The 57,159-nt window shown below is 55.5% G+C and carries 54 protein-coding genes, 1 other RNA gene and 1 pseudogene (2 of these 56 running past the window's edge); 32 read left to right on the top strand and 24 right to left on the bottom strand.

What is annotated here, in order from left to right; genetic code table 11:
- The 6 genes in view from lptB to DCH402_RS18790 are tightly spaced (at most 47 nt apart) and all read right to left on the bottom strand, a layout consistent with a single transcriptional unit that may run on beyond the window.
- Positions 1-413 carry the 5' portion of an LPS export ABC transporter ATP-binding protein gene (gene lptB, locus DCH402_RS18815; protein WP_040002790.1) on the bottom strand. It extends 313 nt beyond the left edge of the window, so 413 of the gene's 726 nt are visible here — the first part of the coding sequence; its start codon is at positions 411-413; the stop codon falls past the left edge of the window.
- Positions 414-428: 15 nt separating this feature from the next.
- The gene (gene lptA / locus DCH402_RS18810) at positions 429-1,007 is read right to left on the bottom strand and encodes a lipopolysaccharide ABC transporter substrate-binding protein LptA (protein ID WP_027713358.1); all 579 of its coding nucleotides are present in this window, start codon (positions 1,005-1,007) and stop codon (positions 429-431) included.
- Positions 985-1,554: an LPS export ABC transporter periplasmic protein LptC gene (gene lptC, locus DCH402_RS18805; protein ID WP_027713357.1), complete on the bottom strand. Its 570-nt coding sequence runs from the start codon at positions 1,552-1,554 to the stop codon at positions 985-987. The genes lptA and lptC overlap by 23 nt, the downstream gene beginning before the upstream one ends.
- The gene (gene kdsC / locus DCH402_RS18800) at positions 1,551-2,117 is read right to left on the bottom strand and encodes a 3-deoxy-manno-octulosonate-8-phosphatase KdsC (protein ID WP_015848117.1); all 567 of its coding nucleotides are present in this window, start codon (positions 2,115-2,117) and stop codon (positions 1,551-1,553) included. The genes lptC and kdsC overlap by 4 nt, the downstream gene beginning before the upstream one ends.
- Before the next feature lie 47 nt (positions 2,118-2,164).
- Positions 2,165-3,151, bottom strand: a complete 987-nt coding sequence (gene kdsD / locus DCH402_RS18795) for an arabinose-5-phosphate isomerase KdsD (RefSeq protein ID WP_040002789.1) — start codon at positions 3,149-3,151, stop codon at positions 2,165-2,167.
- A 30-nt stretch (positions 3,152-3,181) separates the two neighbouring features.
- On the bottom strand, positions 3,182-4,144 hold the full coding sequence (locus DCH402_RS18790) for a calcium/sodium antiporter (RefSeq protein WP_040002788.1): 963 nt from the start codon (positions 4,142-4,144) through the stop codon (positions 3,182-3,184).
- Positions 4,145-4,430: 286 nt separating this feature from the next.
- Between DCH402_RS18790 and mlaF the strand changes: the two genes are divergently transcribed.
- The 7 genes from mlaF (at position 4,431) to murA (ending at position 9,319) form a co-directional block, all read left to right on the top strand.
- Positions 4,431-5,240: a phospholipid ABC transporter ATP-binding protein MlaF gene (gene mlaF / locus DCH402_RS18785; protein WP_040002787.1), complete on the top strand. Its 810-nt coding sequence runs from the start codon at positions 4,431-4,433 to the stop codon at positions 5,238-5,240.
- Positions 5,241-5,243: 3 nt separating this feature from the next.
- Positions 5,244-6,026, top strand: coding sequence for a lipid asymmetry maintenance ABC transporter permease subunit MlaE (gene mlaE, locus DCH402_RS18780; RefSeq protein WP_027713354.1), 783 nt, complete (start codon positions 5,244-5,246; stop codon positions 6,024-6,026).
- Positions 6,027-6,030: 4 nt separating this feature from the next.
- On the top strand, positions 6,031-6,675 hold the full coding sequence (mlaD, locus tag DCH402_RS18775; protein ID WP_040002785.1) for an outer membrane lipid asymmetry maintenance protein MlaD: 645 nt from the start codon (positions 6,031-6,033) through the stop codon (positions 6,673-6,675).
- Positions 6,676-6,686: 11 nt separating this feature from the next.
- On the top strand, positions 6,687-7,319 hold the full coding sequence (gene mlaC / locus DCH402_RS18770) for a phospholipid-binding protein MlaC (RefSeq protein WP_040002783.1): 633 nt from the start codon (positions 6,687-6,689) through the stop codon (positions 7,317-7,319).
- Positions 7,312-7,614 carry a lipid asymmetry maintenance protein MlaB gene (gene mlaB / locus DCH402_RS18765; RefSeq protein WP_040002782.1) on the top strand — a complete coding sequence of 101 codons (303 nt, stop codon included), beginning with the start codon at positions 7,312-7,314 and terminating at the stop codon, positions 7,612-7,614. Before mlaC ends, mlaB begins: the two co-directional genes overlap by 8 nt.
- Positions 7,615-7,748: 134 nt before the next feature.
- Entirely contained in the window at positions 7,749-8,003 is a 255-nt protein-coding gene (gene ibaG / locus DCH402_RS18760) for a BolA family iron metabolism protein IbaG (protein ID WP_040002780.1), read from the top strand.
- Between the two features lie 53 nt (positions 8,004-8,056).
- Entirely contained in the window at positions 8,057-9,319 is a 1,263-nt protein-coding gene (gene murA, locus DCH402_RS18755; protein ID WP_040002779.1) for a UDP-N-acetylglucosamine 1-carboxyvinyltransferase, read from the top strand.
- A gap of 52 nt (positions 9,320-9,371) precedes the next feature.
- Here the strand turns inward: murA and degS are convergent, their stop codons facing one another.
- The 3 genes from degS to zapG all read right to left on the bottom strand — a co-directional run bounded on the left by degS (position 9,372) and on the right by zapG (position 12,531).
- Positions 9,372-10,436, bottom strand: a complete 1,065-nt coding sequence (gene degS, locus DCH402_RS18750; protein ID WP_040002778.1) for an outer membrane-stress sensor serine endopeptidase DegS — start codon at positions 10,434-10,436, stop codon at positions 9,372-9,374.
- Between the two features lie 86 nt (positions 10,437-10,522).
- Positions 10,523-11,893 carry a serine endoprotease DegQ gene (gene degQ / locus DCH402_RS18745; protein ID WP_040002777.1) on the bottom strand — a complete coding sequence of 457 codons (1,371 nt, stop codon included), beginning with the start codon at positions 11,891-11,893 and terminating at the stop codon, positions 10,523-10,525.
- A gap of 233 nt (positions 11,894-12,126) precedes the next feature.
- A complete protein-coding gene (gene zapG, locus DCH402_RS18740; protein ID WP_040002776.1) occupies positions 12,127-12,531 on the bottom strand; it encodes a Z-ring associated protein ZapG in 405 nt (134 codons plus the stop codon).
- Between the two features lie 212 nt (positions 12,532-12,743).
- Here zapG and zapE point away from each other — a divergent pair, with 212 nt between their 5' ends.
- The 5 genes from zapE to sspB all read left to right on the top strand — a co-directional run bounded on the left by zapE (position 12,744) and on the right by sspB (position 16,449).
- Complete coding sequence (gene zapE / locus DCH402_RS18735) at positions 12,744-13,874, top strand: cell division protein ZapE (protein ID WP_040002775.1); 1,131 nt, start codon at positions 12,744-12,746, stop codon at positions 13,872-13,874.
- A 264-nt stretch (positions 13,875-14,138) separates the two neighbouring features.
- Positions 14,139-14,567, top strand: a complete 429-nt coding sequence (gene rplM / locus DCH402_RS18730) for a 50S ribosomal protein L13 (RefSeq protein ID WP_012883052.1) — start codon at positions 14,139-14,141, stop codon at positions 14,565-14,567.
- Between the two features lie 15 nt (positions 14,568-14,582).
- Positions 14,583-14,975 carry a 30S ribosomal protein S9 gene (rpsI, locus tag DCH402_RS18725; protein WP_012883053.1) on the top strand — a complete coding sequence of 131 codons (393 nt, stop codon included), beginning with the start codon at positions 14,583-14,585 and terminating at the stop codon, positions 14,973-14,975.
- Positions 14,976-15,299: 324 nt separating this feature from the next.
- Entirely contained in the window at positions 15,300-15,941 is a 642-nt protein-coding gene (gene sspA / locus DCH402_RS18715) for a stringent starvation protein SspA (RefSeq protein WP_040002773.1), read from the top strand.
- A 4-nt stretch (positions 15,942-15,945) separates the two neighbouring features.
- The gene (gene sspB / locus DCH402_RS18710; protein ID WP_027713343.1) at positions 15,946-16,449 is read left to right on the top strand and encodes a ClpXP protease specificity-enhancing factor; all 504 of its coding nucleotides are present in this window, start codon (positions 15,946-15,948) and stop codon (positions 16,447-16,449) included.
- Positions 16,450-16,544: 95 nt separating this feature from the next.
- On the opposite strand, the gene DCH402_RS18705 is transcribed toward sspB, so the two are convergent.
- Together DCH402_RS18705 and gltB are read right to left on the bottom strand one after the other, a co-directional pair.
- Positions 16,545-17,963, bottom strand: a complete 1,419-nt coding sequence (locus DCH402_RS18705) for a glutamate synthase small subunit (RefSeq protein WP_040002772.1) — start codon at positions 17,961-17,963, stop codon at positions 16,545-16,547.
- A gap of 9 nt (positions 17,964-17,972) precedes the next feature.
- Positions 17,973-22,433, bottom strand: a complete 4,461-nt coding sequence (gene gltB / locus DCH402_RS18700; RefSeq protein WP_040002771.1) for a glutamate synthase large subunit — start codon at positions 22,431-22,433, stop codon at positions 17,973-17,975.
- Positions 22,434-23,147: 714 nt separating this feature from the next.
- On the opposite strand from gltB, the gene DCH402_RS18695 reads away from it, so the two are divergent.
- The 5 genes from DCH402_RS18695 (at position 23,148) to DCH402_RS18675 (ending at position 29,544) form a co-directional block, all read left to right on the top strand.
- Positions 23,148-24,077: a TIGR01212 family radical SAM protein gene (locus tag DCH402_RS18695; RefSeq protein WP_040003743.1), complete on the top strand. Its 930-nt coding sequence runs from the start codon at positions 23,148-23,150 to the stop codon at positions 24,075-24,077.
- 93 nt (positions 24,078-24,170) lie between these two features.
- Entirely contained in the window at positions 24,171-26,510 is a 2,340-nt protein-coding gene (arcB, locus tag DCH402_RS18690; protein ID WP_040002770.1) for an aerobic respiration two-component sensor histidine kinase ArcB, read from the top strand.
- A 236-nt stretch (positions 26,511-26,746) separates the two neighbouring features.
- The gene (gene elbB, locus DCH402_RS18685) at positions 26,747-27,400 is read left to right on the top strand and encodes an isoprenoid biosynthesis glyoxalase ElbB (protein WP_040003742.1); all 654 of its coding nucleotides are present in this window, start codon (positions 26,747-26,749) and stop codon (positions 27,398-27,400) included.
- Between the two features lie 38 nt (positions 27,401-27,438).
- Positions 27,439-28,146: a monofunctional biosynthetic peptidoglycan transglycosylase gene (gene mtgA, locus DCH402_RS18680; RefSeq protein WP_040002769.1), complete on the top strand. Its 708-nt coding sequence runs from the start codon at positions 27,439-27,441 to the stop codon at positions 28,144-28,146.
- Between the two features lie 93 nt (positions 28,147-28,239).
- On the top strand, positions 28,240-29,544 hold the full coding sequence (locus DCH402_RS18675; RefSeq protein WP_040002768.1) for an alginate lyase family protein: 1,305 nt from the start codon (positions 28,240-28,242) through the stop codon (positions 29,542-29,544).
- Between the two features lie 133 nt (positions 29,545-29,677).
- Here DCH402_RS18675 and dolP read toward each other — a convergent pair whose 3' ends face one another.
- From dolP to DCH402_RS18655, 4 genes are read right to left on the bottom strand one after another with little or no spacing between them, the layout of a single operon-like run.
- Positions 29,678-30,253, bottom strand: a complete 576-nt coding sequence (gene dolP / locus DCH402_RS18670) for a division/outer membrane stress-associated lipid-binding lipoprotein (protein ID WP_027713335.1) — start codon at positions 30,251-30,253, stop codon at positions 29,678-29,680.
- Positions 30,254-30,263: 10 nt separating this feature from the next.
- Positions 30,264-30,854: a DnaA initiator-associating protein DiaA gene (gene diaA, locus DCH402_RS18665; protein ID WP_015848093.1), complete on the bottom strand. Its 591-nt coding sequence runs from the start codon at positions 30,852-30,854 to the stop codon at positions 30,264-30,266.
- A gap of 37 nt (positions 30,855-30,891) precedes the next feature.
- Positions 30,892-31,248, bottom strand: coding sequence for a YraN family protein (locus tag DCH402_RS18660; RefSeq protein ID WP_200864892.1), 357 nt, complete (start codon positions 31,246-31,248; stop codon positions 30,892-30,894).
- Complete coding sequence (locus DCH402_RS18655; RefSeq protein ID WP_040002766.1) at positions 31,245-33,284, bottom strand: penicillin-binding protein activator; 2,040 nt, start codon at positions 33,282-33,284, stop codon at positions 31,245-31,247. Before DCH402_RS18655 ends, DCH402_RS18660 begins: the two co-directional genes overlap by 4 nt.
- 59 nt (positions 33,285-33,343) lie before the next feature.
- On the opposite strand from DCH402_RS18655, the gene rsmI reads away from it, so the two are divergent.
- From rsmI to ygiD, 3 genes are all read left to right on the top strand, one after another.
- Positions 33,344-34,231, top strand: coding sequence for a 16S rRNA (cytidine(1402)-2'-O)-methyltransferase (gene rsmI / locus DCH402_RS18650; protein ID WP_040002765.1), 888 nt, complete (start codon positions 33,344-33,346; stop codon positions 34,229-34,231).
- 25 nt (positions 34,232-34,256) lie between these two features.
- An RNA gene (rnpB, locus tag DCH402_RS20830) (RNase P RNA component class A) lies at positions 34,257-34,635 on the top strand.
- 174 nt (positions 34,636-34,809) lie between these two features.
- On the top strand, positions 34,810-35,598 hold the full coding sequence (ygiD, locus tag DCH402_RS18645; RefSeq protein WP_040002763.1) for a 4,5-DOPA-extradiol-dioxygenase: 789 nt from the start codon (positions 34,810-34,812) through the stop codon (positions 35,596-35,598).
- A 60-nt stretch (positions 35,599-35,658) separates the two neighbouring features.
- Here ygiD and DCH402_RS18640 read toward each other — a convergent pair whose 3' ends face one another.
- From DCH402_RS18640 to DCH402_RS22675, 4 genes are all read right to left on the bottom strand, one after another.
- Positions 35,659-36,819, bottom strand: coding sequence for a glutathionylspermidine synthase family protein (locus DCH402_RS18640; protein WP_040002762.1), 1,161 nt, complete (start codon positions 36,817-36,819; stop codon positions 35,659-35,661).
- 11 nt (positions 36,820-36,830) lie between these two features.
- Positions 36,831-37,580: a DUF1190 family protein gene (locus DCH402_RS18635; RefSeq protein WP_040002760.1), complete on the bottom strand. Its 750-nt coding sequence runs from the start codon at positions 37,578-37,580 to the stop codon at positions 36,831-36,833.
- 189 nt (positions 37,581-37,769) lie between these two features.
- Positions 37,770-39,182 (bottom strand): outer membrane channel protein TolC, encoded by a 1,413-nt coding sequence (gene tolC, locus DCH402_RS18630; protein WP_040002759.1) that lies wholly within the window; start codon positions 39,180-39,182, stop codon positions 37,770-37,772.
- 88 nt (positions 39,183-39,270) lie between these two features.
- Positions 39,271-39,411: a hypothetical protein gene (locus DCH402_RS22675; protein WP_161624085.1), complete on the bottom strand. Its 141-nt coding sequence runs from the start codon at positions 39,409-39,411 to the stop codon at positions 39,271-39,273.
- Positions 39,412-39,585: 174 nt separating this feature from the next.
- Between DCH402_RS22675 and nudF the strand changes: the two genes are divergently transcribed.
- The 9 genes and pseudogenes from nudF (at position 39,586) to ftsP (ending at position 49,230) form a co-directional block, all read left to right on the top strand.
- A complete protein-coding gene (nudF, locus tag DCH402_RS18625) occupies positions 39,586-40,221 on the top strand; it encodes an ADP-ribose diphosphatase (RefSeq protein WP_033577563.1) in 636 nt (211 codons plus the stop codon).
- Complete coding sequence (locus DCH402_RS18620; RefSeq protein WP_081639069.1) at positions 40,221-40,643, top strand: DUF1249 family protein; 423 nt, start codon at positions 40,221-40,223, stop codon at positions 40,641-40,643. Before nudF ends, DCH402_RS18620 begins: the two co-directional genes overlap by 1 nt.
- A 113-nt stretch (positions 40,644-40,756) precedes the next feature.
- Positions 40,757-41,584 carry a 3',5'-cyclic-AMP phosphodiesterase gene (gene cpdA, locus DCH402_RS18615; protein WP_040002758.1) on the top strand — a complete coding sequence of 276 codons (828 nt, stop codon included), beginning with the start codon at positions 40,757-40,759 and terminating at the stop codon, positions 41,582-41,584.
- Complete coding sequence (gene yqiA / locus DCH402_RS18610; RefSeq protein WP_040002756.1) at positions 41,584-42,165, top strand: esterase YqiA; 582 nt, start codon at positions 41,584-41,586, stop codon at positions 42,163-42,165. Before cpdA ends, yqiA begins: the two co-directional genes overlap by 1 nt.
- Positions 42,166-42,351: 186 nt before the next feature.
- Positions 42,352-44,247 carry a DNA topoisomerase IV subunit B gene (parE, locus tag DCH402_RS18605; protein WP_040002755.1) on the top strand — a complete coding sequence of 632 codons (1,896 nt, stop codon included), beginning with the start codon at positions 42,352-42,354 and terminating at the stop codon, positions 44,245-44,247.
- Positions 44,248-44,259: 12 nt separating this feature from the next.
- Positions 44,260-44,441 (top strand): annotated as a pseudogene (locus tag DCH402_RS21750) (LysR family transcriptional regulator); the annotation flags it as partial.
- A gap of 42 nt (positions 44,442-44,483) precedes the next feature.
- Positions 44,484-46,760, top strand: a complete 2,277-nt coding sequence (gene parC / locus DCH402_RS18600) for a DNA topoisomerase IV subunit A (protein WP_040002754.1) — start codon at positions 44,484-44,486, stop codon at positions 46,758-46,760.
- A gap of 232 nt (positions 46,761-46,992) precedes the next feature.
- The gene (locus tag DCH402_RS18595) at positions 46,993-47,730 is read left to right on the top strand and encodes a 1-acylglycerol-3-phosphate O-acyltransferase (RefSeq protein WP_015848077.1); all 738 of its coding nucleotides are present in this window, start codon (positions 46,993-46,995) and stop codon (positions 47,728-47,730) included.
- A gap of 87 nt (positions 47,731-47,817) precedes the next feature.
- Positions 47,818-49,230, top strand: coding sequence for a cell division protein FtsP (ftsP, locus tag DCH402_RS18590; RefSeq protein WP_040002752.1), 1,413 nt, complete (start codon positions 47,818-47,820; stop codon positions 49,228-49,230).
- Between the two features lie 47 nt (positions 49,231-49,277).
- On the opposite strand, the gene dkgA is transcribed toward ftsP, so the two are convergent.
- The 3 genes from dkgA to DCH402_RS18575 form a co-directional block, all read right to left on the bottom strand.
- Positions 49,278-50,123 (bottom strand): 2,5-didehydrogluconate reductase DkgA, encoded by an 846-nt coding sequence (gene dkgA, locus DCH402_RS18585; RefSeq protein ID WP_040002750.1) that lies wholly within the window; start codon positions 50,121-50,123, stop codon positions 49,278-49,280.
- 258 nt (positions 50,124-50,381) lie between these two features.
- The gene (yqhD, locus tag DCH402_RS18580) at positions 50,382-51,545 is read right to left on the bottom strand and encodes an alcohol dehydrogenase (RefSeq protein ID WP_040002748.1); all 1,164 of its coding nucleotides are present in this window, start codon (positions 51,543-51,545) and stop codon (positions 50,382-50,384) included.
- Between the two features lie 85 nt (positions 51,546-51,630).
- Positions 51,631-52,371, bottom strand: coding sequence for an NADPH-dependent oxidoreductase (locus DCH402_RS18575; RefSeq protein WP_040002746.1), 741 nt, complete (start codon positions 52,369-52,371; stop codon positions 51,631-51,633).
- A gap of 317 nt (positions 52,372-52,688) precedes the next feature.
- Here DCH402_RS18575 and DCH402_RS18570 point away from each other — a divergent pair, with 317 nt between their 5' ends.
- Complete coding sequence (locus tag DCH402_RS18570; RefSeq protein WP_050583333.1) at positions 52,689-53,603, top strand: AraC family transcriptional regulator; 915 nt, start codon at positions 52,689-52,691, stop codon at positions 53,601-53,603.
- 130 nt (positions 53,604-53,733) lie between these two features.
- Here the strand turns inward: DCH402_RS18570 and DCH402_RS18565 are convergent, their stop codons facing one another.
- Complete coding sequence (locus DCH402_RS18565; protein ID WP_040002743.1) at positions 53,734-54,393, bottom strand: DedA family protein; 660 nt, start codon at positions 54,391-54,393, stop codon at positions 53,734-53,736.
- A gap of 254 nt (positions 54,394-54,647) precedes the next feature.
- Positions 54,648-55,841 (bottom strand): cystathionine beta-lyase, encoded by a 1,194-nt coding sequence (metC, locus tag DCH402_RS18560; RefSeq protein ID WP_015848071.1) that lies wholly within the window; start codon positions 55,839-55,841, stop codon positions 54,648-54,650.
- A 263-nt stretch (positions 55,842-56,104) separates the two neighbouring features.
- Between metC and exbB the strand changes: the two genes are divergently transcribed.
- Positions 56,105-57,058: a tol-pal system-associated acyl-CoA thioesterase gene (gene exbB, locus DCH402_RS18550; protein ID WP_081642189.1), complete on the top strand. Its 954-nt coding sequence runs from the start codon at positions 56,105-56,107 to the stop codon at positions 57,056-57,058.
- 4 nt (positions 57,059-57,062) lie between these two features.
- Positions 57,063-57,159 carry the 5' end (the start) of a TonB system transport protein ExbD gene (exbD, locus tag DCH402_RS18545; protein ID WP_015848069.1) on the top strand. It continues 323 nt past the right edge of the window, so the window shows 97 of its 420 coding nt (coding positions 1-97); it begins with the start codon at positions 57,063-57,065; its stop codon lies off the right edge, out of view.

Below are 57,159 nucleotides of genomic sequence, written 5' to 3'. Positions count from 1 at the left end.
AGCGATTGTCCCAGACTATCGCGCAGGTGAACAATGTGAAACTCTTCCATTAGTTCGTTGGCGCGATCCTGCTGCTGTTCCCGGGTCAGATCTTTTCTGACTTCCAGCACCGCCATCAGGTTGTCGTACACGCTGAGTCGCCGGAAAATCGACGCTTCCTGCGGCAGGTAGCCGATACCGCGGCGGGCGCGATCGTGCAACGGCAGCAAGCTGATGTCCTCACCGTCGATGACGATGCGGCCCTCGTCGCGCGGGACGATACCGACAACCATGTAGAAGGTGGTTGTCTTCCCGGCGCCGTTGGGCCCGAGCAGCCCAACGATTTCGCCCGAATTGACATTCAGGCTGACGTTTTCCACCACTTTGCGGCCTTTATACGCCTTGGCCAGATTTTCGGCGATTAGTGTTGCCATGGATTAGCACATTACTCACTGTTGTTTGGCGGGTTTGCCGGTGTTGCCGGCCGGCTTGGCACCATTCTGCGTGCCTTTGTCCTGCAACTGTGTCGGAACCAGCACGGTCGTGACGCGTTTACCCTTATCACTGAAGGCTTCCATCTGCTGCTGTTGCACCAGATAAGTAATGCGGTCGCCCTTAACGTTGCTGTCCAGTTGCTCCAGGTAAGCATCGCCGGTCAGGATGACCAGTTGCTTATCCATCTCGTAACGCATTTTCTGGGCATGGCCTTTCACCGGCTTACCATTGTCCTGCATTTGGTAGAAGGTGGCCGGGTTACCATAGCCTTCGATCACTTCGTGACCTTGCTGGCCGTTAGGGCGGGTGACGACCACCTTGTCGGCTTGTGCTTTTATTGAACCCTGCGTGACGAGGACGTTGCCGGTGAACGTCACCACATTGCCCTGCATGTCCAGCGCCTGCTGGTCGGAGGTAATGTGGATAGGCTGCTCGGTGTCTCCGGTCAACGCCAGTGCCGGAATGCTGACGGCAAAAAGCGAGCTGGCGATCAGAATGCTGTGTAAGACATTAATTTTTTGGTTGGATTTCATAATAGGATTTTACCTTATCGATCAGCTCGGCGGTTTTGCTGCGCAGGTTCCCGCGCATTTTCAGTCCGTTAGAAGTAAAGTTGACACCGTACAGGGTGACTTCGTCATCCGAGGTCACATCCTGCGTAACCAGATTAATCTGCGCATTATCCGTTTTAATTCGCTCCAGTTGCGAATCGTTGGTCAGACTATTGACCTCAACGTGACCATACAGATAAAGCATGCGGTCTTTGGTCAGCTTGGCGCGATCAGCGCGCACCGACCAGGTCGCGATCGCTTGTTCATTGAACATGGTCGCTACCGGTTGAGTAAACCAGCTCACTTGCTCTGCATTGTAGTGTTCCGCTTTTTCAGCCACCAGTTTGTAGCTCAGCTTTCCGGTCGGATCATAGACCACGGTAATGTTTTGCTGCATGGTATAGGCCGGATCGTTATTTTGCACTTCCGATGGCCCGTTTCCGGCCCGTTGAGTCGTCAGATTTAACCCGATCAACACCAGCGCAATCAATGCCAGCAACAGCGTCAGCCAGCGTTTCGTATTACTCATATCGACAGCCCTTTGGCAAAATCCAGTTTACCCTGCGCCAGCAGAATAAGATCGCAAATCTCTCTGACTGCGCCGCGGCCGCCGCCAATGCGAGTGACGTAATGCGCTCTGGGCAGCAACAGCGGGTGGGCGTCGGCCACGGCGACGCTCAACCCCACTTCGGCCATCACCGGCCAGTCGATCAGATCATCGCCGATGTAAGCAACCTGACTGGCGGTGAGCGACAGTGTATCCAACAGCTCGCGGAAGGCCAAAAGCTTATCAGACTGACCTTGATATAAGTGGCGTATCCCCAATGTCTGGCAGCGGTCGATGAGCAATTGCGATGTGCGGCCGGTGATAATCGCCACGTCGATATCCGATGTCAGCAGGCAGCGAATACCGTAGCCATCGCGGACGTTGAAGGTTTTCAACTCCTCACCCTGATTTCCCATATAAATCAGGCCATCAGAGAGCACGCCGTCGACATCGCAGATTAACAGACGTATATCACGGGCACGCTGCATGACCAGGGTATCGACAGGCCCATAACAGGTATCGGTTTGCGGCCGGTTTTCACTCATTCACTCATATCCTTGGTTTTTTATTCTGTGGTGCTCGGGTGCCGGGCTTATACCACACCCGCGCGCAGCATATCGTGCATGTGAACAATCCCCAGCAGACGATCATTCTCCGCCACCAGCAGCGAGGTAATGTGGCGAGACTGCATCAGATTCAGCGCATCCACCGCCAGTGTGTGCGGCGTCACCCGAATACCGCCGCGCGTCATCACATCGACGATGCCGGCGCTGTTGAGATCGATATTCATGTCGAACACCCGGCGCAAGTCGCCGTCGGTAAAGATACCTTCGATGCGATCGTCCTGGTCGCAAATAACCGTCATTCCCAGATTCTTGCGGGTAATCTCCAGCAGCGCATCGCGCAACGACGCGTCGCGGCTAACCCGAGGGATCTCGTCGCCAGTGTGCATGATATCGCTGATTCGTAACAGCAGTTTGCGGCCGAGTGCGCCGCCGGGGTGCGACAAGGCGAAATCTTCGGCGGTAAAGCCGCGCGCCTGCAACAGCGCAACGGCCAACGCATCGCCCATCACCAGCGTGGCGGTAGTGCTGGAGGTCGGCGCCAGACCCAGCGGACAAGCCTCCTGGGATACGTGAACGCAAAGATGGATATCCGCCGCTTTCGCCATGGTGCTTTCCGGGTTGCCGGTCATGCAGATAAGGCACACCTGTAGGCGTTTCAGTACGGGAATCAGCGCCAGAATCTCATGAGATTCGCCGGAGTTGGAAATGGCGATCACGATATCCTGCGCGGTAATCATGCCCAAATCGCCGTGACTGGCTTCGCCAGGATGGACAAAAAAAGCCGGCGTGCCGGTGCTGGCAAACGTCGCCGCCATTTTGCAGCCGATATGCCCCGATTTACCCATCCCCATCACCACGACTTTGCCGCGGCAATAAAACATCTTCTCGCAGGCCTGCGAGAAATTGTCGTCAATATATTGATCCAACTGCGCGAGGCTATCGCGCTCGATGGATAACACCTGGCGGCCAGCGCTCTGGAAATCGAAACCCGGTTGTAACTCGAAATGTGACATGTAAAACATCCTGCGTTGCCAATGCTCTGGCTATGAGAACAAGAACAGCATCGAAAGGTACACAATGAACGCACATAACAGCAATGCGCCTGCCCCCTGACCGATGCGCCGTTTCTGGCGGAGACAGAGAACCGTCAGGAGCGCGCTGACCCCCAGCATCACCCAATAATCGCGAGCGAACGCGAGCGGATTTACCGCGCCGGGGGACAGGAGAGCGGGCACGCCCAGCACTATCACGATATTAAAAATATTGGAACCAATCAGGTTGCCGAGCGCGATGTCATCCTCTTTCTTCAACGTGCCGACAATCGCCGTTGCCAGTTCCGGCAGGCTGGTGCCGATGGCCAACACCGTCAACCCGATGGTCAGTTCGCTGATATTAAAGTAATTGGCGATAACCGTGGCGTTATCGATCACAATCCGTGCCGACATCGGCAGAATAATCAGGCCAATCAGCAACCATAATAACGCGACGGTTTGATTGTCCTCTCTGGGTAGCTCGGCCATCTGCTCCCGCGTCAGGCTATCGTCGCCGCGACGTTGCGCCGCGCGCGCCATACGCAGCATTAATACGATGCAACCGCAAGCCGTCAGCAACAGAATGACGCCATCCAGTCGGCTGAGAAAACCGTCGTGTAATAACACGCCGCACAATAGCGTCACCACCAGCATCGGCGGCAGTTCCTGACGCAACAGCGTGGAGTGAAAAGTCAGCGGGCGGATAAGAACGGCGCTGCCGAGGATCAGCAAAATGTTGGCGATATTCGATCCCAGTACATTTCCCACCGCCATATCGGTTTGATGGTTGAGCGCGGCGGTTACGGATACCATCAGTTCGGGCAGTGAGGTGCCCATCCCGACAATCGTCATGCCGATAATCATCGGCGGTACGCCAAATGTGCGGGCCAGTACGGCGGCACCATACACCAGACGGTCGGCGCCATAAACCAATAACACTAAACCAACGATTAACAGTACTGTCGCAAAAAGCATGCAGCGTCCTTTATTCAGGTATAATCACCGGTTTATTGGCGAACAAACCAGTATTTCTGGACGAATAATAAGCAAAACCGCCATTTTTCCTCGTTAGCGCTAATTCTGACTGCGCAGGGCGAAAAAGTAAAACCAATGGCAATTTTGGCTACGAAGCGGTGTCCTGATTCTGTAACAGTGAACAGCCAGCGTAACACTCTGAAAGACGATTTCAGGGCGTAACGGTGCGAAAATGCGAAAATGCGAAAACGGGCGGTCACTGTGGGTGATCGTTGAGGAATAGACCATGAACCACGAAAATCTGATAGAAATTCGCGGGCTCAGTTTCCGGCGGGGCAACAGGCCGATTTTTTCGGATGTCTCGCTGAATGTGCCAAAGCAAAAAATCACGGCCATCATGGGGCCGTCCGGCATCGGTAAAACCACGTTGTTACGGTTGATTGGCGGGCAGTTGCAACCAGACAGCGGTGAAATCTGGTTTGACGGGGACAATATTCCGGCGCTTTCCCGTTCCCGTTTGTATGAAGCCCGTAAGAAGATGAGCATGTTGTTTCAGTCGGGCGCGCTGTTTACCGATCTGAATGTGTTCGATAATGTTGCCTGGCCGTTGCGCGAACATACGCAGTTGCCCGAGCCGTTGCTGCACAGTACGGTGATGATGAAGCTGGAGGCGGTCGGACTGCGTGGTGCGGCTGAGCTGATGCCGTCCGAGCTGTCGGGCGGCATGGCGCGACGTGCGGCGCTGGCGCGTGCGATTGCGCTGGATCCGCAGCTGATCATGTTTGATGAGCCGTTCGTCGGACAGGACCCGATCACCATGGGGGTGCTGGTGAAGCTCATCGACGAGTTGAATCATGCGCTTGGCGTGACCTGTATCGTGGTATCTCATGATGTGCCGGAAGTACTGAGTATCGCCGATCATGCCTATATCATTGCCGATCAGCGGGTTGTGGCCGAGGGGACGCCGACTGAATTGCAGCACAATAGCGATCCGCGCGTCAGACAGTTTCTCGATGGCATTGCCGATGGCCCGGTGCCGTTCCGCTATCCGGCGGGCGACTATCAGCGTGGGTTGTTAGGCTTGGGGAGTGAGTAATTCATGCTAGTACAGGCATTAGCGTCGCTGGGACGCGTTGGCATTCAGGTATGCGCTGCTTTTGGGCGCGCCGGGCTGATGTTGTTCAATGCGTTAGTGGGGAAGCCGGAGCCAGCCAGGCAGTGGCCGCTGCTGCGTAAACAGCTCTATAGCGTCGGTGTGCAATCGTTGCTGATTATTATGGTGTCCGGCGTGTTTATCGGCATGGTGTTGGGCCTGCAGGGCTATCTGGTCCTGACGACCTACAGTGCGGAAGCCAGCCTGGGCATGATGGTGGCGTTGTCGTTGCTGCGTGAACTCGGGCCGGTGGTAACGGCGCTACTGTTCGCCGGTCGAGCCGGTTCCGCCCTGACGGCGGAAATCGGGCTGATGAAGGCGACCGAGCAGCTATCCAGTATGGAAATGATGGCGGTAGACCCGTTGCGCCGCGTAGTGGCGCCGCGTTTTTGGGCGGGGGTGATTACCATGCCGCTGTTGACGGTGATTTTCGTCGCCGTGGGCATCTGGGGCGGCGCACTGGTGGGCGTGGACTGGAAAGGTATCGACAGCGGCTTTTTCTGGTCGGCGATGCAAAACGCGGTGGAGTGGCAGAAAGATTTGCTGAACTGCGTGCTCAAGAGCCTGGTGTTTGCCATTACCGTCACCTGGATTGCACTGTTCAACGGTTATGACGCGATTCCGACGTCAGAAGGCATCAGCCGCGCGACGACCCGCACCGTGGTGCACTCGTCGCTGGCGGTACTGGGATTGGATTTTGTGCTGACAGCACTGATGTTTGGGAAATAAGTCGATGCAAACAAAGAAACATGAAATAGGGGTTGGCGTATTCATGCTGATCGCGCTGTGCGCCATAGTCTTTTTATGCCTGAAGGTGGCCGACCTGAAATCGCTGGGGCAGCAACAAACTTACCGTTTGTACGCCACCTTCGACAATATCGGCGGCCTCAAGGCGCGTTCGCCGGTGAAAATCGGCGGAGTGGTGATTGGCCGGGTGGCGGATATTTCGCTCGATACCAAGACATATTTGCCGCGGGTAGCGATGGAGATTGATCAGCGTTACGACCACATCCCGGATACCAGTTCGCTGGCGATTCGTACGTCCGGCCTGCTGGGAGAACAGTACCTGGCGCTGAATGTCGGTTTTGAAGATGAGGACATGGGAACGTCGATTCTGAAAGATGGCGGCACCATTCAGGATACCAAGTCAGCCATGGTCCTGGAGGACCTTATCGGCCAATTCCTATATAAGAGCGGCGGCAACAATACTGACAATGCCAGCCAGAATAATGGCGCTCAAAATACGGTAAACCCTGCGGCGGATAATCCAAAGAACGTGAATCAGGGGCACGCTGAACCGGCTCAGGCCAAGCCTGCAGAGAAAAACGGTGAGGCGGCAAAACCTGAATCCGGCGAAAAACCGACCCAACAGCCTTGAGAGGACACAGCATGTTAAAACGTTTATTGATGGCGGTTTTGTTGGTCGTTGCCCCGTTTGTTAACGCGGCGGATCAAACCAATCCTTATAGCCTGATGCGTGATGCGGCGCAGAAGACCTTTGATCGTCTCAAAAATGAACAGTCGCATATTAAGCAGGATCCTAACTACCTGCGTACCGTTGTGCGTGAAGAACTGCTGCCTTTTGTGCAGACAAAATATGCTGGCGCGTTGGTGCTCGGGCAGTACTACAAGAGTGCGACGCCTGAGCAGCGTGAGGCGTATTTCAAGGCGTTTGAAACCTATCTTGAGCAGGCGTACGGCCAGGCTTTGGCGTCTTATCATGGTCAGACTTACGAAATAGTACCGGAGCAACCGCTGGGTAACGCCGAGATTGTTTCCATCCGCGTCACCATTATTGATAACGGCGGCCGCCCGCCGATTCGTCTGGATTTTCAGTGGCGTAAAAATACCAAGACTGGTTACTGGCAGGCTTACGACATGATTGCCGAAGGGGTGAGCATGATTACCACCAAACAGAACGAATGGGCGTCTACGCTGCGCCAGAATGGGGTGGACGGTTTGACTAAGCAACTGCAAGCGTCGGCTCAGCAGCCGATTACGCTGGGTCAGAAAAATGGCTGACGCGCTGAAGTGGCGGCAGGCTGACGGCATACTGTTTTTGGAGGGCTGTCTGGATCGGGACAGTTTACTGCCGCTCTGGCAACAGCGTAATACGTTGTTGCCAGGTAGCCGTGTGCTGGATGTCGGGCAGGTTGAACGTGTGGATTCCTCCGGTCTTGCCCTTTTGGTGCATTTTTATCACCAGCAGGAACAGAATGGATCGTCGCTAGAGATTGCCGGCGCCAGCGATCGACTGCGGACGCTGATTCAGTTGTATAACCTGAATGAAATCATCCCTGTCCGTTCAACCGATTGATTGTTGCGTTTTTGATGATTAAGGCTCCCCCTTTCCGCATGTGCGCAAGGGGGATTTCTTTTGTTTAAGATGGCGACGGATTCATCTAAGATACCACCCTGTTTATCATCCCCCCTGACGTAGAATCGAGAGCAATGGAAAACGACGAAATTAAAGACGTGCTGATGAAAGCGCTGGCGCTTGCGGAAGCGCATGTTTCCGGTGACGGCAGTCACTTCCAGGTCATTGTGGTAGGTGAGTTGTTCAAGGGTATGAGCCGCGTAAAACAGCAGCAGGCGGTCTATGCGCCGTTGATGGAATATATCGCGGATAATCGCATTCATGCGTTGTCAATCAAGGCTTACACCCCTGAAGAGTGGCAGCGCGACCGTAAACTGAGCGGTCTGTAATTCAGCGGCCATTCGGCCGTGCTATTGATTCTGAACATTGAGAAATCGTCACTATGGATAAATTTCGTGTGCAGGGGCCAACCCGGCTCACTGGTGAAGTCACTATTTCCGGTGCCAAAAATGCCGCCCTGCCCATTCTGTTTGCTGCCTTGCTGGCTGAAGAGCCGGTAGAAATCCAGAACGTTCCCAAACTGCGTGATATCGATACCACCATGAAGTTGCTGAGCCAACTGGGGGCGCGCGTCGAGCGCAACGGTTCCGTGCATGTCGACGCCAGTACGGTGAGTGTGTTCTGTGCGCCGTATGACCTGGTGAAGACCATGCGGGCCTCTATTTGGGCGTTGGGCCCGCTGGTGGCGCGTTTTGGTCAGGGACAGGTGTCATTGCCGGGCGGTTGCGCCATCGGTGCCCGTCCGGTTGATTTGCATATAAATGGTCTGGAGCAGTTGGGCGCTCATATCACGCTGGAAGAAGGGTATGTGAAGGCGACGGTTGACGGCCGACTGAAAGGCGCACATATCGTGATGGATAAAGTCAGCGTTGGCGCGACTGTCACCATCATGAGTGCCGCGACGCTGGCAGTGGGTAAAACCATCATTGAGAATGCCGCACGTGAGCCTGAAATTGTCGATACAGCGAACTTCCTGAATACGCTGGGCGCCAGAATCAGCGGCGCAGGTAGCGATAAAATCGTCATCGAAGGGGTAGAGCGTCTGGGCGGCGGGGTATATCGCGTGCTGCCGGATCGTATCGAGACCGGCACGTTTCTGGTAGCGGCGGCGGTATCTGGTGGTAAGGTCGTGTGTCGCCACACCCGTCCGGATACGCTGGATGCGGTGTTATCCAAACTGCGTGAAGCGGGAGCTGATATCGAAATCGGTGACGACTGGATCAGCCTGGACATGCATGGGCGTCGGCCGAAAGCCGTGAATGTGCGTACTTCTCCGCATCCAGGATTTCCAACCGATATGCAGGCACAGTTCAGTTTGCTGAACCTGGTCGCGGAAGGGACCGGTGTTATCACTGAAACCATTTTCGAAAATCGCTTCATGCATATCCCCGAGCTGATTCGTATGGGCGCGCAGGCGGAAATCGAAAGCAACACGGTGATTTGTCACGGCGTTAGCCGTCTGTCTGGTGCGCAAGTGATGGCGACCGACCTGCGAGCGTCGGCGAGTCTGGTGCTGGCCGGATGCCTTGCGGAAGGAACGACGCTGGTTGATCGTATTTATCATATCGATCGCGGCTATGAGCGCATTGAAGACAAACTACGTGCGTTGGGCGCCAATATCGAACGGGTGAGTGCGAACGACTAACCATTATGGCCGGGTGCTCTGTTGCTGCATCACCCGGCGTCACAGGATTAACTCAGTCGGTGGTGGGGTATTCCTGAATGGTCATATTCAGTTTTATTTCCTGATTATCCCGTAAAATAACCACTGGAATGACCGAACCAGGGCGAATTTCCGCCACCTGATCCATGGTTTCCAACACCGAGCGGGCTGGTTTGTTATTCACTTCCAACAGTAAGTCGCCTTCCTTCATCCCGGCTTTATCTGCCGGACCACCGTCGTCTACCTTACTGACGACGATACCCTGCAACCGTTCCAGACCAATCACCTGATTGCCCAACTGTTCACGCTGGGCGCCACGGATGCCGATATAACCGCGAATTACCCGACCATCACGGATCAACTTATTCATGATCTTGGTTGCCAGTGCAGTGGGTATGGCAAAACCGAGGCCTTCCGGTGTGCCGCCATCATCGCTTTTGTCAAATGACAATGTATTGATGCCGACCAGTTCGCCCTGTGTGTTAATCAGCGCTCCGCCGGAGTTACCGCGATTAATGGACGCATCGGTTTGCAGAAAATTCTGTCGACCGGATGGCGTTAGCCCGACCCGACCGGTCGCGCTGATAATCCCTTGCGTCACCGTCTGGCCGAGGTTGTAGGGGTTACCGATAGCCATCACGACGTCGCCGACATGAAATACCCGTTTGGGATTGATGGGAATTTCCGGCAGATTGGCACCTTCAATTTTCAGTACCGCCAAATCCGTCAGGCTGTCTGAGCCTACCAGCAGAGCTTCGAACATACGGCCATCCTGCAGTGTAACCACAATTCGCTCAGCATTACTGATCACATGCTTGTTGGTCAGGATGTACCCTTTATTGTTCATGATCACGCCAGAACCCAGCGTGCGGACGTTCATTTCGCTTTGGGTTCTCGGATCGTTGGCCTGATTGTATACGTTCACCACGGCGGGTGCAGCACGGCGGACTCCCTGATAGTAACTGACCGGATTTTCCTGGCTACTGTCGCTGCTGGGTTTGAACCAGCCCTGGCTGGAGCGCAGTGTCGGGATGGTTAGTAACAGGATGCCAGCCACGATGACACCGAATAGCGCCGAACGTAACAGTTTGGTTAGCATGAGCGTTTGGGTGTGAAAGAAGGTTGAATCGCAGAATATCAGAGAAGAATGGACGCCGCATCGCGCGGCGTCCACTTTTTCATAGCTTAACGCAGCAGAAGATAGATACTCTCATCGCCGCGAACAATGTTCAGGGCCAATACCGAGGGTTTGGCTTCCAGAATTTTGCGCAACTGAGTGATGTTTTCTACGCGTTCACGGTTCACGCCGACGATAATGTCGCCTTTTTGCAGGCCGACTTTAGCAGCTGCGCTATCTTTGCCCACATTGTCGATCACCACGCCTTTACTGCCGTCTTTCAACTGACCGTTGTTAAGGGTGGCGCCCTGCAAAGCTGGGGACAAGGTGTCTGCGTTTGTCGTGACGTTGGCGCTATTGTCCAGTACCACCGCAACTTCTTGTTGTTTCCCGTCACGTAGCAGGCCGATGCGCACGGTTTTACCCGGTGCGGTGGTGCCGACTTTGGCGCGTAACTCGGCAAAGCTATTAATGGGCTTGCCATCCAGAGAAACCAACACATCGCCAGCTTTAATGCCTGCTTTGGCAGCCGCTGATTTCGGAATCACCTCGCTGACGAAAGCGCCTCGCTGGGCCTCAACCTTGAAGGCTTTTGCGATTTCAGAGGTCATCTCGCTGCCTTTGATACCCAGCAGGCCGCGTTTCACTTCACCGAATTCCACTAACTGTTGCGCCAAATTCTGCGCCATGTTGCTTGGAATGGCGAAGCCGATGCCCACGTTGCCGCCGCTTGGCGCCAGAATTGCGGTATTAATGCCGATCAATTCGCCCCGCAGGTTAACCAACGCTCCGCCGGAGTTACCGCGGTTGATGGAAGCATCGGTCTGGATGAAGTTTTCCAATCCTTCCAGATTCAACCCGCTACGACCCAACGCAGAAATGATGCCGGACGTTGCCGTTTGGCCGAGTCCGAATGGGTTGCCGACGGCAACCGCGAAGTCACCGACGCGCAGCTGATCGGAATCAGCCAGTTTGATTTCGGTGAGGTTCCTGGCGTCGCTTAACTGCAACAGGGCGATATCGGTCTGCTCATCGCGGCCGATCAGCTTGGCATCATATTCACGACCGTCATTCAACTGCACCTGGATTTTATCTGCGTTGTTGACGACGTGGTTATTGGTCAACACATAGCCTTTTTCGGCATTGATGATGACGCCGGAACCCAGTCCTTCAAACGGGCGAGCATTCTGTTTTTCGGATGGGGTGTTAGGGCCGAAGAAGAATTTAAACTCTTCCGGGATGCGCTGGCGCTGCACCTGTGTACCTTCCACATGCACGCTCACGACGGCGGGCAGTACTTTTTCCAGCATCGGCGCCAGGCTGGGTAGTGCCTGACCTTCTACGACGGCAGGCAACGCGGCGTTGGCTGAAGGCAGTGAAGATAACGACAGTCCAATACCGAGTGCCAGTGCGCTATATAACAACGATGTTTTTTTCATTGATTGTTAACTCTCTCACGACCTGCCTATGAATAAAACGATGATATATAAACTCAAACTTGCGGTGAATACTCAGACCCGGAGCAGTGTGTAAAGTTCGCTGATATTTCGTCAGCAGAATGTAACGACTCAGCGATCAGAGGAGGTCGGTGTGGCCGATAAGGATAAACCCTGACGACAAACGGTATGCCGTCAGGGTGAGTGATATCGGCAAGATCAGCAAAGATAGCCGGTTATTTGCCCGTCGGGCGTGTGCCGCGCAGCAGGCCGGACGCGCTGCCGGAGTAATCGCGAGGCGGCATATCCACCGGCGACTGATCATTGTCTGATTCAGCTTCGGTCAGGCGGTAGCGGAAAGGATTATCCTGTATGGGTACATCCGGCAGCAGGCTATTGGAGCTTTTCGCCATATGTTGGTAAAGCTGACGGTAATCGCGCGCCATATTGTCGAGCAATTCCGCACTATGAGCAAAATGGCTGACTAATTCCTGACGGTATTCTTCCAGTTCGGTTTTATTTTTCTCCAGTTCGTTTTGCAGTACCTGCTGCTGGCGCAGTTTACGGTTGCCGAACCGCATCGCGACAGCGCCAATGATGACACCGATAACAAATCCAATCAGCGCAGACTCCCAGGTCATAAAACGACTCCTATTTTGACTTCGTTGTCCCGTAGGGTTTTTTCACTTAATAATAGTCACTATAACCGCTAACCTCGCTGGAGTGGAGCCCTTGTATATCTGGTCTGATCGGGTACGTGGGCGCTGCGAAGCGGTAACGCCCACGATCACGGGCTGAACCGGCGTTAACGCACGATAAAATACAACGAAATTTTTCTCAGGGATTTTGTGCTATGCAGAGAACAACCCCTTTGGCACTTTACCAGCAGGCTTTGGCAGCTCAAACCTATCAGCCGGATGAAGTGCAGCATCAGACGGTTGTCCGTTTGAACGCCATTCATCAAACACTGGCGGAGCAGGTGTGGGGACCATCGGAGAGCCGTGCACCGGGACTAATGTCGAAATGGCGCAGTTGGCTCGGGCAAAAGGAAACATCGCCGACGCCGGTGCAAGGGCTGTACATGTGGGGTGGTGTGGGGCGGGGTAAAACCTGGCTGATGGACCTGTTTTTCCATAGCCTGCCTTCGGAGCGGAAACTTCGGCTGCATTTCCACCGTTTTATGCTGCGGGTGCATGAAGAGCTGAACCAGTTGCAAGGTCAGGAAAACCCGTTGGAAAAGGTGGCGGACGGCTTTAAAGCGCAGACCGATATTCTGTGTTTCGACGAGTTTTTCGTCTCGGATATTACCGACGCGATGTTATTGGCGGAGTTACTGCGGGCGTTGTTCTCGCGGGGGATCTCGCTGGTGGCGACGTCGAATATTCCACCGGACGAGCTGTATCGAAACGGGTTGCAGCGCGCGCGTTTCCTGCCTGCCATTGATTTGATCAAACGTTACTGCGATGTGCTGAACGTGGATGCCGGCATTGATTACCGGTTACGTACCCTGACCCAGGCTCATCTGTACCTTACGCCTATCAATGACGAGACAGAGGCTGAAATGCAGGCGATGTTTCGTCGTCTATCTGGGCGAGATGGTAGCCAGCCAGGCCCGGTGCTGGAGGTTAATCATCGTCCGCTGGCGACGCTGAGCGCTGGCGACGGAGTACTGGCGGTGGATTTTTCCACACTGTGCTTTGAAGCCCGCAGCCAGAATGATTACATCGCGTTATCGCGGTTATATCACACCGTATTGTTGCATCATGTGCCGGTGATGGAGGTAAAAGATGAGAACGCGGCGCGTCGTTTTCTGGCGCTGGTGGATGAATTCTATGAGCGCCGGGTGAAGTTGATTATCTCTGCGCAGGCGCCGATGTTTGATATTTATCAAGGGGAGCGCCTGAAGTTCGAGTATCAACGGTGCCTGTCGCGTTTACAGGAGATGCAAAGCGAAGAGTACCTACGCCAGCCGCATTTGCCATAGTCGATACCGCATTGTCTCCAGCGATAACGTAATGTTTGCACATCAGGAAATTGTTAGAGAAAAAAGTCGACCTTTGATATCGACTTCTCTATAATCTTGCGACCCCACGTTACAACAAAGTTTTTTCCCGAAACTTTAATCGTGCTGGCAATAGCTATTCGAAGGGGTAGGTTTGCTGGACTAGATAGCCGTGTGAACCTCAACACTATTTATTGAAGCGTTTGGGTGTTCACCAACGTGTAACTTAAATTGGGTAAGCTTTTAATGAAAACTTTTACAGCTAAACCAGAAACCGTAAAACGCGACTGGTACGTTGTTGATGCGAGCGGCAAAACTCTTGGCCGTCTGGCTACTGAACTGGCTCGTCGTCTGCGCGGTAAGCACAAAGCGGAATACACTCCGCACGTTGATACCGGTGACTACATCATCGTTCTGAACGCAGAAAAAGTTGCTGTAACCGGCAATAAACGTTCCGACAAGATGTACTACCATCACACCGGCCACATCGGTGGTATCAAAGAAGCGACCTTTGAAGAGATGATTGCCCGCCGTCCTGAGCGCGTAATTGAAATCGCGGTTAAAGGCATGCTGCCGAAGGGCCCGCTGGGTCGTGCTATGTACCGTAAACTGAAAGTTTACGCGGGTAACGAGCACAATCACGCGGCACAGCAACCGCAAGTTCTGGACATTTAATCGGGATTACAGGCAATGGCTGAAAATCAATACTACGGCACTGGTCGCCGCAAAAGCTCCGCCGCTCGCGTATTCATCAAACCGGGCAGTGGCAACATCGTTATCAACCAGCGTACTCTGGAACAGTACTTTGGCCGCGAAACCGCGCGCATGGTCGTTCGCCAGCCGCTGGAACTGGTCGATATGGTTGGTAAACTGGATCTGTACATCACCGTTAAAGGTGGTGGTATTTCCGGTCAGGCAGGTGCGATCCGTCATGGTATCACCCGCGCTCTGATGGAATACGACGAATCTCTGCGCTCCGAACTGCGTAAAGCCGGCTTCGTTACTCGTGACGCTCGCCAGGTTGAACGTAAAAAAGTGGGTCTGCGCAAAGCACGTCGTCGTCCGCAGTACTCCAAACGTTAATTTCTGGCTGCTTCCTGCCGCGAAATCAACGCAGAAAAGCCCGGTGCACGTCACCGGGTTTTTTTTCGTCCTCACTCCATTGATGGAAAAATCTGCTTTGATTACTGTAGGTTAGTCATGAAAACACGCTTATCCCCCCACAAAACAAACAGAATCTGATACACTATTGGCCGGTTTTGTGCCTGTTCGCCAGCAAGTGATTTTAACAGAACGACGGATGTCGTCCGCTTTCTCCCCCTACGGGGAAGCCCAAACGCGGCAAGGCCAGCAGGATCATATTCGATCGGTTGTTCGCCGTATTTTTTCGATAACTTGGAGGTTTTCATGGCTGTCGCTGCCAACAAACGTTCGGTGATGACGCTGTTTTCTGGTCCGTCCGACATTTTTAGCCATCAGGTCCGCATTGTACTGGCCGAGAAAGGGGTAAGTGTCGAGATTGAACAGGTGGACATGGATAATCTGCCGCAGGATCTTATCGATCTCAACCCTTACGGTTCCGTGCCCACATTGGTTGACCGTGAGCTGACGTTGTATGAATCACGTATCATCATGGAATATCTGGATGAGCGTTTCCCTCACCCGCCGTTGATGCCGGTTTACCCGGTGGCGCGAGGAAACAGCCGTCTGATGATGCATCGGATCGAACAGGACTGGTATTCGTTGATGAAAACCATCGTCAATGGTAATGCTCAGGATGCGGAAGCCGCCCGTAAGCAATTGCGTGAAGAGCTGCTGGCGATCGCCCCGGTTTTCAACGAAGCGCCTTATTTTATGAGCGAAGAATTCAGTCTGGTGGATTGCTATCTGGCACCGCTGCTGTGGCGCCTGCCGTTGCTGGGCGTTGAATTGAGTGGTTCCGGCGCCAAAGAGCTGAAAGGTTATATGACCCGCGTATTCGAACGTGATGCCTTCCTGGCTTCTCTGACAGAAGCTGAGCGCGAAATTCGGTTGCAATCCAGAGGGTAATGGCATGACGTTGTCTCAGCTCTCTCCGCGCCGTCCGTATTTACTGCGGGCCTTTTATGACTGGTTGCTGGACAATCAGCTAACGCCGCATCTGGTTGTGGATGTTACTGTTCCCGGCGTACAGGTGCCGATGGAGTTTGCCCGCGATGGGCAGATTGTCCTGAATATTGCGCCCCGTGCGGTGGGAAATCTTGAACTGGCTGATGACAGCGTACGCTTCGACGCGCGTTTTGGCGGGGTTCCTCGTCAGGTGTTCGTCCCGATGGCATCGGTGATGGCGATATATGCTCGTGAAAACGGTGCGGGTACGATGTTTGAGCCGGAGCCGGCTTACGAAATCGTCGAAGAGTTCGGCGAACAGCCTCATCCCGAGGATGAATCCAAACCGACGTTAATGTCGGTAGTGGACAATGAACCTTCTTCCTCTTCCTCGCAGAACGATCAGCCGGATGATGAACCGCCGCAGCCACCGAGAGGCGGCAGACCTTCCCTGAGAGTGGTCAAATAATTACTACGGATAAAAAGGCATGTCACAGTGCCTTTTTTATTGCCTGTAAGAAAAGTCAAAGGCGGCCGCAGCCGCCTTTAAGGTATCAGAAGGGATTACACTTCCAGATAGTTCATGATGCCGTCAGCCGCTTTACGGCCCTCGGCGATCGCTGTGACCACCAAATCCGAGCCGCGTACCGCGTCGCCGCCGGCAAAGATTTTCGGGTTGGAGGTCTGGAATGCGCTGTTGCTCTGTTCCGGGGCGATGATACGGCCCTGAGCGTCCAGTTCCACGCCATGTTCAGCCATCCAGGCCATCTTATGCGGACGGAAACCGAACGCCATGATGACCGCATCGGCTTCCAGCACATGCTCGGAGCCTTCCACCGGTTCCGGCCGACGACGACCGTTGGCATCCGGCGCGCCCAGTTCAGTGCGAATCATACGTACGCCGCACACTTTACCGGCGCCGTTGATTTCAATGCTGAGCGGCTGGAGGTTAAAGCGAAACTCTACGCCTTCCTCGCGCGCATTCTTCACTTCACGCCTGGAGCCCGGCATGTTCTCTTCGTCACGACGGTAGGCACAAATAACGTGCGTCGCTCCCTGACGAATCGAGGTACGCACGCAGTCCATCGCGGTATCGCCGCCGCCCAGCACCACGACACGCTTGCCCTGCATCGAGGTATAGGGTTCCTGCTCGCTGGTTTCGAAGCCCATCAGGTGCTTGGTGTTGGCAATCAGGAACGGCAACGCATCGTATACGCCTGGAGCATCTTCGTTTTCCAACCCGCCGCTCATCGACTGATAAGTGCCGACGCCCAGGAATACGGCGTCATACTCTGCCAGCAGATCGCTCAACTGAATGTCTTTACCGACCTCAGTGTTAAGATGGAACTCGATCCCCATCTCCGTGAAGATTTCACGGCGCTTGGTCATCACCTCTTTTTCCAGCTTGAACGCAGGGATACCGAAAGTCAGCAAACCGCCGATTTCCGGATGACGGTCATAGACCACCGCTTTCACGCCGTTACGGGTCAGCACGTCGGCACAGGCCAGGCCGGCAGGGCCGGCACCGATAATAGCCACGCGCTTGCCGGTCGGTTGCACTGACGACACATCCGGGCGCCAGCCCATCTCGATCGCCTTATCGTTGATGTAGCGCTCGATGTTGCCGATAGTCACCGCGCCAAACTCATCATTCAGCGTGCAGGAGCCTTCGCACAGGCGATCCTGCGGGCAGACGCGACCGCACACTTCCGGCAGGCTATTGGTTTGGTGAGACAATTCCGCCGCTTCGATGATCCGGCCCTCGTTGGCCAGCTTCAGCCAGTTCGGGATGTAGTTGTGGACCGGACATTTCCATTCACAGTAAGGGTTACCGCAGGCGAGGCAGCGATCTGCCTGCGCTTTGGACTGGCTTTCCGAGAACGGCTCGTAAATTTCAACAAACTCGATTTTACGAATCTTCAGCGGTTTCTTGGGCGGATCAACGCGCTGTAAGTCGATAAACTGATAAACATTCTGACTCATGATGACCTCTTACTGCGCCTGAACCCGCAGCTCCGCTGCGGAACGACTACGATGACCCAACAACGCCTTCACATCACTTGATTTCGGCTTGACCAGCGCAAATTTCGATGCCCAGACCGGCCAGTTGGCGAGAATTTCCTCACCACGCTGCGAACCCGTGTGCTGGACGTGCTCGGTAATCAGCCCACGCAGGTGTTCTTCGTGAATCGCCAGGTTTTCTACATCCAGTACTTCAACCAGTTCCGGGTTGACGCGCTTACGGAATTCGCCGTCTTCATCCAGAACGTAGGCGAAGCCGCCGGTCATGCCTGCGCCGAAGTTGACGCCGGTACGACCCAGGATGCAGACGATACCGCCGGTCATGTATTCGCAACCGTTATCGCCGATACCTTCCACCACGGTAATGGCACCGGAATTTCGTACCCCGAAACGCTCGCCGGCACGGCCTGCGGCGAACAACTTACCGCCGGTTGCGCCGTACAGGCAGGTGTTGCCGATGATGCTGGCCTCGTGGCTACGGAAGGCTGAGCCCACCGGCGGACGCACGGAGATGACGCCGCCAGCCATGCCTTTTCCCACATAGTCGTTGGCATCGCCGGTCAGGGTCAGCTCCACGCCGCCTGCGTTCCACACGCCGAAGCTCTGGCCTGCGGTACCGGTGAAGTGCACCTTGATCGGATCGCTCGCCAGCCCTTGATCGCCATGTTTCGCTGCGATCATGCCGGACAAGGTCGCGCCGACGGAACGATCGGTATTGCGGATATCGAAGTAGAGCGCTTTGCTTTGTCTGGCATCGACATGCGCCTGAGCCTGGGCGATCAGCTCTTTGTTCAGCAGCCCTTTGTCAAACGACGGGTTACCTTCGGTACAGTACAGCGCTTTACCGGGTTGCGGTACAACGGTGTGCAGCAACGGAGATAGATCCAGTTTGTTCTGCTTGGCGGTGATGCCATCCAGTTCGACCAGCAGATCGGTACGGCCGATCAAGTCGACCAGACGACTGATACCCAGCTCCGCCATCAACTCGCGGGTTTCGCGGGCGATGAAGGTGAAATAGTTAACCACACGTTCCGGCAGGCCGTGGTAGTGATCGCGGCGCAGTTTGTCATCCTGCGTTGCCACGCCGGTGGCGCAGTTGTTCAGGTGACAGATACGCAGATATTTACATCCCAGCGCTACCATCGGACCGGTACCGAAGCCAAAGCTTTCCGCACCCAGAATCGCAGCTTTCACGATGTCCAGACCGGTTTTCAGGCCGCCGTCCACCTGCAAACGAATCTTGTGACGCAGACCGTTGGCGACCAGCGCCTGCTGGGTTTCCACCAGCCCCAGTTCCCACGGGCAACCGGCGTATTTAACCGACGTCAGCGGGCTGGCGCCGGTACCACCGTCATAGCCAGCGATGGTAATCAGGTCGGCATAGGCTTTTGCCACGCCGGTAGCGATGGTGCCGACACCTGGTTCAGACACCAGTTTCACCGAGATCATCGCCTTCGGGTTGACCTGTTTCAGGTCGAAAATCAACTGCGCCAGATCTTCGATGGAATAAATATCATGGTGCGGCGGCGGTGAAATCAGGGTCACGCCCGGCACGGAATAACGCAGACGTGCGATATACGGCGTGACTTTATCGCCTGGCAACTGGCCGCCTTCACCCGGCTTGGCACCTTGCGCCACCTTGATTTGGATGACGTCGGCATTGACCAGATAAGCCGGGGTAACGCCAAAGCGACCGGACGCCACCTGCTTGATGCGGGACACTTTATTGGTGCCGTAACGTGCCGGGTCTTCGCCGCCTTCACCGGAGTTGGAGAAGCCGCCCAGGCTGTTCATGGCTTCCGCCAGCGATTCATGCGCTTCGGGGCTCAACGCACCGATAGACATGGCGGCGGTGTCGAAGCGTTTGAACAGCTCTGAATCCGGTTCGACTTGCTCCAGCGGGATGGCTGCGCCTTCCTGAGGCTGTACCGCCAGCAGGTCACGCAACATGGATGCCGGACGCTCGTTCACCAGTTTGGCGTATTGCTGGTAATCCTGATAATCACCGCTGTGTACCGCGGTTTGCAGTGTTTTCACCACATCAGGGTTGTAGGCGTGGTATTCACCGCCATAGACGAATTTGAGCAGACCGCCCTGATCGAGTTTCTGACGCTTGAGCCAGGCGCGTTTGGACAGATTTTGCAGATCCTGTTCAAAGTCGCTGAAGCTGGCGCCGCCGATGCGGCTCACCACGCCCTGGAAGCAGCGGGACGCAACGTCCTGATGCAGGCCGACCGCTTCGAACAGTTTCGAACAGCGGTAGGAGGCGATGGTGGAGATCCCCATCTTGGACATGATCTTGTACAGACCTTTGTTGATGCCGTTACGGTAATTCTGCATCACGGTGCGGTACGGTTTTTCGATGGTGTGGTTATCCACCAGGCGCGCCAGCGTTTCATAAGCCAGGTACGGGTAAACCGCGGTGGCGCCGAAGCCGAGCAGTACGGCAAAGTGGTGCGGATCGCGTGCGCTGCCGGTTTCAACGATGATGTTGGCGTCACAACGCAGGCTCTTTTCCACCAGCCGCGCCTGAATCGCGCCTACCGCCATCGGTGCCGGCACCGGCAGGCGATCCTGCGCGATACCGCGGTCGGTCAGCACCAGCAGTACCGCGCCGGCACGTACTTTATATTCCGCTTCGTCGCACAATTTCTCGATGGTTTCTTGTAACGAACGTTGTTTGGGATCGAAGGTAATATCGATCTTCTCTGCGCGGTAATGCTCCGGATCCTGATTGATCAACTGAATGAAGTCGGAGTAGAGCAGGATCGGCGATTTGAAGCTCAGGCGGTGAGCCTGTCCTTCTGCTTCGCAGAAGACGTTCATTTCGCGACCGATACAGGTAGCGAGCGACATCACGTGCGATTCACGCAGCGGGTCGATCGGCGGGTTGGTTACCTGTGCGAACTGCTGACGGAAATAGTCGTAAATGATGCGCGGACGGCTCGACAGCACGGCGAATGGGGTGTCGTCGCCCATGGAGCCGGTGGCTTCCTGGCCGTTTTCACCCAACACACGGATAATCTGATCCAGTTCTTCAAAGCTGTAACCGAACTGCTTCTGGTAGCTTTCCAGCAGCGCGTCGTCCAGTTCGCGGTTGCCGACCTGATCATCCGGCAGTTCTTCGAACGGCACCAGACGCTTAACGTTTTTCTCCATCCACTCTTTGTACGGATGGCGGCTTTTCAGGTCATCGTCGGTTTCAGTCGAATGCAGAATACGGCCGGTACGGGTGTCGATCACCATCAGTTCACCCGGGCCGACGCGGCCTTTTTCCACCACTTCATCAGGCTGATAATCCCAGATACCCACTTCGGATGCACAGGTGATCAGCTTATCCTTGGTGATGACGTAGCGCGCCGGACGCAGACCGTTACGGTCGAGGTTACAGGCCGCGTAGCGCCCATCGGACAGCACCAGACCGGCCGGGCCGTCCCACGGCTCCATATGCATGGAGTTAAAGTCGAAGAAGGCGCGCAGCTCCGGGTCCATGTTCGGGTTGTTCTGCCAGGCCGGCGGCACCAGCAGACGCATGGCGCGCACGATGTCCATCCCGCCAGCCAGAAACAGTTCCAGCATGTTGTCCAGCGACATGGAGTCTGAACCGCTTTCGTCAACGAATGGCGCGGCATCCAGCAGATCAGGAATCAGCGGCGTTTTAAATTTGTAGGCGCGAGCGCGAGCCCATTGGCGGTTACCCGTAATGGTGTTGATTTCGCCGTTGTGCGCCAGATAGCGGAATGGCTGCGCCAGACGCCAGCGCGGCACGGTGTTGGTAGAGAAACGTTGGTGGAACAGGCAGATGGCCGATTCCAGACGCAGATCCGCCAAATCCAGATAAAACCGCGGCAGGTCCGCGGGCATGCACAGACCTTTGTAGATATTCACCAGATTGGAGAGGCTGCACACATAGAAATCTTTATCCTGCACGCGCTTTTCGATACGGCGGCGCGCCATAAACAGGCGGCGTTCCATATCACGCGGGCGCCAGCCGGCCGGGGCGTTAACGAAAATCTGTTCGATGCGCGGCAGGGAAGAGAGGGCGATTTCACCCAGTACGTCCGGATTGGTCGGCACTTCACGCCAGCCCAGTACGGATAGGGTTTCATTCTGCAGTTCTTCTTCCACAATTCGGCGAGTAGCCCGGGCCTTTTCTTCATCCCGGCTAAGGAACAACATGCCGACTGCGTAATTGTTGGCCAGTCGCCAGCCGTGTTCTTCGGCGACCAGGCGGAAGAAACGATCAGGTTTCTGAAGTAATAGACCGCAACCGTCGCCGGTCTTGCCATCGGCAAGAATCGCGCCACGGTGCTGCATGCGTGCCAGGGCGTGAATCGCCGTCCGCACGACTTTATGGCTCGGTTCACCTTCTATATGGGCGATCAATCCGAAACCACAGTTGTCTCTTTCATGGGATGCATCGTACAACATATCTCAGTGAACCTCCCCAGGCTCTGTATGACGTCCTCAATCGACAACCTCACTGCCAGAATGTGAGGCGTAAATTACGCTTTAACCGCGTGCTAACCGCGAGCGACCCCTTCACTGCGCCAATTTGGCATCAGTGGTGTGCGCCGCTCTCTTTATCTGGCCTCTCGTAAGGTCTCACAAGTGATGTGACTTGCTTGATGAGGGAGTCTTCTTCTTACTGCATAAATATGACGAGGCGTTAACTCGTCAGGAAAGCTTCCAGCGGATTCCCAAATTAGCGAGAAACCCTGTTCAGGTCAAATATCCATGGCGAACTGACGCTTTAGGGATAATATTTGCTTATGTTTATGAAATAAAAGGATTTAATTAATAAAAAGAAGACGTTGGCGGCAAGGGGGTATTGGTTGAACTGTGAGCTGTATCACTATGTCGATAGCGGGTTTTTATGGCTGCATGCTGAGATAATTATACTTTGTGGCATCTTATTCTGTTTAGTGTGCATTTTTTACTTTATGACACTGTTTTCATTCTGCGGTCATCTTTTAATGGAATGAGCCTCGCAGATAAGAAAAATTAATCAGGAATGATGTGATTTTATTTTCAATAAAAACGAATAAACATGCAGCTGCATAAACCGGAGCGTATTGATCGGGGTCATCGCCGTTAATAGGCGGTAAAGGTAGGCTGATTTTTTGTGAAATGAAGAATCAGAATATGCAATTGCAAAAATTAATCAATATGTTTGGTGGTGATCTTCAGCGTCGTTATGGGGAAAAAATCCATAAATTGACGCTGCACGGCGGATTTAGCTGCCCAAATCGCGACGGTACGCTGGGGCGAGGCGGTTGCACGTTCTGTAACGTGGCGTCGTTCGCGGACGAGCAAATGCAGCAGCGCGGCATCGCCGAGCAACTCGCGGCGCAAGCGGGTAAAGTGAATCGCGCAAGCCGTTATCTGGCCTATTTTCAGGCTTATACCAGCACTTACGCCGAAGTGCAGGTGCTGGCGTCGATGTACCGGCAGGCGCTGGCGCAGGCCGATATGGTCGGACTGTGCGTCGGCACCCGACCGGACTGCGTGCCGGATACGGTGTTGGACCTGCTGGCGGACTATCATGAGCAAGGCTATGAAGTCTGGCTGGAACTGGGGTTGCAAAGCGCTCACGACCAGACGTTGCGGCGTATCAATCGCGGGCATGATTTCGCCTGTTACCGGCGGACGGCGCGGCGGGCGCGCGCCCGAGGGCTTAAAGTGTGCAGCCACTTGATTGTCGGCCTGCCCGGCGAAAGCGACGAACATTGTTTGTCGACGTTGCAGCAGGTTGTTGAGGCCGGCGTAGACGGCGTCAAGCTGCATCCATTGCATATCGTGACCGGTAGCGTCATGGCGAAAGCATGGCAGGCAGGCCGATTGGCGGCGCTGCAACTGGCAGATTATGTATCGATTGCCGGAGAGATGATTCGCCACACCCCACCCGAGATTATCTACCACCGTATTTCCGCCAGCGCCCGCCGCCCGACGCTGCTGGCGCCATTGTGGTGCGAAAACCGCTGGACCGGCATGGTCGGCATCCATGATTACCTGCAACAGCACGGGGCGCAGGGTTCCGCGCTGGGGCTGCCGTTTCATTATCCGACAAACTAACCCCCGCGACGGCTCGCAAATCGACTGCTCATTTACCACGCACATGATTTTTTTACGGTATGATTTGCGGGTTGACGACTAAGGAACACTGTTATGAGGCAAATCAGGCTGTTGGCGCAGTACTACGTTGATTTAATGGTCAAACTGGGGCTGGTTCGTTTTTCCCTGCTATTGGCGTCGGCGCTGGTCTTGTTGGCGCTGGTGGTGCAGATGGCGGTGACGCTGTTGCTCAGCGGCAAGGTGGAAAATATCGACGTAGTACGTTCTATCTTCTTCGGGCTACTGATCACGCCCTGGGCGGTTTACTTCCTGTCCGTGGTGGTGGAACAACTCGAAGAGTCGCGGCAGCGGCTGTCCCGGCTGGTGGCTAAGCTGGAGGAGATGCGTCAGCGCGACCAGGAGCTAAACGAACAGCTACAAGGCAATATTGGCCAACTGAATCAGGAAATCAGCGATCGCATCAAGGCGGAAGAGGCCCGATTGCTGATGGTTTCGAAGCTGCGTGAAGAAATGGCGCGCCGCGAACAGGCGCAGGTTGAGCTGGAACAGCAATCGGCCCTGCTGCGTTCTTTTCTTGATGCTTCGCCGGATCTGGTCTATTACCGCAATGAAAATAAAGAGTTTTCCGGTTGTAACCGGGCAATGGAACTGTTGCTTGGCAAAAGCCAGAAGCAATTGATCGGTCTGACGCCGAAAGATGTTTATCCACCGGATGTCGCAGAAAAAGTCATGGAAACGGATGAGAAAGTGTTTCGTCACAACGTTTCGTTGACCTATGAACAGTGGCTGGTTTATCCGGATGGTCGCAAAGCCTGTTTTGAACTGCGCAAAGTGCCGTTTTACGACCGGATGGGTAAACGACATGGGCTGATGGGGTTTGGACGCGATATAACCGAGCGTAAGCGCTACCAGGACGCGTTGGAGAATGCCAGCAGGGAAAAGACTACCTTCATCTCTACTATCAGCCACGAGCTTCGTACGCCGCTTAATGGCATTGTCGGTCTGAGCCGCATCCTGCTCGATACGCATCTGGACGCCGAACAACAGAAATACCTGAAAACCATTCACGTCAGCGCCATTACGCTCGGCAATATTTTTAACGACATCATCGAAATGGACAAACAGGAGCGACGTAAGGTTCAACTGGACAATCAACCGGTGGACTTCGTCGGTTTTGTGGTGGACCTGGAGAATCTTGGCGGATTGCTGGCTCAGCCTAAGGGACTACAGCTTGAGATGGAGCTTCATCAGCCATTGCCGAAGACCATTATCACCGATGGCACCCGTCTTCGTCAGATTTTGTGGAACCTGCTGAGCAATGCGGTGAAATTTACCTGTGAAGGCCGTGTCGTCGTGCGTGTGTGGCATGAACAGGGCGATCGACTGCGTTTTGAGGTGGAAGATTCCGGAATGGGGATCCCGGCTGATGAGCTGGAGAAAATTTTCTCTATGTATTATCAGGTTAAAGATCAACACGGCGGCAAACCAGCCACCGGCACCGGTATCGGGCTGGCGGTGTCTAAACGCCTGGCGCAGAGCATGGGCGGCGACATTCAGGTGAGCAGCCAACTGGGCAAAGGGTCCTGCTTTACGTTGACGGTGACGGCCCCTGTAGGGCTCATTGATGAGCCCGGCGAGGACGAGCAGGAAGAACTGCCGTTGCCGGCATTGCATGTGCTGTTGGTGGAGGATATCGAGCTGAACGTGGTGGTGGCGCGTTCGGTATTGGAAAAACTGGGCAGTAGTGTCGATGTGGCGATGACCGGGCAAGCGGCGCTGGATATGTTCGATCCGGATGAGTTCGATCTGGTGCTGCTGGACATCCAATTGCCGGATATGACGGGGCTTGATGTGGCGCGCCGTTTACGCCAACGGTATGCCGGGCAGTCGATGCCGCCGTTGGTCGCCCTGACGGCGAATGTGCTCAAGGATAAAAAAGAGTATCTGGATGCCGGTATGGATGACGTGTTGAGCAAACCGCTGGCGGTGCCGGCGCTGACCGCAGTCATTCAGCAATACTGGGATCATCATGCACAACCGGAACCGGACGTTGCCGTGGTGAATACTGAATCGCTGCAGGAGCGCATACTGGATATCCCGATGCTGGAGCAGTATCTGACGTTGGTTGGGCCAAAGCTGATTCATCAGAGCCTGGCGATGTTCGAACAGATGATGCCGGGCTATCTGGCAATCCTGGATTCCAACATGACCGCCCGTGACCAGAAAGGCATCGCGGAGGAAGGGCATAAAATTAAAGGTGCGGCAGGTTCGGTTGGGCTCCGGCATCTGCAGCAGGTTGCGCAACAGATTCAGACGACGACGTTACCGGCATGGTGGGACAACGTGCAGGAGTGGATTGACGAGTTGAAACATGACTGGCGGCAGGATGTGCAGGTATTGAAAGACTGGGTTTCAGAGGCTGAAAAAAAATGACCCCGACCGAAGCCGGGGTGTGCGAATTATGCGCCAACACCAGGGAAAGTGGTACACCTGCGTTCGCTCTCAGATGTCATTGGTACGCAAGCGTTTTTGAAATCCCATCATCTGACAACACACACCATAGCAAATATGGCGCTGTTTGTTACAAGAATCATTAAAATGTGTGATGTAGATTAGTGTTTGTCAATCAAAAAATCAATTAGTTGATGTAATGAAATGAGGCATTAATGATGAAAAAAGTGGGTGTCGTGCTCAGCGGATGTGGAGTTTATGACGGTTCAGAGATTCACGAAGTTGTCTTGACTCTGCTTGCAATTGATCGTGCGGGTGCTGAGGCTGTCTGCTTTGCGCCCGACAAAGAGCAGCTACATGTCATTAATCACCTGAATGGTGAGGTTACCAGTGAGAAACGCAATGTTTTAGCGGAATCAGCGCGTATTACACGTGGCAAAATCCAACCGTTATCCCATGCTGATTCTCAACAGATTGATGCGCTGATTGTCCCCGGTGGATTTGGTGCAGCAAAAAATTTGAGTGATTTCGCCAGTCGGGGTATTGACTGTGAGGTTGATAACGAGCTGAAAATACTGGTACGCGAAATTCATAAGAAAAATAAACCAATCGGCTTTATTTGTATCGCTCCTGCTATGTTACCGAAACTACTTAATACCTCTGTGCAGCTTACAATTGGTAACGATGAGGGAACCGCAAAGGCGATAGACGCGATGGGGGGCGTACACGTTATTTGCCCGGTAGATGACATTGTCGTTGACGTTGCGCACAAGGTTGTGACGACGCCGGCCTACATGCTGGCCAACTCGATTGGCGAAGCCGCTGTCGGCATTGAGAAACTGGTTGCGCGTGTTTTGGAACTGACTGAATGAGGCCAGTCGGGCGTCTGAGAAAAGGGCTGTCAGGCGGTATGATTGCCTCTGTTCGACGTTGGGTGTTGCGTATTCTTTTTGGTGTGGTGGCGATGTGGCTGGCGTTAATCATGCTATTTGCCTTTTTGCCCGTTCCCTTTTCTGCCGTGATGCTCGACAGGCAACTGAGCGCCTGGCTAAACGGCGATTTCTCCTATGTCGCGCATTCAGATTGGGTATCGATGGATGAGATTGCCGCAGTAGCGCCATTGGCGGTCATTGCGGCGGAAGATCAGAAATTCTCCCGGCATTGGGGGTTCGATTTCGATGCGATTTCCGCAGCGATCGCTCATAACGAACAGCACGAGAACCGAATTCGTGGTGCATCAACGCTATCGCAGCAGACGGTAAAAAACCTTTTATTGTGGGATGGCCGAAGTTGGTTGCGCAAAGGCCTTGAAGCCGGTTTAACCGCCGTAGTTGAACTGGTGTGGACCAAACGTCGTATTCTGACGGTTTATTTGAATATTGCTGAATTTGGCCCCGGTATTTTTGGTATTGAAGCGGCCTCGCGTCAGTTTTTCAATAAACCGGCGAGCCGCCTGACGGCTGCAGAGGCGGCGTTGCTGGCAGCGGTATTGCCAAACCCTATCCGTTATCACGTCAGCAAACCTACCGGCTATGTTATGCGGCGTCAGCAATGGATTTTGCGCCAGATGGGGCAACTTGGCGGAGAAAGTTTCCTGAAAGTCAATCGACTCTATTAACAAACCTGATTGACGGAGGGAGATGTGCTACCCGATGGTTTCCGTTTTTTGGGGTCATATAGGAAATCATAATAGCCATAAGAGAGGTAGATCATGCGGTATGGCATAGCTTTTCTGATGATGCTGTTGCTGTGGAGTGTGATGGCGTCGGCGGGCTTATCTGCCGTGCAAAACGACAATTCTGCTTATGTATTTTTGCAGGCGGACAAACTGACGCAGGTAAAACAGCAACTGAGTAACCAGACCGCACCAGCGCAGATGCAACTCGCTTATCAGCAATTGTTGCGGGCGGCGGATCAGGCCATGAAAAAACCTGACCTGTCGGTTACTCAAAAACTTTCAACACCGCCGGGAGGCAGCCGCCACGATTATTTCAGCCTGGCGGCATACTGGTGGCCGGACCCACGGCAGCAAGACGGCTTACCCTGGATTCGGCATGACGGCAAGGTAAACCCGGCGACCAAAGAGGAAGAGACGGATGCTATCCGGCTGGCGACGTTTACCGACCGGGTATATGTGCTGACTTTGGCCTGGTATTTCTCGGAACGGCCCGAATATGCCGGTAAAGCCATTGCTATGATTCGTACCTGGTTTATGACCCCCAGTACGCGTATGAACCCAAACCTGAATTATGCGCAGGCTATCCCCGGCAGAAATGGGGGGCGGGAAGCCGGCGTTCTCGACGGACGATTTTTTGCCACTCGTCTTGTTGATGCGTTGCTTATGTTACAGCGGGCTCCAGGGTGGGGCGGGCAGGACGAGCGGCAGATGCGTCAATGGATGAGGGAATACCTGAGCTGGCTGCTGACCAGTCATAACGGCAGGCAGGAAGCGGCGGCGAAGAATAACCATGGTAGCTGGTATGCGGTGCAGGTAGCCGGTATCGCCGCTTATCTGGGCCAACCGGAAACGGTGAAGGCGATGATAGCGTTACAACGCCAGAAACTTGACCATCAACTGGCGTCTGATGGCTCTCAGCCGGAAGAGTTGGCGCGTACCCGATCGTTTCATTACAGCGGCTTCAATCTGCAAGCGGTTGGTCTGATGGCGATGGTCGCAGAGAAATATGGCGATAACTTATGGCAGTATCGGACGCCTCAGGGGGCGAGCCTATTATCGGCACTGGATTTCATGGCTCCCTATCTGGATGAATCACGCCCCTGGCCGTATAAAGCGATGACACAAGAGCGCCGGGATAGCAGCCCGCTGATACCGTTGATGCTGCAAGCCGAGCAAGCCATAGGCGTTTCCCGTTATCAGGCCGCTATTCGACAGGCGGGTTTTACACCGTTGCTGACGGGAGCGTCGTCACGGCAGGCCGATGTTGATATCCGTGTTGACGCACGACGTAGTATTTGGCTGTTATCGCCGCCGGTCGGTGGAACAGCACCGAAGTGATGAACAATCCATGAGCTATACTGCAACCTGAAGTATGACGGGGGTGTGATTAAAAGCGTGCCATCGGGAGACATCGTGCCGTTGGTGGATGTGGCGGCCAATCAATAACGGCCGCCATGAAAAGCAGGATCAATTAATCAAGATAGACGAAGGCGGTCGTCACGTGTTTGACACCCCCCACCTTGCTGGCGATTTGGGCTGCCGATGTCGCTTCCCGACGGGTGACCAGGCCCAACAGGAAGACTTCGCCGTTTTCGGTGGTCACTTTCACGTTAGATGATTTCACCGTATCGCTAGCCAGCAACTGAGAACGCACTTTGGTGGTTATCCAGGTATCCATTGAGGCGGTACCCAGTGAGATTGGCGTACCTTTGCGAATCTCGTTGTAAACTTCGGTGGTGCCTTCAACGCCCATCGCAATCTGTTTGGCCCGATTTGCCAGTTCCGTTGAGGGAGATTGGCCGGTCAGCAGGACTTTACCCTGATAGGCGGTCACGGAGATCCGTGCTTCTTTGGTTAACTGCGTGTCCTTACTCAGTGCGTTGGATACCCTAACCTCCAGCGTCCCGTCATCGACCTGAGTACCGACTGTCCTTGGATCGGTCGCGGATTTGGTTGCAACTGCCGCGCTACCAATCGCGACGGCGCCAATACAACCCTGCAGCATCAGACAGGCAGACAGCACGGCAATGCAAGAGTAGATCCTCATGGGGTGCTCCTTAATCGTTCTGGTGTGGAAAAAGTGTGTTATCAATCAAATCGCACAAACAGTTGACGGTTAGCATATGCATTTCCTGAATACGGGCGCTGCGATGCGACGGGATGCGAATCTCCACATCCTGTTGGCCTAATAAGCCGGCCAGTTCGCCACCATCGTAGCCGGTCAGGGCGACAATGGTCATATCCCGCGTAACGGCGGCTTCGACGGCTTTGACGATATCACGGCTGTTGCCGCGCGTGGATATCGCCAGCAATACATCGCCGGCCTGTCCCAGCGCCCGCACTTGCTTGGCATAGACTTCTTCATGCAAGCGATCATTGGCGATAGCGGTTAAGACCACATTATCGGCATTAAGTGCGATCGCAGGCAGACTAGGACGTTCGGTTTCAAAACGATTAATCATACTGGCGGCAAAATGCTGTGCGTTGGCGGCAGACGTACCGTTACCACAGCACAGAATTTTGTTGCCATTGAGCAGCGATTGCACCATTGCCAGAGCGGCGCGTGAAATGGCGTCAGGTAACGCTTCCGCCGCCGCAATCTGTGTTTGAATGCTTTCAGTGAAACAGACTTTAATTCTATCGAGCACGTTCTGTTAACCTGTTTTGAAGTTAAAAATCATGGCGTTAATCAGATTGTCCAAATGCATTGGGCAACCATTCCACCTGCGAGCCGGTTATGGCCAGTACGTCGAAACGACAATCCGTGGAATCAAGACTGGCACCCTGACGGGCTAACCATACCGCCGCGGCATGCAGTAACGAGCGCTGCTTTTGCCGGGTAATACTGGCTGCTGCACCGCCAAAATCGTGATTACGGCGGTAACGTACCTCAATAAATACCAGGATATCGCCATCGCGCATTATCAGGTCCAGTTCACCCCCGCGAACCGTCACGTTGGATGCGACAAAAATCAGCCCGGCGCGTTCAAGATGGCATCGGGCCAATTGTTCGTAGCGCCCGCCAGTGATGCGCCGATTCAGGAGGCTGGCACCAGTTGTCCCTGACGGAACTGCAGCCAGGTAAGTTTACGGTTGACGACGCAATCCGACGAGGCGCTGAGTATACCGGTTGCACCCGAGAGAGAACTTCCCGGTTGGTGCAATTGCGCAAAGTCGCTGGCCAGTTTCCAGGCATCCATCCCCATGGCGAACAGTCGAACCAGCGAATAGTCGTTGCGGAACTGGGTACTGACTTGCTGCATTAATGCCGGGCTGGCGCCGGTCAGTAATGGGATATCGCTAAACTGTAGTCCTTCCATTTCAAACCGGAAATCCGGCCCCAGACCTGCCTGATAACTACGTGAGCTGGCGTAGAGCGCCGGGCGCGACGCCCCCTTGTTGCGCATGTCGATCATGGGTTTGAGCAAGGCCAGTTCGTCTGGCGTTGCGATGATATAAATCGCATCCACGTTGCCGTCGCTGGTGACGGCCGCTATCGGCGGCGCCTGATTCGGTATGGTCAGGCCGCCAACCGTGGTCGAGGGCTGCGGCGCAGATGCCGCCGTGATAACCGGCTGACCATTTAACGGAATGCCCGCACCGCTGTTGATCGCTTGTTTCAGGTCATACATGCTGCCGGTGCGTTGTTGTAATACCACGCCGCCGGACTGTTGTTGCCAGGACTTGGCAAATGCCGCTACCACCCGGTCTCCCAGATTGCCGCGCGGCGCCAGAATCAGCGGGTGCTGTTTGCCCTGTTTGTGGATGAATTGTGCCGCGTCGGCTGCCTCATCTTCCGGCGATAGCGCGAAATAGCAGATATTCGGATTCGGCTGGATGTGCTCCGGTTGATTCAGCGCCAGCACATTCAGTGAAGGGTTAAGCCCCGGCAACTGTTCCACCTCGTTTTTGAGCAGCGGCCCGACGATGGTGGTAGCGCCGTCTTTCTGCGCCTGAGCAATCACATTAGCCAGTGCCTGATTCGAGGTGTCATAGACTTTCACCGGAATCGTACCGGCGGTCGCAGCCGTTAGCGTCGGCATGACGGTTGTTGTTGCTGCAGGCGTTGGCGAAACGGCGGACGGCGTGCTCAACGCTGGCGACGGTACGGCCGGCGTTCCCGGCGTCGCCGCTGCTGCGTTATTGGCTGCCTGCGCCAACTGGGCCGGCATCGCCAGCGAAGCCTGGCCGCTTCTGGCGGCGCTAAACCCTTGCTGAATAGCGTTGGCGAATGCTTGCGCCTGTCCGTTTAACGGCAACAGCAACGCGATGGCGTTACCGCCCATCGGGGCGGTTTCTCCGGTAGTCGGAGCCGCCGCCGCAGGCGGCGTACCACCTAATTGCGACGGCAGTTGTTTAGCCGCCGGGTGGCGTGGGTAACGTTTCTTCCAGTCTTCTATGGCCGCTTGCAGATCGGAGGGAACCTGCGCTTTCGTCTGCCAGAGGTTCAGCAGATCCAGCCAGCCTTGCAGGGTATTTTCGTCGACGTTGATGACCATCGAGCTGAGATCCTGCTGACTAAGGCGGGTCAGCGCAGTCCAGGTTTGATCGATATTACGCTGGTGGGCATCCCCTTGCAGCAACGGCTCAAGCCCGATATACGCACGGATCAACGTCAGCGACGTGCGATCCTGTGCGGCTTTGATTTGTGCCTGGAAGTAGCGTTCCTGCTGTTGGGGCGACAACGATTTCACGTCCAGTTGCGCCAGCATGGTGTTGGCGGCGTTCATGTCGTTCTGGGCGACCGCCAGTTCAGCGGTGAGCAGGCGTTGTTCCTGGCGCTGTTTGTCGCCAAGTTGGGACGGCAGCGTACCTAACTGGTCGCCGGCCTGAGGCAGTTTCCCCTCCTGAATCAAGGCATGAATCGCAAGTAATTGCCAGTCAGCCTTGCTATCATCACTACTTTGCTGCATCTGCTGCAGGTAGTAATCGGAGGATGCGCCGGCTTTGCCCTCTACGCGTTGCTGAGTTGCGGGACTTTGTGGGGCTTGGCTGGGGCAGCCGGCGAGAAACAGTGCCGCCAGCATGACAGGAACCAAGCGGCCTGCATGGGTACGGACAGAATTTAACGGAAGCATACTGTATCCAGTGATGTTTTAACGATGCTCAATATTAAATCGGCAAACCGGATGAAACAATGAATCAAGACCAACAAGCTCAGATTTCCGCCTCCACGCTTTACATTGTTCCCACGCCCATCGGCAATCTGGCGGATATCACGCAGCGAGCGCTGACGGTGTTGCAACAGGTTGATCTTATTGCCGCAGAAGATACCCGTCATACCGGTTTATTGTTACAACATTTCGCGATTAATGCGCGCTTGTTCGCACTCCATGACCACAATGAGCAGCAAAAGGCGGAACAATTGCTGGCACGATTGCAACAAGGCATGAGCATTGCGCTGGTGTCGGATGCCGGTACGCCGCTGATTAACGACCCCGGTTATCACTTGGTGCGCCGTTGTCGCGAAGCCGGCGTGCGCGTGGTGCCGCTGCCGGGGCCTTGTGCGGCGATTACGGCGTTGTCCGCCGCCGGCTTGCCGTCGGATCGCTTTTGCTATGAAGGGTTCCTGCCCGCCAAGACCAAAGCGCGCAAAGACACGCTGCGCGACCTGCTGGAAGAGCCGCGTACATTGATTTTCTATGAATCAACGCACCGATTGCTGGATAGCCTGCAGGATATGGTCGAGGTCTGGGGGCCGACGCGTTATGTGGTTCTGGCGCGGGAACTGACCAAAACCTGGGAGTCGTTGTACGGCGCGCCGGTAGCGGAACTGCTGGCCTGGGTACAACAGGATGACAACCGTCGCAAAGGCGAAATGGTGCTGATTGTGGAAGGGCACCAGCCTGACGAAGAGGCGCTGTCTGCGGCGGCCTTGCGTACTCTGCACCTGTTGCGGGCGGCGTTGCCGCTGAAGAAAGCGGCGGCGCTGGCGGCGGAGATCCACGGCGTGAAAAAAAATGCGCTTTACCGCTACGTGCTGGAACAAGAAAACGGTGACGGTGAATCGGAAGATGACAAGTAGGACGATTTGTCCTATCATCCGCGCCGAAGTTGACCAGACAGTCGCCGCTTCATTGCCGTCCTCCGTTAGGGGGAGACAGATGAAGGGGAGGAAAGTCCGGGCTCCATAGGGCAGGGTGCCAGGTAACGCCTGGGGGGGAAACCCACGACCAGTGCAACAGAGAGCAAACCGCCGATGGCCCACGCAAGTGGGATCAGGTAAGGGTGAAAGGGTGCGGTAAGAGCGCACCGCGCGGCTGGCAACAGTCCGTGGCACGGTAAACTCCACCCGGAGCAAGGCCAAATAGGGGTTCACATGGTACGGCCCGTACTGAACCCGGGTAGGCTGCTTGAGCCAGCGCGCGAGTTCTGGCCTAGATGAATGGCTGTCCACGACAGAACCCGGCTTATCGGTCAACTTCACTCTTTCAGAAACCCCGCCACTCGGCGGGGTTTTTTTATACCGTCAATCCGCGGTATTGGGAAACGTCAAATTTATTGACAATCATCATCATGGGAATCCGACTGTATCGATAACTCGGTAGAGGTAAAGTAATCCCCATCGGTACTTATACCTGCACGATTACTAAGGATACCTCTATGAGTTCTTCCCGGATGCCGGCACTGTTTCTCGGCCATGGTAGCCCCATGAATGCGCTGGATGAAAATGAATACACACAGGCCTGGCGTAAACTGGGCGAAACCCTGCCGCGCCCGAAAGCGATTGTCGCGGTATCCGCACATTGGTATACCCGCGGTACGGCGGTGACGGCGATGAGCAAGCCGCGCACCATTCATGATTTCGGCGGTTTCCCCCAGGCATTATTCGACACCCAGTATCCTGCGCCTGGCGCACCAGACGTGGCTAAACGGGTGCAGGAGATACTGGCGCCGGTGTCGGTATATGCGGATCATCAGGAGTGGGGATTGGATCACGGCACCTGGGGGGTACTGATTAAGGTTTATCCGCAAGCGGATATTCCGATAGTACAGCTCAGCATTGATGGCACCAAACCGCCGGCTTATCACTATGAACTGGGCCGCAAACTGGCGGCGTTGCGGAATGAAGGCATTATGATCGTCGCCAGCGGCAACGTGGTACATAACCTGCGGATGATCAAGTGGAACGGCGATGGTTCCCCCTATAGCTGGGCGACGTCGTTCAACGATTTTGTCCGTAGTCATCTCGACTGGCGGGGCGATGCGGCGGAGCATCCGTTGGTGAACTTCATGCAGCATAATGATGCCGCGTTGTCTAATCCGACGCCGGATCATTTCCTGCCGCTGTTGTACGTATTAGGTAGCTGGAATGGTCAGGAACCGGTTTGCACGCCGACGGACGGCATTGTGATGGGCTCGCTCAGCATGATGTCGGTGCAGGTGGGGTAAGGCGGGAAAAAACTTATCGCCCGTCAGGGCGATAAGCATGATTGCGGCCAGTCGTGGGCATTAATCCAGAATGATATGCGGATAGAAGCGGGACAAATCCTGAGTAATCAGTTCCCGGTCTTCCCGTAGCCCGATACCGCAAGGGGTGTCGCCCACCAGCCAACTGCCGATCAGCGTATAGCTGTCGTTAAATCTGGGCAGCGGATGGAATTGTTGCACGATGGAACCTTCCTCGCCGTAGGGGCCGTCCACCGCTGCTACCTGTTCACCTTGCCGATAAATCTGGATGTTGGCACCTTCGCGGGAAAATAGCGGTTTGACTACGTAGTCACTCATGGCCGGCGGGTTGTCTTCGGTGAAATAGGCCGGCAGCAGGTTGGGATGGTTTGGGAACATCTGCCATAACAGCGGCAGTAACGCTTTGTTGGAAAGCACGCTTTTCCAGCCCGGCTCCAGCCAGCGTACCCCGGCGTCCGCCAGCTTGGTGGAGAAGGTTTCGCGTAGCATGAACTCCCACGGATAGAGTTTGAACAGGTTACCGATGGTGTTGTCCTGCAAATCGGTAAATTGACCGCGATCTCCCAGACCAATCTCGTCGATGTACAGGAACTGACTCGGAATGCCCGCTTCCTGCGCACAGTCTTGCAGATACTGAACCGTCCCGCGATCTTCTTCCGTATCCCGACAGCAGGTGAAATGCATACGGCCGAAACCGTGATGGGTACGCAGATACTCAAAACGTTCGATCAGCTTTTCCTGCAGGCTATTGTATTGATCGGCATTCGGCGGCAAGTGGCCAGCCTGAATCTGATCTTCCAGCCAGATCCACTGAAAGAATGCCGACTCGTACAAAGAGGTTGGCGTATCGGCGTTATTTTCCAGTAATTTTGCCGGGTGCTTGCCGTCGTAAGCCAGATCCAGCCGCGCGTACAGCGCAGGCTGACGCGATAGCCAGGAACCGCGCACGAAGTCCCAGGTGTGGCGGGGAATTCGGAATTTGGTCAGCAGCGCTTCGCTGTTGACCACTTTATCGACCACCTGCAGACACATCTGGTTCAGTTCGGCGGTAGTCTCTTCCAGCTCTTCAATTTGCGCCAGCGTAAACTGGTAACAGGCGTCTTCACACCAGTAGGGCTCGCCATACAGAGTGTGGAAGCTGAAGCCATATTCAGCCGCTTTTTCCCGCCAGTTCGGGCGTTCGTTAATCGCAATACGTTTCATAGCAGGCGACCTTATCCCCCAAAGGAGCGACGAATCGGCGTTTCACTGCTGGTTGAGCGGGAGCCGGTGCCGCTGGTGGAACTGTTTGCGGCACGATCTTTATCCCGATTGTCGGTCATATTGGCCGCCGGCGTGCTATTGAGTTTATTCACCGTGTCGCCAAAGCCGCCTCGGGTGGTGGTGATGCTGGATGGCTTAACGCTGGAGGTCGGTTTGGGCGTCAGTGTGTCTTTAGGAACGCTGATGTTCTGCCCGGTCGTAGCGCCGTAGCTTTTACCGCTGGCATCCACATAGCTGCCGCTGGCCGGATTATTGGGTGTATTCGGACGGAAGACCGGTTGTTGGGCAAAATTGTTGCCGCCCATCAGTTTCCCCATCATGAACCCAGCCATGAGCGGCATCCAAAAACTACCGCTTTGCTGCGGCGCGGCACTGGCCGTGGTACTTGAACCTGAACCTGAACCTGACTGGGTGCACTGGCTTTCGCCGAATGCCGCCACGCACTCTTCACGCGTGGCGTATTTGGGCGCGGTTCTTTCCGCCTCTTTTAACGCGTTGTTATAAGTGGCGCTGCACTGATCTTTCATCGATGGATTGGCACGGGAACAATCGTCCGCATTCTGATAGAGCGAGACGGTTTCATCGGATTTTTCGCAGCCGGCGAGGATGAACACGGTACTGACCGCCAACGCCATGGGGGCAATGCGGTAACCCCAGCGTTTACGAAAACGAGCGTGGTTAATGTCTGATGTTCTTTTCATCGGTTAGTCCCAGGGGGAAAAGGGCATCATGCCCATCATGTTAATAATAAGTATGCAGGTATAAAGCGTGGTTAAGCATAGGAGAAGGGCGAGCGGCTTGTAAAGCTCCGACGCCTTGGGAAAACAAAACGCCGTTTACCTACCGCCGCCATAAAACAGGGGAACCGAGCGGGTTCCCCTGTAATACGACTAGGGCTTGGCCTTGGCGGGGGTTTTGGCCGTGACCGGGGTTGCGGCCGGTGCCGGCGCATCGTCGCCGATGGCGGCAGACGTAGAAACCGGTTTACCCAGCATGGTGTTCAGCGTACGCAGATCGTCTTCATTCAACGTACCGAGCGCTTGCTTGAGGTTCAACTGGTTAATCAGATAGTCATAACGTGCGCCGGACAATTGCTGTTTGGCGTTGTACAGCGTGGTGGTGGCGTCCAGCACATCAACGATGGTACGGGTACCCACCTGATAACCGGCTTCCATCGCATCCAGCGAGCTCTGTGCAGAGACTACCGCCTGTTTGTAAGCGTTAACGCTACTGATGGAGGAGGAAATGTTGTTATGTGCGGAACGCAGCGTCTGGATCACCGAACGGTGCGCGCTTTCCATGTTCTCACTGGAAGCGACAAAGCTGTGCTGCGCCTGTTGCACTCTGGATGAAGTGCCGCCGCCGCTGTAGATCGGTAACGAGAAGCTCAGACCGACCTGATTCTGGCCCACGTAGGTGTCGTTAAAATTGTTGCCGACCGCGTTGGAACCGGAGTAGTTGGTGTTGGTGACGCCGGTGGATGCCGTCAGGTTCAGTGTCGGCATATGGCCGCTTTCCGCCGAGCGAATCTGCTCGCGTGCCAAGTCCTGGCTCAGTCTGGCGGACAACAGGCTGAGGTTACGGTTTTCCGCTTCTTTCAGCAGGCTGTTCACCGCGTCGGGTTTCTGCGGCGCGAAGCGGTCAATATTCAGCCCCGCCAGTTGCGGATAGAATTGACCGGTTACCTGGCGCAGGGTTTCCATGGTGTTATCCAGATTGTTGCGGGCGGTCACTTCGCTCGCCAGCACATTGTCATACTGGGCACGCGCGTTCTGTACGTCGGTGATGGCAACCAAACCGACGTTGAAACGCTGAGTGGTTTGATCCAGTTCGCGGTAGATCGACTGTTTTTGTGCGCTAACGTAAGACAGCGAGTCGATAGCGCGCAGTACGTTGAAGTAGGCGGTTGCGGTGTTCAGCAACAGCGTCTGCTGGGAGGTTTGATAGCTGACGTCCTGAATACCGGCCTGTTTTTCCTGCAGCGTCAAGGCACGCCACAGCGACATATTAAAGATTGACTGGGTGAGCTGCAGCGAAGCGCTGGTCGCATTGCTGTTAATGTCTTTGCGGTCGCGGTAGCCGCTGTTGTAGGTGTAGTCGGCGCCTAAACCCAGTTGAGGCAGCAAGGAAGAGCGCGCTTCATTAATTTTCTCAAAAGCCGCGTCTCGGGTGGCGGCGGCGCTGCGTAAATCCGGATTGGTCGTTTTAGCCTGCTGATAAACCTGTAACAGGTCTTCTGCCTGACTGGCGGCAGTAAATCCACCCAGACTCAGGCTGATGAGAAGTGGGAGCAGTTTCTTCATTTGCATTCCTTGTTGTGCAGCAAAGTTTTTGGGTTGCGCCATCTGGAGACGATATACCTGCCGATTCTATCAGAATCGGCCAATCGAATTAGGTGGCTGATTGTGCCATCTTTTCCTTGCGGTTATCCCAAAAGCCTATTTTACTTAGCGGTTTGGGTTTGGGCACAATGCCCGGCAGCGTGTCGGTGACTGCCCCGGCAAGATGCCGTTCCAGGGGGCGCAAAGACATTGCGTTACTCTCCGGAGCGCCTCATTCTTGCTGGTAGACTTTTCCGTGCCTGATTATCCGTATCGGGCTGGCACGATTGCATGGTGAATATTGCACAAAACGGGGAATGTCTGTCCACGTTTTCGCCACACAACAAATGGCTTACCTGCCGTGTTGTCCACAGGAGTTAAGTTTATGGCGTCCTCAGATACACATCCCGGTACTTTTGCCAAAGATGATGTAGAAATTATTGCACGCGAAACGCTCTATAAGGGTTTTTTTTCACTACAACGTTACCGCTTTCGTCACCGTCTGTTTAACGGCGGTATGAGTGATGAAGTGAGCCGGGAAATTCTGGAGCGTGGTCATGCCGTCGTACTGCTGCCTTATGATCCGGTACGCGACGAGGTGGTGTTGATCGAACAGATTCGGATCGCCGCTTACGATACCAGCGCGTCGCCATGGTTGTTCGAACTGGTGGCCGGCATGATTGAACCGGGCGAAAGTCAGGAAGAGGTCGCGCGTCGTGAAGCGCAGGAAGAAGCCGGATTGGTGGTGCGGCGTTGTCATCCGGCGCTCAGTTATCTGGCCAGCCCCGGCGGCACCAGCGAGCGCCTGGCTATTTGGGTCGGCGAAGTGGATTCCCGCACCGCCAGCGGTATTCACGGGTTAGCGGAAGAGAACGAGGATATCCGCGTACATGTGGTCAGCCGTGAACAGAGCTATCAGTGGGTGGAACAGGGCATTATTGACAACGCCGCCTCTGTCATTGCCTTGCAATGGTTGGCACTGCACCATGAGACATTAAAAAAAGCCTGGGTGGATGGATGATGAAGCGCTATACCCCGGATTTCCCGGAAATGATGCGGTTGAGCGAAGTCAACTTCGCACAATTGCGCCGTTTGCTGCCCCGTAATGAAGAGGTGGGCGCAGCGGTGGTGTATCAGGTCCATAACGCGCGTTATCGTTTAACTATTCTTGAGTCTACCCGCTATACCGCGCTGGTGGAGATTCAACAAATTGCGCCGTCAGTCAGTTACTGGAGCCTGCCGACGCTGGTGGTGCGCTTATATTACGATGCGATGGTTGCGGAAGTGTGTTCCAGTCAGCAGATCTTCCGCTTTAAGGCACGTTATGATTATCCGAATAAGAAGTTACATCAGCGTGACGAAAAGCATCAAATTAATCAGTTTCTTGCCGACTGGCTAAGATATTGCCTGGCGTGTGGTTCAATGTCGGTTCCCGTTCACTAGACATATATCCGCCATCCTTTAGATTGCAGGGGCGTTGGTCGCTTTGCTGCATGTGGGGTATTTAAGGGTAGAGAAGATTTGTTAGGCAGATTGCAAAGACCCAAGGACACTATTTGGAAAGCCTGTTGACACTTCCTGTGGCGCGTGGGGCCAGAATCAGGATTTTACAAATAACAGATACCCACCTTTTTGCCGACGAGCAGGGGACTCTGCTCGGCGTGAATACTTACCGCAGCTATCAGGCGGTGCTGGCGGCCATCGCGGCACAGCAACTTGATGTTGATTTGATTACCGCCACCGGAGATTTGGCGCAGGACCATACGCAGGACGCGTACACGCATTTTGCTCATGGTATCCGTCGTTTTAATGCGCCTTGTGTCTGGTTGCCCGGCAACCATGACTTTCAACCCGCCATGGTGGATGTGCTGGCGCGTTCGGGTATCGTACCTTCCAAACATGTGCTGCTGGGCGATCACTGGCAGGTCATCCTGCTAGATAGTCAGGTGTTCGGCGTACCGCACGGCGAGCTGAGCGAATACCAACTGGAGTGGCTGGAGCGCAGCCTGCTCAGTCAGCCGGCGCGTCATACGTTACTGATGCTACACCATCATCCGTTACCGTCAGGTTGTACCTGGCTTGATCAACATAGCCTGCGCAATGCTCACAGTCTGGACGCGTTGCTGGTGCGCTTCCCGCAGGTGCGTACCGTATTGTGCGGCCATATTCATCAGGAAATGGATCTATACTGGAACGGCCGCCGCCTGCTGGCGACGCCATCGACTTGCGTACAATTCAAACCGCACTGCACCAATTTCACCATTGATAATGTCGCACCCGGCTGGCGCTATCTGGAACTATTGCCGGATGGCGGAGTGGAAACCCAGGTATGCCGTCTTGATGGTAATGAATTTTTGCCGGATATGGATTCGGACGGTTACTGATGCCCACCCTGCTTTATCTTCACGGTTTCAACAGTTCGCCTTTGTCAGCCAAAGCCACGGCGTTGCAGCGGTGGCTGGCGGAGCACCACCCCCAGATTGACATGTTGGTGCCGCAATTGCCGCCTTACCCGGCGGATGCGGCGGAAATGGTGGAACAACTGGTGATGGAGCGAGCCGGACGGCCGCTCGGTCTGGTCGGTTCGTCCATGGGCGGTTATTACGCGACCTGGTTATCCCAACGTTTTCGTTTGCCGGCGGTGGTGGTCAACCCGGCGGTGCGATCTTATGAGCTGTTGCTCGATTTCCTGGGAGAACAGCGTAACCCCTACACCGGCGAGCAATATGTGTTAGAGTCACGGCACATTTATGATCTCAAGGTGATGCAGGTCGAGCCGCTGGAATCTCCGGATTTGCTGTGGTGCCTGCTGCAGACCGGGGATGACGTGCTGGACTATCGTCAGGCTGTGGCCTATTACACCGCTTGTCGTCAAACGGTAGAGTCCGGCGGTAATCACGCGTTTGTAGGGTTCGAACACTACTTTGCGCCGATTATCGACTTCCTCGGGCTCTCGGCAGACTGAGTCATCCTGGCGTCGTCGCGATGACCGGACGGCGCTCATCATCACCCGTATTCCGTCATATCGGGCGGGTCAACATGCTTTGACGGCGTTTTCATCCTGATAATCGACGCTTGGCGTGTTGCCGGCGCCACGTATAATCGCGGAATACCGTCTAACTTTCAAACAACGACAATATTCATTCTAACCATGACGCAATCAAGTTATAACGCTGATGCGATTGAAGTCCTCAGCGGGCTGGAGCCGGTGCGCCGCCGTCCGGGGATGTACACCGATACCACCCGTCCCAACCATCTGGGACAAGAGGTGATTGATAACAGCGTCGACGAAGCGCTGGCTGGCCACGCTCGTCGCATTGATGTGATTCTGCATCCCGATCAATCGCTGGAAGTGATTGACGATGGGCGCGGTATGCCGGTGGACATCCACCCGGAAGAGGGGGTCCCCGCCGTTGAGCTGATCCTGTGCCGCCTGCATGCCGGGGGCAAATTTTCCAACAAGAACTACCAGTTTTCCGGCGGCCTGCACGGCGTAGGGATTTCCGTGGTCAACGCGCTGTCCACTCGGGTGGAAGTGACGGTACGTCGCGACGGTCAGGTCTACGACATCGCTTTTGAAAATGGCGACAAAGTACAGGATCTGACGGTAACCGGCACCTGTGGGCGCCGCAACACCGGCACCCGGGTACGGTTTTGGCCTGATGTGAGCTTCTTCGACAGCCCGCGCTTTTCCGTGTTGTCCCTGACGCATCTGCTGAAAGCCAAGGCGGTGTTGTGTCCCGGTGTGGAAATCGTCTTTAAAGACGGCGTGAACGATACCGAACAACGCTGGTGTTATCAGGGCGGCCTGAGCGATTACCTGTGCGAAGCCGTCAACGGGCTGCCGACGCTGCCGGAGAAACCGTTCGTCGCCGCGATTCCCGGCGATACCGAAGCGGTAGAGTGGGCGCTGTTATGGTTGCCCGAAGGCGGCGAGTTGCTGACGGAAAGCTACGTTAACCTGATTCCGACCCTGCAAGGCGGGACTCACGTCAACGGATTGCGACAAGGGTTGCTGGATGCGATGCGTGAATTTTGCGAATTCCGCAATATGCTGCCGCGCGGCGTCAAGCTCAGCGCGGAAGACATCTGGGAGCGTTGCGCTTATGTGCTATCGCTGAAGATGCAGGACCCGCAGTTCGCCGGTCAGACCAAAGAGCGGTTATCGTCGCGCCAGTCGGCGGCGTTCGTTTCCGGCGTGGTTAAAGATGCATTTAGCCTGTGGCTGAACCAGAACGTACAGGCGGCGGAACAGTTGGCGGAGATGGCTATCTCCAGCGCCCAGCGGCGTATGCGCGCCGCCAAGAAAGTGGTGCGTAAGAAACTGACCAGCGGTCCGGCGCTGCCCGGCAAGCTGGCGGATTGTACCTCGCAGGATCTGAGCAAGACCGAGTTGTTCCTGGTGGAAGGGGATTCAGCGGGCGGCTCCGCCAAACAGGCGCGCGATCGTGAATACCAGGCGATCATGCCGCTCAAGGGGAAGATCCTCAATACCTGGGAAGTCTCGTCGGATGAAGTGCTGGCATCGCAGGAAGTGCATGATATTTCGGTAGCGATCGGTATCGATCCGGACAGCGACGACCTGAGCCAACTGCGTTACGGCAAGATCTGTATTCTGGCGGATGCGGATTCGGACGGGCTACACATTGCCACGCTGCTGTGCGCGTTGTTCGTGCGCCATTTCCGCGCGTTGGTGCAGGGGGGGCATGTGCATGTCGCCATGCCGCCGCTCTACCGTATCGACCTCGGTAAAGAGGTGTACTACGCGCTGGATGAAGAAGAGAAAGCGGGCATTCTGGAACAGCTCAAACGCAAGAAAGGCAAGCCTAACGTCCAGCGTTTCAAAGGGTTGGGCGAAATGAACCCGATGCAACTGCGCGAAACCACACTCGACCCGAATACGCGTCGTCTGGTGCAGCTCACGATTAATGAGCAGGACATTGAGCAGACGCTGGCGACCATGGATATGCTGCTGGCGAAAAAACGCTCCGAAGATCGCCGCAACTGGTTGCAGGAGAAGGGCGATAAGGCAGAGCTTGACGTCTGACGCCGGGGCATGATGAAAATCACGCTGGAAGAGATGCAGGCATTTGTCGCGGTGGTGGACAGCGGGTCCGTCACCGCCGCTGCCGGACAGCCTGGGCAGACCGCGTCCGGGATCAGCCGGGCGCTGGGCGGCTGGAAAGCAAACTCGGCATGAGGTTGCTGCACCGCGTGGCTCATCACCTAAAAATAAGCGAGTTTTTTTGAACATGGCCATACGCCACGGTTTAAGGATTATTAATGAGTGACATGACTCATGACGGCGCAGAGCGTCTTGCGCTGCACACGTTTACTGAGAACGCCTATCTGAACTACTCCATGTACGTCATCATGGACAGGGCGCTCCCCTTTATCGGCGACGGCCTCAAGCCGGTTCAGCGTCGTATCGTGTACGCAATGTCTGAACTGGGGCTGAACGCCAGCGCCAAATTCAAGAAATCTGCCCGTACGGTGGGCGACGTGCTGGGTAAATACCACCCGCACGGCGACAGCGCCTGTTACGAGGCGATGGTGCTGATGGCGCAACCCTTCTCCTATCGTTACCCGCTGGTGGACGGCCAGGGTAACTGGGGGGCGCCGGATGATCCCAAGTCGTTCGCCGCCATGCGTTATACCGAATCCCGCTTGTCGAAGTATGCCGAAGTGCTGCTGGGCGAGCTGGGACAAGGCACGGTGGATTACGTGCCGAACTTTGACGGTACGTTGCAGGAGCCGAAAATGCTGCCTGCCCGCTTGCCCAACATTCTGCTCAACGGTACTACCGGCATCGCGGTCGGCATGGCGACCGATATTCCGCCGCATAACGTGCGTGAAGTGGCGGCGGCGGCGATGGCATTGATCGACGAGCCGGACACGTCGCTGGAGGCGCTGCTGCGTCACGTACAGGGGCCGGATTTCCCGACCGATGCGGAAATCATCACCCCGCGCGACGAGATCCGCAAAATGTACGAAAGCGGCCGCGGCTCGGTGCGTATGCGGGCAGTATGGAAGAAAGAGGACGGCAGTGTGGTGATCACCGCGCTGCCGCACCAGGTATCGGGTGCGCGGGTGCTGGAGCAGATCGCCAGTCAGATGCGGGCCAAGAAGTTGCCGATGATCGACGACTTGCGCGACGAATCCGACCATGAGAATCCGACCCGGCTGGTGCTGGTGCCGCGATCCAACCGCATCGACTTCGATCAGGTGATGAACCATTTGTTCGCGACCACCGATCTGGAAAAAAGCTACCGCATCAACATGAACATGATCGGTCTGGATGGCCGCCCCGCCGTGAAAGGACTGCGGGAAATCCTGACCGAATGGCTGACGTTCCGCCGCGATACCGTGCGCCGTCGGCTGAACTTCCGGCTGGATAAGGTGCTCAAGCGCCTGCATATTCTGGAAGGGTTGTTGATTGCGTTCCTGAATATCGATGAAGTGATTCATATCATCCGTAACGAAGATGAACCGAAACCGGTGTTGATGGCGAAATTCGGCCTGAGCGATACCCAGGCTGAAGCCATTCTGGAATTGAAACTGCGTCATCTGGCCAAACTGGAAGAGGTGAAGATTCGCGGCGAGCAGGATGAACTGGCGAAAGAGCGCGACCAGATTCAGGCGTTGCTGGCGTCGGAACGCAAGATGAACACCCTGCTGAAAAAAGAGATTCAGGAAGACGCCAAAGCCTACGGCGATGATCGCCGTTCACCGCTGCATGAACGCGGTGAAGCCAAAGCCATGAGCGAGCATGACCTGTCGCCGTCTGAACCGGTGACCATCGTGCTGTCGGAAATGGGTTGGGTGCGTAGCGCTAAAGGCCACGACATCGATCCGTCCGGCCTGAGTTACAAGGCGGGCGATGCTTACCGCGCCGCCGCCCGCGGCAAGAGTAATCAGCCGGTAGTCTTTATGGATTCCACCGGGCGCAGCTATGCGCTCGATCCGCTGACGTTGCCGTCGGCACGCGGTCAGGGCGAGCCGTTGACCGGTAAGCTGACGCTGCCGCCGGGCGCTACCATCGAGCAGGTGCTGATGGCGGCGGATAACCAGCGGTTGCTGCTGGCTTCCGACGCCGGTTACGGCTTTATTTGTACCTTTGCCGATCTGGTGGCGCGTAACCGGGTAGGGAAAGCGGTGTTGACCCTGCCGGACCATGCGCGTGTTCTGCCGCCGCTGGAGTTGCAGCGTGATGATGAGCTGCTGCTGACCATTACTGCGGCCGGCCGTCTATTGCTGTTCCCGGTCGCCGACCTGCCGGCGTTATCCAAAGGGAAGGGCAACAAGATTGTCTCGATCCCGGCGGCGCAACTGGCCAGCGGCGATGATCGGATATTGTGGCTGATGGCTATCGCGCCGCAATCGTCCGTTACCTTGTATGCCGGTAAGCGCAAGTACTCGCTACGCCCGGAAGAGCTGCAAAAGTATCAGGCCAGCCGCGGGTGCAAAGGTACGGCGCTGCCGCGTGGTTTACAACGGGTCGATCGCATTGAGGTCGAGTCGCCGGCCGGTATTGCAAGCGCCGGCGGCAGCGAAGAATAGCGTTTGTTGCGAAAGCTGGGGACCGTTACCTGTGTGGTCCTCGGCTGTGCGCCCTGTCCTGTCGAGGGGATGATGCCGGGATGGTCATTCCCGTCACGATTCCCTTTCGTTATATCCCGTTCGTCCGATGGTTGCCTTGGGGTTGGTCACGCGGTCTGCTGCGGCAAGGTTCGCCGTGTGTTTTACCGCGAAGCCGCTATACTAGCGGCGGCTGTTGGTTAATGAGGTTGCTATGTTATTTATTCTCCGGTTTTTGGTGGTGATCGTCTTTTCTGTTGTGGTTTGTCTGTTCGGCTTTGTGTACTGCCTGTTTACCCCCAAAGATCCCCGCCATGTTTCCCGGTTTGGGCGAATGTTCGGGCGTTTATCGGTGGTGTTTGGCCTCAAGGTGGAGATCCGTTGTCCGGAAGAGTCGCGCGTTGAGGGGAACTGCATTTATATTGCCAACCATCAGAACAACTACGACATGGTAACGGCGGCAAATGTGGTGATGCCGCGCACCGTGACGGTGGGTAAGAAAAGCCTGGTGTGGATCCCGTTTTTCGGCCCGCTGTACTGGCTGGCCGGTAATCTGTTGATTGATCGTGATAATCGAGCCAAAGCCCATGGCACCATCACCCAGGTGGTGAAGCATATTAAAGAGCGCAATATCTCGGTATGGATGTTTCCGGAAGGCACCCGCAGCCGCGGCCGTGGCCTGCTGCCGTTTAAGACCGGTGCGTTCCATGCTGCAATTGCCGCCGGCGTGCCGGTGGTGCCGATTTGTGTGTCCAGCACTCACAATAAAGTGAAGCTGAACCGCTGGAATAACGGCCATGTGATTATTGAGTTATTGCCGCCGGTGGACTGCAGTGGCTACAACAAAGAGCAAGTGCGTGAACTGGCCGCCCATTGCCATGACCTGATGGCGGCGAAAATCGCACAACTGGATGCCGAAGTCGCACAACGCGAAGCGGCTGAAAAACGCTGAGTCAGCGCGAGGATGCGCGGCGTGACCTTGCGGGCGGAATAATAGCCCGGTATGGAGTAAAGGATTGAACAGGTTTTTGGAGTCATTATGTCATTGAGTCGGCGTCAGTTTCTTCAGGCTTCAGGTATTGCGCTATGTGCCGGTGCAATGCCGCTGACGGCCAGAGCCGATGGCGGTAGTAAAACCCCGCTGCCTATTCCGCCGCTGCTGGAGTCTCGCCGCGGGCAGCCGGTCTTTCTGACCATGCAACGGGCGCACTGGGCGTTTTCCGGTGAGCGTAAAAACCCGGTGTGGGGATTTAACGGCCGCTATCTTGGCCCGACCGTGCGGGTGTTCAGTGATGACGACGTCAAGCTGGTCTACAGCAACCGCCTGAATGAGCCAGTGTCGATGACCGTCAGCGGCTTGCAGGCACCGGGGGCGCTGATGGGCGGCGCAGGACGCATGATCCAGCCCAATATGGACTGGTCGCCGGTGCTGCCGGTACGTCAGGCGGCGGCGACCTGTTGGTATCACGCCAACACGCCTAATCGCATGGCGTCGCATGTCTATAACGGTCTGGCGGGGTTGTGGCTGGTGGAAGATAGCCTCAGTAAGTCGCTGCCGATCCCCAATCATTACGGCGTGGATGATTTCCCGCTGATTATTCAGGATAAACGGCTGGATAATTTCGGCGCGCCGCTATACAACCCACCCGGCAGCGGCGGTTTTATCGGCGATACGCTGTTGGTGAATGGCGCCCGGAACCCGTATGTGGAAGTGTCGCGCGGCTGGGTACGTTTGCGTCTGCTGAATGCGTCCAACGCCCGCCGTTATGTGATGCGTATGAGCGATGGCCGGCCGATGAGCCTTATTGCTAATGACCAAGGTTTTTTGCCTGCGCCGATGGCGCTGAATCAAATCTCGCTGGCTCCCGGCGAGCGCCGCGAAGTGCTGGTTGATATGTCGCAGGGCGATGAGGTGACGTTGACCGCCGGCGAGTCCGCCACCATCATGCAGCGGCTGCGCGGCTTGTTCGAACCCTCTACGATTTTGGTGTCGTCGGCGATATTGACCCTGCGGCCGACCGGCTTGTTGCCGCTGGTGACCAACACGCTGCCGATGCGGCTGTTGACCGATAATATTATCGACGGCGCAGTCAGCCGGACGCGCGAATTTCGCCTGGGCGACAGCCAGCCGGGGATTAACGGCGCCATGTGGGATATGAATCGCGTCGATGTACAAACTCAGGTCGGGCGCTATGAACGCTGGATTGTACATGCCGACCAGCCGCAGCCTTTCCATATTCAGGGTGCGGCATTTTTGGTACGCAGCGTCAACGGCGGCCTGACGCCGCCGGAAGACAGCGGCTGGAAAGACACGGTATGGGTGGAAAATGATGTGGAACTGCTGGTGTATTTCGGCCAGTTTTCCACACCGCAGTTCCCGTTTCTGTATTACAGCCACACGCTGGAAATGGCCGATCGCGGCTCGACCGCTCAGTTGGTAGTGCAGCCCTGACGGCGTCGCCCGTGCCTGTGACGCAGGATACAAGCACGGGTGCCGTATTAGTCTTTGCGCGGCGCGTCGGTGCGCGGTTGGTCAGGGTCCGGCCCCAGACGTTTGCCGCAATCCAGCGTGGCGATTTCACTCAACTCTTCTTTCTCCAGTCGGAAATCAAACACTGCGAAGTTTTCACGAATACGCGCCGGCGTCACGGATTTGGGGATCACCACCAGACCGTTGTCCAGATGCCAGCGAATCACGATTTGTGCCGGCGTCTTACCGTATTTTTTCGCCAGCGCGTGGATCACCGGGTGGTCAAATACACCGTCTCCACCCTGCGCCAGCGGGCTCCAGGACTCGGTCTGGATATGGTGAGTGGTATTCCAGGTGTGCAGCATACGCTGCTGGAACAGCGGGTGTAGTTCTATCTGGTTGATGACCGGCATCACGCCGGTTTCTTCTTTCAGGCGTTGCAGATGGTGTGGGTTGAAGTTGCAGACGCCGACGCTTTTCGCCAGCCCCTGTTCCTTGAGATTGAGTAACCCGCGCCAGGCTTCGACATAGGTATTCTGTTCCGGCAACGGCCAATGGATCAGGTACAGGTCAACGTATTCCAGTTGCAGTTTTCGCAGGCTTTCTTCCAGCGCCTGACGCGGGTGCGCCTGGTCGCTGTTCCATAGCTTGGTCGTGATAAAGATATCGCTGCGTGGAACGGCGGTTTCCTGCAAGGCTTTGCCGACACCCGCTTCGTTTCTGTAGATCGCGGCGGTATCAATAGCACGATAACCGACGTTCAGCGCTTCGGTAACGGCGGTTGTCGCTTGTTCATTGCTGGCTTGCCATACGCCAAGCCCCAGTTGGGGCATGACATGGCCGTCAGCCAGTTTCACCAGAGGTTGCATCGTCATGTCGTTCTCCTTGTTATGCGCCTTCAGCGCCTGGCCGGGGAGGATTCTGTCGGCATGGCGGCAAGGTAGCGATGAGACAACAACGCCGCCGAAACGGCGGCGCATCAGGACTGTTTTTCACACCAGAATGGTTGTTACACCAGAATGATTGTTACACCCAACGCACTTTTCACACTCAACTCGTTTTTCACCTTGGACGGTGCCTGCACGTCTGTGCGGCACCGTGTTAAGTGTAGTCGAAAAGTCGGTGCGTCGCGGTTAGCGGCTGGCTTCGTACACGCGTTTGCTGATGTCCAGCGTGATGTCCTGGTGTTCGCCCAACGCGGTCAGACCGTGCTCTTCCAGTTTCGCGACCAGCGCCGGGATCGAACTGCCGTCCAACTGGTAGTCGGACAGGCGGGTAGGCACGCCCATTTGTTCGAAGAAGGCGCGGGTAGCGGCGATCGCGGCATCAATACGCTGGTCTTCCGTACCATCGCGCAGATTCCAGACGCGCTCTGCGTATTGCAGCAGTTTTTCACGTTTCTGGATGCGACGTTCATTCAGCATGGCCGGCAGTACGATGGCCAGCGTCTGGGCATGATCCAGACCATGCATGGCGGTGATTTCATGGCCCAGCATATGGGTCGACCAGTCTTGCGGTACACCGGCGCCGATCAGGCCGTTGAGCGCCATGGTGGCGCTCCACATGACGTTGGCGCGCACATTGTAATTCTGCTGCTCTTTCAGTGCGCGCGGGCCTTCTTCGATCAACGTCAGCAACAAACCTTCAGCGAAGCGATCCTGCACTTTGGCGTCGACCGGGTAGGTCAGGTACTGTTCGACGGTATGAATGAAAGCATCGACTACGCCGTTGGCGATCTGTCGCTCAGGCAAGGTGTAGGTGACGACTGGGTCGAGTATGGCGAAGCGCGGGCATACCAGCGGATTCATGAACGCTTGCTTGTCGCCGCTGCTCTTGCGGGTAATGACCGCGCCGCTGTTGGATTCGGAGCCTGTTGCCGGCAGGGTCAGTACCACGCCCAGAGGGAGGGCGGTTTCTACCTGCGCACCCCAGGTTTGCAGGATGTGCCACGGATCGTCAGCCGCGGTATAGTTTGCCGCCGCCGCGATGAATTTGGTGCCGTCGGCGACTGAACCGCCGCCTACCGCCAACAGAAAGTCGATTTTTTCCTTGCGAACGATCTCAACCGCCTTCATGAGCGTTTCGTAGGTCGGGTTCGGTTCGATACCGGAGAACTCCAGTACGTTATGGCCTTTCAGGGCGTTGATCACCTGGTCGAACACGCCGTTTTTCTTGATGCTGCCGCCGCCGTAAGTGATCAGGATACGGGCGTCCGCCGGGATTTGGTCAGCCAGTGCGGCGATTTGTCCTTCGCCGAACAGGATTTTGGTCGGGGTATGAAGCGTAAAGTTCTGCATGGTGAATTCCTTTATAGAGTGTTACCGGGCCACAGTAGTGTCACTGGCTCGGATAGCGGATCCAGATAAATGTTATTTGTAAGTGTTACTGATCAAGTTTGAAACCTTGCTGTAACAGCACAGGCAGGACATGGGGGTAATAGACGCGCTGATAGTAGCTGGCGGTATTACTCCCCCAGGCCTCGCCATCGTTGCGTCCCGTTTGCTTCCAATGGTTAATCAGGGTGTGATTGTATTGTTCGATCGTAGTGGCCAACGGCTCCGTGTGGTAGACCTCTTCATGGCGGAAGGTTTCCTGCGGCAGGCGTGGTTTCTGGTGTGCTGGTCGGTCGACATAACCCAAGACCAGCCCTACCACCGGAAACGTCAGTGGCGGCAGCTCTAGCAGTTCAATCATCGCTTGCGGATTACGGCGCACACCGCCTATCGGCACGATGCCCAGACCAAAGGAATGTGCAGCGGCGATCAAGGTACCCAGCGCGATGCCCACATCGGTCGAGCCGGAAATAATGCTTTCAACACTTTCGTGCGCATGTTGGGTATTGCCGCTCATGGCAATACCGGTTGCGGTTTTGTGCATATCCAACACCAGCGTGAGGAATACCGGAGCCTGCGCAATCCAGGGCTGCCCGCCCGCCAGTTCAGCGATACGAGCACGGCGTGCCGGATTGCGGACGACTACGATGGAAACCTGCTGCGAATTCACCGATGTGGGTGCCAGATGCGCACTGTCGATAATGGCGGAAAGCACCTCTTCCGGGATAGGTTTATCCAGGTAACTGCGCTCGCTACGGTGGTGTTTGAGTAGCTCAATGGTGTTATTCATGCGGATTCCTTGTTATATACCCGTCGTTCTCTAGGTTGCCGTGGCATTGGCTTGCTTACCGGCCCATAACCGAGCGTTGCCTTGCGGGATAACGCGTTTTGTCCTGCAACGTGAATGAGTCAGGGATAGATGGCAGAGGGTAAACCACGCTTACCATGATGGTGTGGCGATGAGTTTCATTCTCGGCTTCTCCTGAGATTCCAGCAATGCTCATTTCTCGCCGTGTCTTGCCTTTTTCTGCAAAGATCAGGAGGAAAGGGTGATTCTATCGCCCATCTGTGTCACTTTATTTCCGTTGTCAGTAAGAGGTAACTATTATGCAGAATTCCGATCCTCGCCAGCGTTTAGTCAAACTGGCGATGTTGCATACCAACGGCAACGGCGTGAGTCAGACGCCGATTCCACAGGTCAAAGTTATTTATGCCGACCAGCATGGGGCAAGGGCTCCGGTGCTGTATGACCCGTGTATTGTGATTGTTTTTCAGGGACACAAAGTGGGGTATCTGGGGGACAAGGTTTTCCAGTATGACCCGGACAACTATTTGTTGATGACGGTGCCGTTGCCGTTCGAATGTGAAAGTTTCGCCAGCCCGGAAAATCCGCTGGTGGGGATTTCTATTCGGGTCGATATCCCGATTCTGCAAGACCTGCTGATTGAGATGGGTGATGACAGTTGTGGCGAGAAGCGTCGGCCGGATAGCGCAGGCATCAGCAGCGCACCGCTCGATGAGGCGGTGTTATGTGCGACGGAGCGCTTGCTGGAGGCGATGACCAACACCCGCGATGCCCGAGTACTGGGGCCGTGGATCGTACGTGAAATCCTTTACCATGTGCTGTGCGGGCCTTGCGGCGATTCGCTGCAAGCGCTGATGAATCGCTATAGTCATTTCAGTCAAATCGCCCGCGCGTTGCGCTATATCGAAAACCACTATGCCGATAGTCTCAGTGTGGAGCGGCTGGCGCTGGAAGTGAACATGAGTGTGTCGGCGTTTCACCATAACTTCAAAGCGGTGACCAACACCTCGCCGGTGCAGTATCTGAAGTCTTACCGGTTGCACAAGGCGCGTTTGCTGATGGTGCATGACGGATTGAAGGCGAATACGGCGTCAATGCGCGTCGGTTATGAAAGCTCTTCGCAATTTAGCCGGGAGTTTAAGCGCTTTTTCGGGGCGACGCCGGGTGATGAAGTGGCGCGATTGCGTTCGGGCGCCGGGGTGGTGGAAAGTCACTAAACCGCTTTACGCCGGTGTTGAGCAACGCACGCAAATCCGCAAAGCGGTTACCGGCGATTACCGACGAATAGCAACAGACGAATAGCAACAGCGGAATAGCAACAGAGACTGTTTGCTTCGTCGGTTTTTCTCAGGCCATAGCCCGTCTTTTACGCCAAAGTACCAGCAGCATCCCCACCAGCCCGCTGAACAGCAGCAGCAACGGCAGGATGCACAACGCCGTCATCACCTGGTCTTCATAACGTTTGACCAACGGAATATGGCTAAGCGCATAACCCAGCGTGACAATCCCGCTGACCCACAAGAAGCCGCTCAGCCAGTTGAAAATCTGAAAGCGGGTGCTGCTAAGCCCCGATACCCCGGCGATGGTCGGCAACAGGGTGCGAACAAACGCCAGAAAACGCCCAACCAGCAGTGCAGCCAGCCCATGCTGATGGAACAGATTGTGGGTGCGTTGGTGATAGTGGGCCGGTAACTGATGCAGCCATTTTTTTACCAACCGGGTATCGCCTAACCAGCGCCCTTGCAGGTAGCTTAGCCAGCAGCCGAGACTGGCGGCCACGGTCAGCAGCACCATGGTGGGGATGAAGCTCATCACGCCTTTGGCTATCATGGCGCCGGTCAGCAGCAGCAGGCTGTCGCCGGGCAGAAAGGAGGCGGGCAGCAGGCCATTTTCCAGAAACAGAGTGGTAAAAAGCACGCCATAAATCACCCACACGACGTGGGGATCGGCCAGCGCGCTAAAGTCTTGTCGCCATAGCGCCTGAATAATTTCATGAACAACACTCATATCGCATCCTGTCTGGTTTGCTGTAACCCCTTTGCCGCGTAAATACGCCGCATTAAGAGCCTATCCCGATAGGGCTGGCCAGGTTGCCGTTGGCTGAGCCAATGATGCCTGGCGGGATAGACCCTAATCTTGATAAAGACGAGCATCAGGATAGGGTAAAAAAGGTAAACGTATTGTCATCGTTGTTACTGTTCATCATATACGCTTTACCCGACTTACCACAGCGGCATCAAGGGGCTGGAGGGATAGTGGCGTCACATTTCCTGCAATCTCCTGAAGCCGGCTTCCAAATCGGCTTCCAAATCGTCGCAATCTTCCAGGCCGATATGCAGTCGTACCAGCGTGCCGGTAAAGTCGATGCCGCCGGCCGGGCGAATCGCCGCCAGCTCTTCCGGTTGGTTCGCCAAAATCAGCGATTCGAATCCCCCCCAGGAGTAGGCCATCCGGAAGTGACTGAAGTGGTCGAGATAATGGGCCAGTTGCTCACGGCTCAGTTTCTCTTTCAGGACAAATGAGAACAGGCCATTACTGCCGCTAAAATCCCGTACGAAGAATTCATGTCCTTTGCTACCGGGCAGCGCCGGGTGGTTCACCGTCGCGACTTCCGGGCGGGCAGCCAGCCAGCGTGCAACGCGCAGGCCATTCTCCTGATGCTGTTGCAATCTGACGCCGAGCGTTCGCAGGCCGCGACTGGCCAGATAGGCGCTATCTGCGTCAGCCATCTGCCCCATCAGGTAGGATTGTTCACGCAGTTGATCCCAACAGCGTGCGTTGGCGACGGCGGTGCCAATCATGGCGTCGGAGTGGCCGACGATATATTTGGTGCCGGATTGGATCGAAATATCGACGCCGACATCAAGCGGGCGGAACAACACGCCGGCAGCCCAGGTGTTGTCGATCATGATGACGATGTCCGGGTTAACGCGACGGATGGCCGCGACCATCGCCGGCACGTCATGCACTTCCATCGTAATGGAACCGGGTGATTCCAAAAACACGACCCGGGTATTGGGCTGGATAAGCGTGGCGATATCGGCACCGATCATCGGGTCGAAAAAGGTGGTGCTGATGTTCATTTTAGTCAGCACTTTGTTACAAAAATCCTGCGTCGGTTCATAAGCGGAACCGGTAACCAGCAGATGGTCGCCCGCCGAAACAAATGACGTTATCGCGTTGGCGATGGCGGCTGCGCCGCAAGGATAGAGTGCGCAGCCCGCACCGCCTTCCAGCTCGGTCATCGCGTCCTGAAAAGCGAAATGGGTCAGAGTACCGCGGCGGCCATAAAACAACGCGCCTTTGGCGCGATTGGCGGTGGCGTGTTTTTTATCCTGCACGCTGTCGAAGATCAGCGAAGAAGCGCGCTGGATTACCGGGTTTACCGCACCTTGGGTTACCCGCTTAGTGCGTCCGGCGGCCACCAGCGCGGTGGCGATTTTTTTACTCGTCATTCGGCTTTACCTGTAGCTTAAACATGCCCTGCGTCCATCCCTTTACGTTATCACGGCTGAAGTGACAGGGGGGCGGCTTTTCTCATCAAGATGAAAATGTTGCCGATACGGTGCGGGTACGGCGATGAAAAAATAAGGCGCTGTTGGGGAAAAGGGATGGCAAAATACGCAAATAAAAATGAGAACGACTATCAATTAATTACAGGTTTGGTATTATTTTCGCCAGATTAACGTTGTATAAAAATGATGGGTGGAGGCACAGCGTGTATACGGCTGATAAGAAGAGTAACCAACGGAGGTCATCCATCTGGCGTCGGCTGGGTGACGTGTTCGGGGGTTTTATGCATCGTCTGATGGCGTTCGCGTTGCTGGGGATGGCAGGCAATGCGTTGGCTGCACCGGCATCGACGCCGATAGCGGCGGCCGGTACGACCACTATGGCTGCGGTTGGCGCCGCACCGTCTGCGTTGCCGCCGACAGGTGCCGTCGGCACGCTGATGAATACTGACTTATCCGTTTGGGGAATGTATCAGCACGCTGACGTGGTGGTAAAAACCGTGATGATTGGCTTGTTGCTGGCATCGGTGGTTACCTGGGCGATCTTTTTTGGTAAAAGCGCCAGCCTGATGAGCGCGAAAAAGCGTATCCGTCGTGAGTATCAGGCACTGGAAGAGGCCCGTACGCTGGATGATGCGACCGATATCGCCGCCGAGTTCAAGCCGGGTAGCGTATCGCTGCAACTGCTGACGGACGCCCGCAACGAGCAAGTGTTGTCTGAGCGCTCCGACGACAACAACGGCATTAAAGAACGTACCGCCTTTCGTTTTGAGCGCCGGGTCGCTGCGACCGGCCGTCAGATGGGACGCGGAACCGGTTATCTGGCGACGGTGGGGGCCATCGCGCCGTTCATCGGTCTGTTCGGTACGGTCTGGGGCATTATGAACAGCTTTATCGGTATTGCGCAGTCTCAGACTACCAACCTGGCGGTTGTCGCGCCGGGTATCGCCGAAGCGTTGCTGGCGACGGCCATCGGCCTGGTGGCGGCAATCCCGGCGGTAGTGATTTACAACGTGTTTGCACGCTGGACGGCCAATTACAAAGCGATGGTCGGCGATGTAGCGGCGCAGGTTCTGCTGTTGCAAAGCCGCGATCTGGATATTGCTGCCAGCGTCGGCAATGTTTCTCCCGCACCGGCGCACCAGCTACGGGTAGGGTAAGCGGATGGCGATGCATCTGAACGACGGGCAGAGTGAAAATGGTGAAATGCATGACATCAACGTGACGCCGTTTATCGACGTCATGCTGGTGTTGTTGATCA

It is taken from the genome of Dickeya chrysanthemi NCPPB 402 (genome assembly GCF_000406105.1).
Classification (GTDB): domain Bacteria; phylum Pseudomonadota; class Gammaproteobacteria; order Enterobacterales; family Enterobacteriaceae; genus Dickeya; species Dickeya chrysanthemi.
This window is presented reverse-complemented; position numbering and strand designations above follow the sequence as displayed.

Excerpts from the sequence above, each read along its gene's own strand:
- mlaE (WP_027713354.1), top strand. The coding sequence starts at position 5,244 with ATGCTAGTACAGGCATTAGCGTCGCTGGGACGCGTTGGCATTCAGGTA.
- sspB (WP_027713343.1), top strand. The coding sequence starts at position 15,946 with ATGACGTTGTCTCAGCTCTCTCCGCGCCGTCCGTATTTACTGCGGGCC.
- zapE (WP_040002775.1), top strand. The coding sequence starts at position 12,744 with ATGCAGAGAACAACCCCTTTGGCACTTTACCAGCAGGCTTTGGCAGCT.
- rplM (WP_012883052.1), top strand. The coding sequence starts at position 14,139 with ATGAAAACTTTTACAGCTAAACCAGAAACCGTAAAACGCGACTGGTAC.
- kdsC (WP_015848117.1), bottom strand. The coding sequence starts at position 2,117 with ATGAGTGAAAACCGGCCGCAAACCGATACCTGTTATGGGCCTGTCGAT.
- yqhD (WP_040002748.1), bottom strand. The coding sequence starts at position 51,545 with ATGCAGAACTTTACGCTTCATACCCCGACCAAAATCCTGTTCGGCGAA.
- DCH402_RS22675 (WP_161624085.1), bottom strand. The coding sequence starts at position 39,411 with ATGTCTTTGCGCCCCCTGGAACGGCATCTTGCCGGGGCAGTCACCGAC.
- DCH402_RS18705 (WP_040002772.1), bottom strand. The coding sequence starts at position 17,963 with ATGAGTCAGAATGTTTATCAGTTTATCGACTTACAGCGCGTTGATCCG.
- dolP (WP_027713335.1), bottom strand. The coding sequence starts at position 30,253 with ATGAGGATCTACTCTTGCATTGCCGTGCTGTCTGCCTGTCTGATGCTG.
- ygiD (WP_040002763.1), top strand. The coding sequence starts at position 34,810 with ATGAGTTCTTCCCGGATGCCGGCACTGTTTCTCGGCCATGGTAGCCCC.
- rsmI (WP_040002765.1), top strand. The coding sequence starts at position 33,344 with ATGAATCAAGACCAACAAGCTCAGATTTCCGCCTCCACGCTTTACATT.
- sspA (WP_040002773.1), top strand. The coding sequence starts at position 15,300 with ATGGCTGTCGCTGCCAACAAACGTTCGGTGATGACGCTGTTTTCTGGT.
- mlaF (WP_040002787.1), top strand. The coding sequence starts at position 4,431 with ATGAACCACGAAAATCTGATAGAAATTCGCGGGCTCAGTTTCCGGCGG.
- zapG (WP_040002776.1), bottom strand. The coding sequence starts at position 12,531 with ATGACCTGGGAGTCTGCGCTGATTGGATTTGTTATCGGTGTCATCATT.
- mtgA (WP_040002769.1), top strand. The coding sequence starts at position 27,439 with ATGATTGCCTCTGTTCGACGTTGGGTGTTGCGTATTCTTTTTGGTGTG.
- elbB (WP_040003742.1), top strand. The coding sequence starts at position 26,747 with ATGAAAAAAGTGGGTGTCGTGCTCAGCGGATGTGGAGTTTATGACGGT.
- tolC (WP_040002759.1), bottom strand. The coding sequence starts at position 39,182 with ATGAAGAAACTGCTCCCACTTCTCATCAGCCTGAGTCTGGGTGGATTT.
- DCH402_RS18595 (WP_015848077.1), top strand. The coding sequence starts at position 46,993 with ATGTTATTTATTCTCCGGTTTTTGGTGGTGATCGTCTTTTCTGTTGTG.
- lptA (WP_027713358.1), bottom strand. The coding sequence starts at position 1,007 with ATGAAATCCAACCAAAAAATTAATGTCTTACACAGCATTCTGATCGCC.
- DCH402_RS18675 (WP_040002768.1), top strand. The coding sequence starts at position 28,240 with ATGCGGTATGGCATAGCTTTTCTGATGATGCTGTTGCTGTGGAGTGTG.
- DCH402_RS18640 (WP_040002762.1), bottom strand. The coding sequence starts at position 36,819 with ATGAAACGTATTGCGATTAACGAACGCCCGAACTGGCGGGAAAAAGCG.
- DCH402_RS18790 (WP_040002788.1), bottom strand. The coding sequence starts at position 4,144 with ATGCTTTTTGCGACAGTACTGTTAATCGTTGGTTTAGTGTTATTGGTT.
- metC (WP_015848071.1), bottom strand. The coding sequence starts at position 55,841 with ATGACGAGTAAAAAAATCGCCACCGCGCTGGTGGCCGCCGGACGCACT.
- DCH402_RS18570 (WP_050583333.1), top strand. The coding sequence starts at position 52,689 with ATGCAGAATTCCGATCCTCGCCAGCGTTTAGTCAAACTGGCGATGTTG.
- degS (WP_040002778.1), bottom strand. The coding sequence starts at position 10,436 with ATGCTAACCAAACTGTTACGTTCGGCGCTATTCGGTGTCATCGTGGCT.
- arcB (WP_040002770.1), top strand. The coding sequence starts at position 24,171 with ATGAGGCAAATCAGGCTGTTGGCGCAGTACTACGTTGATTTAATGGTC.
- parC (WP_040002754.1), top strand. The coding sequence starts at position 44,484 with ATGAGTGACATGACTCATGACGGCGCAGAGCGTCTTGCGCTGCACACG.
- mlaC (WP_040002783.1), top strand. The coding sequence starts at position 6,687 with ATGTTAAAACGTTTATTGATGGCGGTTTTGTTGGTCGTTGCCCCGTTT.
- nudF (WP_033577563.1), top strand. The coding sequence starts at position 39,586 with ATGGCGTCCTCAGATACACATCCCGGTACTTTTGCCAAAGATGATGTA.
- DCH402_RS18565 (WP_040002743.1), bottom strand. The coding sequence starts at position 54,393 with ATGAGTGTTGTTCATGAAATTATTCAGGCGCTATGGCGACAAGACTTT.
- kdsD (WP_040002789.1), bottom strand. The coding sequence starts at position 3,151 with ATGTCACATTTCGAGTTACAACCGGGTTTCGATTTCCAGAGCGCTGGC.
- lptC (WP_027713357.1), bottom strand. The coding sequence starts at position 1,554 with ATGAGTAATACGAAACGCTGGCTGACGCTGTTGCTGGCATTGATTGCG.
- mlaB (WP_040002782.1), top strand. The coding sequence starts at position 7,312 with ATGGCTGACGCGCTGAAGTGGCGGCAGGCTGACGGCATACTGTTTTTG.
- DCH402_RS18695 (WP_040003743.1), top strand. The coding sequence starts at position 23,148 with ATGCAATTGCAAAAATTAATCAATATGTTTGGTGGTGATCTTCAGCGT.
- mlaD (WP_040002785.1), top strand. The coding sequence starts at position 6,031 with ATGCAAACAAAGAAACATGAAATAGGGGTTGGCGTATTCATGCTGATC.
- rpsI (WP_012883053.1), top strand. The coding sequence starts at position 14,583 with ATGGCTGAAAATCAATACTACGGCACTGGTCGCCGCAAAAGCTCCGCC.
- yqiA (WP_040002756.1), top strand. The coding sequence starts at position 41,584 with ATGCCCACCCTGCTTTATCTTCACGGTTTCAACAGTTCGCCTTTGTCA.
- gltB (WP_040002771.1), bottom strand. The coding sequence starts at position 22,433 with ATGTTGTACGATGCATCCCATGAAAGAGACAACTGTGGTTTCGGATTG.
- parE (WP_040002755.1), top strand. The coding sequence starts at position 42,352 with ATGACGCAATCAAGTTATAACGCTGATGCGATTGAAGTCCTCAGCGGG.
- murA (WP_040002779.1), top strand. The coding sequence starts at position 8,057 with ATGGATAAATTTCGTGTGCAGGGGCCAACCCGGCTCACTGGTGAAGTC.
- ibaG (WP_040002780.1), top strand. The coding sequence starts at position 7,749 with ATGGAAAACGACGAAATTAAAGACGTGCTGATGAAAGCGCTGGCGCTT.
- DCH402_RS18655 (WP_040002766.1), bottom strand. The coding sequence starts at position 33,284 with ATGCTTCCGTTAAATTCTGTCCGTACCCATGCAGGCCGCTTGGTTCCT.
- DCH402_RS18575 (WP_040002746.1), bottom strand. The coding sequence starts at position 52,371 with ATGAATAACACCATTGAGCTACTCAAACACCACCGTAGCGAGCGCAGT.
- DCH402_RS18620 (WP_081639069.1), top strand. The coding sequence starts at position 40,221 with ATGAAGCGCTATACCCCGGATTTCCCGGAAATGATGCGGTTGAGCGAA.
- dkgA (WP_040002750.1), bottom strand. The coding sequence starts at position 50,123 with ATGACGATGCAACCTCTGGTGAAACTGGCTGACGGCCATGTCATGCCC.
- degQ (WP_040002777.1), bottom strand. The coding sequence starts at position 11,893 with ATGAAAAAAACATCGTTGTTATATAGCGCACTGGCACTCGGTATTGGA.
- DCH402_RS18635 (WP_040002760.1), bottom strand. The coding sequence starts at position 37,580 with ATGAAAAGAACATCAGACATTAACCACGCTCGTTTTCGTAAACGCTGG.
- ftsP (WP_040002752.1), top strand. The coding sequence starts at position 47,818 with ATGTCATTGAGTCGGCGTCAGTTTCTTCAGGCTTCAGGTATTGCGCTA.